The organism is Lentzea kentuckyensis, from assembly GCF_002150765.1.
Taxonomy (GTDB): domain Bacteria; phylum Actinomycetota; class Actinomycetes; order Mycobacteriales; family Pseudonocardiaceae; genus Lentzea; species Lentzea kentuckyensis.
The window spans coordinates 1-56188 of the sequence record NZ_MUYM01000022.1; the positions used below are offsets into that span (position 1 = coordinate 1).

Annotated in this window: 52 protein-coding genes and 2 pseudogenes (1 of these 54 cut by a window edge); 20 read left to right on the forward strand and 34 right to left on the reverse strand. The window is 69.8% G+C overall.

Annotated elements, in window-relative coordinates; genetic code table 11:
- Nucleotides 1–288: 288 nt before the first annotated feature.
- The 3 genes from B0F77_RS13355 to B0F77_RS13365 form a co-directional block, all read right to left on the reverse strand.
- Complete coding sequence (locus tag B0F77_RS13355) at nt 289–3285, reverse strand: AfsR/SARP family transcriptional regulator (protein WP_086663197.1); 2997 nt, start codon at nt 3283–3285, stop codon at nt 289–291.
- Between the two features lie 76 nt (nt 3286–3361).
- Nucleotides 3362–4774 carry a hypothetical protein gene (locus B0F77_RS13360; RefSeq protein WP_086663198.1) on the reverse strand — a complete coding sequence of 471 codons (1413 nt, stop codon included), beginning with the start codon at nt 4772–4774 and terminating at the stop codon, nt 3362–3364.
- 3 nt (nt 4775–4777) lie between these two features.
- Nucleotides 4778–5944 carry a PLL family lectin gene (locus tag B0F77_RS13365; RefSeq protein ID WP_158102680.1) on the reverse strand — a complete coding sequence of 389 codons (1167 nt, stop codon included), beginning with the start codon at nt 5942–5944 and terminating at the stop codon, nt 4778–4780.
- A gap of 159 nt (nt 5945–6103) precedes the next feature.
- On the opposite strand from B0F77_RS13365, the gene B0F77_RS13370 reads away from it, so the two are divergent.
- Nucleotides 6104–9112 (forward strand): AfsR/SARP family transcriptional regulator, encoded by a 3009-nt coding sequence (locus tag B0F77_RS13370; protein WP_245848067.1) that lies wholly within the window; start codon nt 6104–6106, stop codon nt 9110–9112.
- Nucleotides 9113–9134: 22 nt separating this feature from the next.
- On the opposite strand, the gene B0F77_RS13375 is transcribed toward B0F77_RS13370, so the two are convergent.
- Entirely contained in the window at nt 9135–9587 is a 453-nt protein-coding gene (locus B0F77_RS13375) for a hypothetical protein (protein ID WP_086663200.1), read from the reverse strand.
- Nucleotides 9588–9739: 152 nt separating this feature from the next.
- On the opposite strand from B0F77_RS13375, the gene B0F77_RS13380 reads away from it, so the two are divergent.
- Both B0F77_RS13380 and B0F77_RS13385 read left to right on the forward strand, forming a co-directional pair.
- On the forward strand, nt 9740–10600 hold the full coding sequence (locus B0F77_RS13380) for a DUF4394 domain-containing protein (RefSeq protein ID WP_086663292.1): 861 nt from the start codon (nt 9740–9742) through the stop codon (nt 10598–10600).
- Nucleotides 10601–10687: 87 nt separating this feature from the next.
- The gene (locus tag B0F77_RS13385; protein WP_086663201.1) at nt 10688–11548 is read left to right on the forward strand and encodes a DUF4394 domain-containing protein; all 861 of its coding nucleotides are present in this window, start codon (nt 10688–10690) and stop codon (nt 11546–11548) included.
- A 138-nt stretch (nt 11549–11686) separates the two neighbouring features.
- On the opposite strand, the gene B0F77_RS13390 is transcribed toward B0F77_RS13385, so the two are convergent.
- From B0F77_RS13390 to B0F77_RS13405, 4 genes and pseudogenes are all read right to left on the reverse strand, one after another.
- A complete protein-coding gene (locus B0F77_RS13390; protein WP_086663202.1) occupies nt 11687–12556 on the reverse strand; it encodes an ATP-binding cassette domain-containing protein in 870 nt (289 codons plus the stop codon).
- The gene (locus B0F77_RS13395) at nt 12553–12951 is read right to left on the reverse strand and encodes a GntR family transcriptional regulator (protein WP_169730932.1); all 399 of its coding nucleotides are present in this window, start codon (nt 12949–12951) and stop codon (nt 12553–12555) included. Before B0F77_RS13395 ends, B0F77_RS13390 begins: the two co-directional genes overlap by 4 nt.
- A gap of 45 nt (nt 12952–12996) precedes the next feature.
- Nucleotides 12997–13995 carry an ABC transporter permease gene (locus B0F77_RS13400; RefSeq protein ID WP_086663204.1) on the reverse strand — a complete coding sequence of 333 codons (999 nt, stop codon included), beginning with the start codon at nt 13993–13995 and terminating at the stop codon, nt 12997–12999.
- Nucleotides 13996–14219: 224 nt separating this feature from the next.
- Nucleotides 14220–14738: pseudogene (locus B0F77_RS13405) on the reverse strand (ATP-binding cassette domain-containing protein); the annotation flags it as partial.
- A 132-nt stretch (nt 14739–14870) separates the two neighbouring features.
- Here B0F77_RS13405 and B0F77_RS13410 point away from each other — a divergent pair.
- Nucleotides 14871–16907, forward strand: a complete 2037-nt coding sequence (locus tag B0F77_RS13410; RefSeq protein ID WP_211293770.1) for a galactose oxidase family protein — start codon at nt 14871–14873, stop codon at nt 16905–16907.
- Nucleotides 16908–16959: 52 nt separating this feature from the next.
- Here the strand turns inward: B0F77_RS13410 and B0F77_RS13415 are convergent, their stop codons facing one another.
- Nucleotides 16960–17454, reverse strand: coding sequence for a DUF2076 domain-containing protein (locus B0F77_RS13415; RefSeq protein WP_158102681.1), 495 nt, complete (start codon nt 17452–17454; stop codon nt 16960–16962).
- Nucleotides 17455–17627: 173 nt separating this feature from the next.
- Between B0F77_RS13415 and B0F77_RS13420 the strand changes: the two genes are divergently transcribed.
- Together B0F77_RS13420 and B0F77_RS13425 are read left to right on the forward strand one after the other, a co-directional pair.
- Nucleotides 17628–18281 carry a response regulator gene (locus tag B0F77_RS13420; RefSeq protein ID WP_086663207.1) on the forward strand — a complete coding sequence of 218 codons (654 nt, stop codon included), beginning with the start codon at nt 17628–17630 and terminating at the stop codon, nt 18279–18281.
- Nucleotides 18278–19339, forward strand: a complete 1062-nt coding sequence (locus tag B0F77_RS13425) for a sensor histidine kinase (RefSeq protein WP_086663208.1) — start codon at nt 18278–18280, stop codon at nt 19337–19339. Before B0F77_RS13420 ends, B0F77_RS13425 begins: the two co-directional genes overlap by 4 nt.
- 4 nt (nt 19340–19343) lie before the next feature.
- Here B0F77_RS13425 and B0F77_RS13430 read toward each other — a convergent pair whose 3' ends face one another.
- The 5 genes from B0F77_RS13430 to B0F77_RS13450 all read right to left on the reverse strand — a co-directional run bounded on the left by B0F77_RS13430 (nt 19344) and on the right by B0F77_RS13450 (nt 26028).
- A complete protein-coding gene (locus B0F77_RS13430) occupies nt 19344–21788 on the reverse strand; it encodes a rhomboid family intramembrane serine protease (protein ID WP_086663209.1) in 2445 nt (814 codons plus the stop codon).
- On the reverse strand, nt 21785–23083 hold the full coding sequence (locus B0F77_RS13435) for an alpha/beta hydrolase (RefSeq protein ID WP_086663210.1): 1299 nt from the start codon (nt 23081–23083) through the stop codon (nt 21785–21787). The genes B0F77_RS13430 and B0F77_RS13435 overlap by 4 nt, the downstream gene beginning before the upstream one ends.
- 127 nt (nt 23084–23210) lie before the next feature.
- Complete coding sequence (locus B0F77_RS13440; RefSeq protein ID WP_086663211.1) at nt 23211–24119, reverse strand: sporulation protein; 909 nt, start codon at nt 24117–24119, stop codon at nt 23211–23213.
- A gap of 344 nt (nt 24120–24463) precedes the next feature.
- A complete protein-coding gene (locus B0F77_RS13445) occupies nt 24464–25228 on the reverse strand; it encodes an MHYT domain-containing protein (RefSeq protein ID WP_086663212.1) in 765 nt (254 codons plus the stop codon).
- Nucleotides 25229–25476: 248 nt separating this feature from the next.
- On the reverse strand, nt 25477–26028 hold the full coding sequence (locus B0F77_RS13450; RefSeq protein WP_086663213.1) for a DivIVA domain-containing protein: 552 nt from the start codon (nt 26026–26028) through the stop codon (nt 25477–25479).
- 96 nt (nt 26029–26124) lie between these two features.
- On the opposite strand from B0F77_RS13450, the gene B0F77_RS13455 reads away from it, so the two are divergent.
- The 4 genes from B0F77_RS13455 to B0F77_RS13470 all read left to right on the forward strand — a co-directional run bounded on the left by B0F77_RS13455 (nt 26125) and on the right by B0F77_RS13470 (nt 30672).
- On the forward strand, nt 26125–26496 hold the full coding sequence (locus B0F77_RS13455) for a YchJ family protein (RefSeq protein WP_086663214.1): 372 nt from the start codon (nt 26125–26127) through the stop codon (nt 26494–26496).
- 1 nt (nt 26497) lies between these two features.
- Nucleotides 26498–27166, forward strand: coding sequence for a hypothetical protein (locus B0F77_RS13460; RefSeq protein ID WP_086663215.1), 669 nt, complete (start codon nt 26498–26500; stop codon nt 27164–27166).
- A 119-nt stretch (nt 27167–27285) separates the two neighbouring features.
- Nucleotides 27286–29709 (forward strand): hypothetical protein, encoded by a 2424-nt coding sequence (locus B0F77_RS48990; RefSeq protein ID WP_211293771.1) that lies wholly within the window; start codon nt 27286–27288, stop codon nt 29707–29709.
- 75 nt (nt 29710–29784) lie between these two features.
- Complete coding sequence (locus B0F77_RS13470) at nt 29785–30672, forward strand: carboxylesterase family protein (protein ID WP_086663216.1); 888 nt, start codon at nt 29785–29787, stop codon at nt 30670–30672.
- On the opposite strand, the gene B0F77_RS13475 is transcribed toward B0F77_RS13470, so the two are convergent.
- Complete coding sequence (locus B0F77_RS13475) at nt 30656–31660, reverse strand: GDSL-type esterase/lipase family protein (RefSeq protein ID WP_086663217.1); 1005 nt, start codon at nt 31658–31660, stop codon at nt 30656–30658. The genes B0F77_RS13470 and B0F77_RS13475 overlap by 17 nt on opposite strands.
- 90 nt (nt 31661–31750) lie before the next feature.
- On the opposite strand from B0F77_RS13475, the gene B0F77_RS13480 reads away from it, so the two are divergent.
- Together B0F77_RS13480 and B0F77_RS13485 are read left to right on the forward strand one after the other, a co-directional pair.
- Nucleotides 31751–32704: a GlxA family transcriptional regulator gene (locus B0F77_RS13480; protein WP_245848071.1), complete on the forward strand. Its 954-nt coding sequence runs from the start codon at nt 31751–31753 to the stop codon at nt 32702–32704.
- Nucleotides 32704–33324 (forward strand): DJ-1/PfpI family protein, encoded by a 621-nt coding sequence (locus B0F77_RS13485; RefSeq protein WP_086663219.1) that lies wholly within the window; start codon nt 32704–32706, stop codon nt 33322–33324. Before B0F77_RS13480 ends, B0F77_RS13485 begins: the two co-directional genes overlap by 1 nt.
- Here the strand turns inward: B0F77_RS13485 and B0F77_RS13490 are convergent.
- From B0F77_RS13490 to B0F77_RS48995, 7 genes and pseudogenes are all read right to left on the reverse strand, one after another.
- Nucleotides 33310–33546 carry an AMED_5909 family protein gene (locus tag B0F77_RS13490; protein ID WP_086663220.1) on the reverse strand — a complete coding sequence of 79 codons (237 nt, stop codon included), beginning with the start codon at nt 33544–33546 and terminating at the stop codon, nt 33310–33312. The genes B0F77_RS13485 and B0F77_RS13490 overlap by 15 nt on opposite strands.
- Before the next feature lie 62 nt (nt 33547–33608).
- Nucleotides 33609–34199, reverse strand: coding sequence for a DUF5753 domain-containing protein (locus B0F77_RS13495; RefSeq protein ID WP_425435656.1), 591 nt, complete (start codon nt 34197–34199; stop codon nt 33609–33611).
- Nucleotides 34200–34283: 84 nt separating this feature from the next.
- Nucleotides 34284–34511, reverse strand: a pseudogene (locus B0F77_RS50845) (helix-turn-helix domain-containing protein); the annotation flags it as partial.
- On the reverse strand, nt 34468–35022 hold the full coding sequence (locus B0F77_RS13500) for a DUF6879 family protein (protein WP_342746796.1): 555 nt from the start codon (nt 35020–35022) through the stop codon (nt 34468–34470). The gene B0F77_RS13500 and the pseudogene B0F77_RS50845, both read right to left, overlap by 44 nt.
- Entirely contained in the window at nt 35019–35249 is a 231-nt protein-coding gene (locus B0F77_RS13505) for a hypothetical protein (RefSeq protein ID WP_086663222.1), read from the reverse strand. Before B0F77_RS13505 ends, B0F77_RS13500 begins: the two co-directional genes overlap by 4 nt.
- A gap of 67 nt (nt 35250–35316) precedes the next feature.
- The gene (locus B0F77_RS13510; protein ID WP_086663223.1) at nt 35317–35961 is read right to left on the reverse strand and encodes a response regulator; all 645 of its coding nucleotides are present in this window, start codon (nt 35959–35961) and stop codon (nt 35317–35319) included.
- Nucleotides 35958–37022 (reverse strand): sensor histidine kinase, encoded by a 1065-nt coding sequence (locus B0F77_RS48995; RefSeq protein ID WP_211293772.1) that lies wholly within the window; start codon nt 37020–37022, stop codon nt 35958–35960. The genes B0F77_RS13510 and B0F77_RS48995 overlap by 4 nt, the downstream gene beginning before the upstream one ends.
- Nucleotides 37023–37121: 99 nt before the next feature.
- Here B0F77_RS48995 and B0F77_RS47845 point away from each other — a divergent pair, with 99 nt between their 5' ends.
- On the forward strand, nt 37122–37982 hold the full coding sequence (locus tag B0F77_RS47845; RefSeq protein ID WP_211293773.1) for an ABC transporter ATP-binding protein: 861 nt from the start codon (nt 37122–37124) through the stop codon (nt 37980–37982).
- Nucleotides 37982–38797, forward strand: a complete 816-nt coding sequence (locus tag B0F77_RS13520) for a hypothetical protein (protein WP_086663225.1) — start codon at nt 37982–37984, stop codon at nt 38795–38797. The genes B0F77_RS47845 and B0F77_RS13520 overlap by 1 nt, the downstream gene beginning before the upstream one ends.
- Nucleotides 38798–39123: 326 nt before the next feature.
- Here B0F77_RS13520 and B0F77_RS13525 read toward each other — a convergent pair whose 3' ends face one another.
- The 4 genes from B0F77_RS13525 to B0F77_RS13540 all read right to left on the reverse strand — a co-directional run bounded on the left by B0F77_RS13525 (nt 39124) and on the right by B0F77_RS13540 (nt 42419).
- Nucleotides 39124–40170 carry a molybdopterin-dependent oxidoreductase gene (locus B0F77_RS13525; RefSeq protein WP_245848079.1) on the reverse strand — a complete coding sequence of 349 codons (1047 nt, stop codon included), beginning with the start codon at nt 40168–40170 and terminating at the stop codon, nt 39124–39126.
- Nucleotides 40167–40766, reverse strand: a complete 600-nt coding sequence (locus B0F77_RS13530; protein ID WP_086663226.1) for a class I SAM-dependent methyltransferase — start codon at nt 40764–40766, stop codon at nt 40167–40169. The genes B0F77_RS13525 and B0F77_RS13530 overlap by 4 nt, the downstream gene beginning before the upstream one ends.
- 382 nt (nt 40767–41148) lie before the next feature.
- Nucleotides 41149–41784, reverse strand: coding sequence for a TIGR04282 family arsenosugar biosynthesis glycosyltransferase (locus tag B0F77_RS13535; RefSeq protein WP_086663227.1), 636 nt, complete (start codon nt 41782–41784; stop codon nt 41149–41151).
- Nucleotides 41781–42419, reverse strand: a complete 639-nt coding sequence (locus tag B0F77_RS13540; RefSeq protein ID WP_086663228.1) for a glycosyltransferase family 2 protein — start codon at nt 42417–42419, stop codon at nt 41781–41783. Before B0F77_RS13540 ends, B0F77_RS13535 begins: the two co-directional genes overlap by 4 nt.
- Nucleotides 42420–42540: 121 nt before the next feature.
- On the opposite strand from B0F77_RS13540, the gene B0F77_RS13545 reads away from it, so the two are divergent.
- Nucleotides 42541–43707 (forward strand): hypothetical protein, encoded by a 1167-nt coding sequence (locus B0F77_RS13545; protein ID WP_086663229.1) that lies wholly within the window; start codon nt 42541–42543, stop codon nt 43705–43707.
- On the opposite strand, the gene B0F77_RS13550 is transcribed toward B0F77_RS13545, so the two are convergent.
- The 4 genes from B0F77_RS13550 to B0F77_RS13565 all read right to left on the reverse strand — a co-directional run bounded on the left by B0F77_RS13550 (nt 43694) and on the right by B0F77_RS13565 (nt 48020).
- The gene (locus B0F77_RS13550; protein WP_086663230.1) at nt 43694–44734 is read right to left on the reverse strand and encodes an NAD-dependent epimerase/dehydratase family protein; all 1041 of its coding nucleotides are present in this window, start codon (nt 44732–44734) and stop codon (nt 43694–43696) included. The genes B0F77_RS13545 and B0F77_RS13550 overlap by 14 nt on opposite strands.
- A gap of 52 nt (nt 44735–44786) precedes the next feature.
- Nucleotides 44787–46103, reverse strand: a complete 1317-nt coding sequence (locus tag B0F77_RS13555) for a HAMP domain-containing sensor histidine kinase (protein ID WP_086663231.1) — start codon at nt 46101–46103, stop codon at nt 44787–44789.
- Nucleotides 46100–46771, reverse strand: a complete 672-nt coding sequence (locus B0F77_RS13560; RefSeq protein ID WP_086663232.1) for a response regulator transcription factor — start codon at nt 46769–46771, stop codon at nt 46100–46102. Before B0F77_RS13560 ends, B0F77_RS13555 begins: the two co-directional genes overlap by 4 nt.
- Nucleotides 46772–46853: 82 nt before the next feature.
- Nucleotides 46854–48020: a beta-1,3-glucanase family protein gene (locus tag B0F77_RS13565; protein WP_086663233.1), complete on the reverse strand. Its 1167-nt coding sequence runs from the start codon at nt 48018–48020 to the stop codon at nt 46854–46856.
- 84 nt (nt 48021–48104) lie between these two features.
- On the opposite strand from B0F77_RS13565, the gene B0F77_RS13570 reads away from it, so the two are divergent.
- The 4 genes from B0F77_RS13570 to B0F77_RS13585 all read left to right on the forward strand — a co-directional run bounded on the left by B0F77_RS13570 (nt 48105) and on the right by B0F77_RS13585 (nt 51441).
- On the forward strand, nt 48105–49076 hold the full coding sequence (locus B0F77_RS13570; protein WP_086663296.1) for an alcohol dehydrogenase catalytic domain-containing protein: 972 nt from the start codon (nt 48105–48107) through the stop codon (nt 49074–49076).
- A 289-nt stretch (nt 49077–49365) separates the two neighbouring features.
- Nucleotides 49366–50298 (forward strand): LysR family transcriptional regulator, encoded by a 933-nt coding sequence (locus tag B0F77_RS13575; protein WP_281252506.1) that lies wholly within the window; start codon nt 49366–49368, stop codon nt 50296–50298.
- A 107-nt stretch (nt 50299–50405) separates the two neighbouring features.
- Nucleotides 50406–51107, forward strand: coding sequence for an SDR family NAD(P)-dependent oxidoreductase (locus tag B0F77_RS13580; protein ID WP_086663234.1), 702 nt, complete (start codon nt 50406–50408; stop codon nt 51105–51107).
- A gap of 1 nt (nt 51108) precedes the next feature.
- Nucleotides 51109–51441: a YybH family protein gene (locus B0F77_RS13585; RefSeq protein ID WP_086663235.1), complete on the forward strand. Its 333-nt coding sequence runs from the start codon at nt 51109–51111 to the stop codon at nt 51439–51441.
- A 1-nt stretch (nt 51442) separates the two neighbouring features.
- Here B0F77_RS13585 and B0F77_RS13590 read toward each other — a convergent pair whose 3' ends face one another.
- Genes B0F77_RS13590 through B0F77_RS13605 form a run of 4 tightly spaced genes read right to left on the reverse strand, consistent with a single transcriptional unit; the run spans nt 51443 to nt 55409 of the window.
- Entirely contained in the window at nt 51443–53782 is a 2340-nt protein-coding gene (locus B0F77_RS13590) for a glycoside hydrolase family 65 protein (protein ID WP_086663236.1), read from the reverse strand.
- Nucleotides 53779–54456, reverse strand: a complete 678-nt coding sequence (locus tag B0F77_RS13595; protein WP_086663237.1) for an HAD family hydrolase — start codon at nt 54454–54456, stop codon at nt 53779–53781. The genes B0F77_RS13590 and B0F77_RS13595 overlap by 4 nt, the downstream gene beginning before the upstream one ends.
- A gap of 7 nt (nt 54457–54463) precedes the next feature.
- Nucleotides 54464–54682 carry a hypothetical protein gene (locus B0F77_RS13600; protein ID WP_086663238.1) on the reverse strand — a complete coding sequence of 73 codons (219 nt, stop codon included), beginning with the start codon at nt 54680–54682 and terminating at the stop codon, nt 54464–54466.
- 25 nt (nt 54683–54707) lie between these two features.
- Nucleotides 54708–55409, reverse strand: coding sequence for a VIT1/CCC1 transporter family protein (locus B0F77_RS13605; RefSeq protein WP_086663239.1), 702 nt, complete (start codon nt 55407–55409; stop codon nt 54708–54710).
- Nucleotides 55410–55432: 23 nt separating this feature from the next.
- Between B0F77_RS13605 and B0F77_RS13610 the strand changes: the two genes are divergently transcribed.
- Nucleotides 55433–56188: the 5' portion of a zinc-binding alcohol dehydrogenase family protein gene (locus tag B0F77_RS13610; RefSeq protein WP_086663240.1), read on the forward strand. The gene runs 204 nt beyond the window's last position; 756 of the gene's 960 nt are visible here — the first part of the coding sequence; it begins with the start codon at nt 55433–55435; its stop codon lies off the right edge, out of view.

Genomic DNA, 56188 nt, shown 5'->3' on the forward strand with positions numbered 1-56188 from the left:
TCGATTACATCGGCTCGTAACTACAACCAACTTGCAGGTGCGGCGCGCTCGACCCGGAGCTGGAGCCGGGATTGTCCAGCATGTCCGACAGATGGGCACCGCCCGCGCCACGTGAAGATGCACATCTGCTTGCCGCCGAGTCGACCATGACCGCGATACGACGCTCAACCTGGTCGCCGTGCGCCGGACCGGCGTGCCTGGCGTGATTGCCCTGTTGGTTGGAGGTAAGTGCCTGTTGATGTTGAGTTGGTGGTACTTGCAGACGCCATCAACGCAAGGTGGGGGTGCTTAGCCCGGCGTTGCCCCGGTGGCGGCGAACAACGCGTCGGCCTGGGCGCCGTGCCCGGCCGCGGCGTCGGTGCCGTGCAGCCGCGTCATCAGGTCCGCGGACAACCGCAGCGAGCGGGCTTCTCCTAGCCGGTGACCGGTTTCCCGGTGCACCCGCAGCGCCTGACGCACGAGGTCGAGTGCCCGCTCGTGGTCGCCGAGCTCGAAGTGCACCTGCGCCAGCGCGTGCAGCACCCGGCCGCGGCGCAGGGCGAGCCCGGCGGCGGTCACGAGTTCCAGCGCCTGTTCCCCTAGCACGAGCGCCTGTGCCAGGTCGCCCACCGTGCGCCGGGCGTTGGCGAGACCGACCAGGGCGGACACCTCGGCGCGGCGGAAGCCGATGTCCCGCGCGGCCTGCAAAGCGTTGGTGTGGTGGGTGATCGCGAGCTCGGTGCGGCCGCCGCGCAACGCCGCCGTGCCCAGCGTGTTGTGCGCCTCGGCGACCAGGCGGGGCTGTCCGGTCGAGAGCGCCAGCTCCAGCGCGTCCTGGGCGTGAGCGGCAGCTGCCGTGTGGTCACCGGTGTCGAGCAGCAGCCGCGCCAGGCCGTCCAGCACCTCCACCTCGGCCTGACGGGACGCCGTGTGCCGCAACAGTTTCCGCGCCGCGTCGAACTGGGCTGCCGCCTCGGCCAGCCGCCCCAGCTCCCAGTACGCGGAGCCGAGGTTCACCCGCACGGTGACCGCCGCCGCGCGTTCCCCGGATCCGAGCGCGCTCTCGTAGTGCCGGATGGCCTCGTCCAGCCTGCCCTGGTCCTGCAGGGCGATGGCGAGGTTGTTGGTGGTGGCCACCTCGACCGGCCGGACGCCGTGCTCCCGCGCGACGCGCAGCGCCTCCTCGTAGTGCTCGATCGCGGGCGGGTACTCGCTCAGGCCCGCGTAGAGGGTGCCGAGGCTGTGACACATCGCGGCACGCGCCGGCGCGTCACCGGCCGCGGTGGCGGCGCGCAGCCCGAACGTCGCCGCGACCCGCCACTCGGTGCCGTCGGTCTGGATCCAGAAGTACCCGCGCAGCGCGTCGGCCAGCTGCCACGCGAACGGCAACGGTCCGTGCTCCGCGGCGTGCCTGACCGCGGCGACCAGGTTCGCCCGCTCGGCGTCGAGCCACGCCAGCGCCTCGTGCGCGTTGGCGAACCGCGTGGGGCCGCGGGGTCCCGGCAACCGGGTCATCTCCGGGTACAGCAGGTCGGCGGCGGAGTGCACGGCGCCGAGGTACCAGGTCAGCAACCGGTGCACCGGCGCGCCGCCGGGCTCGGCCCGTTCGGCGGCGTAGAGGCGGAGCAGGTCGTGCAGCTGGTAGCGGTCCGGCGCGTGCCGCTGGACCAGATGACCGGCGGCGAGCGTGCGCAACGCCTGCGCCGCCTCGGACACCTCGACGTCCGCCATCACGGCGATCATGCCGGGCGTGACGTCCGGCCCCGGCGCCAGGCCGCACAGCCCGAACACCTGTCGTGCCCGCGGTGCGAGCGCCGCGTAGGACAGGTCGAACGCGCCACCGACCGCGATGTCGTCGCTGATCGCCAGCTCGGCCAGCCGCCGTGCGCGCAACTGCCGGACCTGGGCGCCGATCGAGCCGTGCCGGTCGCCCGCGATGTTCGCGGCCGCGATCCGCAACGCCAGCGGCAGCGACGCGCACAGCTCCACGAGCTCCTCCGCCGCCCGCGGTTCGGCGTCCACCGCCTCGGCGCCGAGCACCTCGGCCAGCAACGCCCGCGACTCACCCGCGGTGAAGACGTCGAGGCCGACCCGGCGCGCACCGTGCGTGACCGCCAGGCCGCGCAGCTCGTCGCGGCTCGTCACGAGCACCGCGCAGCCCGGCGTCGCGGGCAGCAGCGCCCGCACGTGATCGGCGTCGGCGGCGTTGTCGAGCACCACCAGCACCCGCTTGCCCGCGAGCATCGAACGGAACACCGCGAGCTGCCCCTCGTGGTCGAGCGGCACCTGCTCGGCCGGCACGCCGAGCGTGCGCAGGAACAGGCTGAGTGCCTGTTCCGCACTGACCGGCGGCCGGGTCGCGTAGCCGCGCAGGTCGACGAACAGCCGCCCGTCCGGGAACGCGCCACCCAGCCGGTGCGCGAGGTGCACGGCGAGCGCCGTCTTGCCGACGCCGGGCGGCCCGACCAGGGTGATGATCGGCATGCCCGGCGCGGTCAGCCGGGCGGTGAGCTGGTCGAGCACCGCGGCCCGGCCGGAGAAGTCGCCGAGGCCGGGCGGCAACAGATGCCACGCCGCGGCCGGTGCGGACGGCCCGCCGGAACCGAGGGTGCCGAGGTAGCTCTGGTGCAGCTCGGGACCGGGGTCGATGCCGAGCTCGTCCGCGAGCAGCCGCCGGACCTGGTGGTAGGCCTCGATCGCCTCACCCGTCCGCCCGGCCTGGTGCAGCCCGCGCACCAGCAGCGCCCACAGGCGTTCCCGCAACGGATGCGCCGCCGTGAGCGTGCGCAGCTCACCGGTCACGGCGGTGGCGCGGTCACTGTCCAGATCGAGCTCGATCCGGCGCTCCACGGCGGCCAAGTGCCGCTCCGACAACGCCGTGGTGTCCAGCTCGACGTCCACATCGGACAGCGGAACGCCGCGCCACAGCCGCAGCGCCTGGCTGAGCAGCTCGTGCTCCTTCACCGCGTCGGGCGCGGTGCGCACCTGGTCCAGCAGGGCGCCGAACACGGCCAGGTCCAGCGCGTCCGGCTCGACCTCCAGCCGGTAACCGTCGTGAGTGGTGCGGATGAGATCGGCGGCGAGCGCCTTGCGCAGCCGCATGACGTAGATGTTGACGGTGCGCCGCGGGTTGGAGGGACCACCGGCGGGCCACAGCACCCGAGCCAGCTCGTCGGTGGAGACGTTCTCGTTGTGGCGGAACAACAACGCGGCGAGCAGCGCCCTCAGCTTGGCCGCGCCGACGGACACCGGAACGCCGTCCTCGACCACCTCGAGGCACCCCAGCACCCTGAACTCGTAGCCCACCCAGTCCCCCCACCGATTGGTAGGGGGATTGTGCCGGATGGCGAGCCAGGGCGCCGGGGTTTTTACGCCGTTCGGTCTACTGCAGCCCGAGCAGCCCGTTGATCGCCGTCACGAGCCTGCCCTCGACGCCGTTCTGGTCGGTGTGGCTGTCACCGGCCTTCAACGGCGCGATCAGCGAGTACGAATGGGCGAACTTCCCCGGTGCCGGAACCTCGGGGTCGCCCTCCCATCCGGTCTCGTCGGCGCCACCCTTGCTGAGCAGGTCGAAGGCCGGAACGTAGCCGTCGATGTGGTTGGCATAGGCCATGACCCACAACGGCGTGGTGCGGCCGTTCGCCGCCCACTTGTTCTTGGTGCCGACGTGCCAGCCGCTGAGCACCTCGTGCGACATCGTGAGGATGGTGAGGCCGCCCAGGTCGATCTTCTGGATGGTCATCGGCAGCGAGCCGGGCCGGTTGCCGGCGTCGAGCTCCGCGAGCATCCGCCGGGCGTGGCGTCGTCCGGTCCCCGCCTCGTCCCCGTCCGGCTCATCCTTGCGCGCCTCGTACTTCGTCCTGAGTTCCTGGACCTCCGTGGCGTTGCCGAAGTCCACCGCGTAGGGGAGGGGGACGTTCTGGATCGAGGTCGTGATGGGACCGTAGAGCGGGTTGTACGCGGCGTTGCGGACGGTCGCGACGATCGCGGAGACCAGCCGTTCCGCGGCGAACCTGGTCATCTCCGGTCCCTGCGGCGGTCCGCCCTGGTCCGGTCCCATCGGGTTGATGTCGCCGGCCGCGCCCTGGAAGAACATCACCAGGACCTTCGTCGCCCCCAGCCGCTTCTCCACCTCGTCCATCGCGTAGCCGCAGTAGTCCGCGTCCAGCGACGTGTGCCCGTGCGGTGAGCAGACCGGGTGACACGCGTGCCCGGCCAGCACCGCGAACAGGTCGTAGTTGTCCGCGCGCCGTGCGACCAGCACGGGAACATCGCGTGGCGCCCACGCCAGGCCGCGGCGGTTGTACCCGATCTCCGCGAACCCCTCCGCGTAGCCGAGGGTCACGTCGACCAGCGCCTTCGCGTGCGCCTCCTGGGCGATCCGGACGACGAACGGGATGAAGTGGTCCCTGGTGTAGGCCTGCGTCACCGATGGTGCCCTGTCGCTGCCGAGCAGCACGTACGGGTCCGGCTTGGCGCCGACCATCGGGCCCGCGTGGGTGTGGCTCTGGGAGAGCACGAAGTTGCGCGCCGAGTCGACCACGCCCAGGTCGATCAGCCTGCCCAGGATGTCGTCGTAGACGGGCTTGGGGATGCTGATCACGTCGACCTGCATGAACACCACCCGCCCACCCTGCGGAGAGGTGATGATCGCGCAACGGACCTTGAGGTCGTTGGCGATGTTCCCGTCGGAACGCCGGTCCACGTTCCACCCGTAGCCACCCATCGGGGTGCCGGTGGGGACCGGCAGGTAGTTCCAGTGGACCGCCATCTTGAACTTCTGCGGGAACGGCATCGGTCAGCCCACCTCCAGGACGTCGTTCTCCCACACATCACGGACGATCCAGGAGGAACCAGGGGTCGCCTGCATGCGGTGCACCATCCGGCCGGCCTTGGTCCGCGCGAACGCCGACAACCTGCCGTCGCGGCCGAGCACTCCCGACGGCTCGCCGGTGGTGACGTCCTCCAACGTGACCCAGCCCGACCAGTTCGAGCCCCACGCCGACTGGGAGCGGTGGATCAGCTGGTTCTCGTCCACCTCACCCGCGCGCTTGGCGAACAACGCCATGCCGCCGCTCGGTCCCACGACGACGGACGGCCGGCCGACGATCTTGTTGTCCGTCCACTCCTGCCACGAGCCGAGCCAGCTGCCGCCCGCGCTCGTCTGCCAGGTGTGCGCGAGCCCGTTCACCGACCCGGCGAACACCGTGATCGCACCGTTCGGGTTGACCACCGCCGTCACGTCCTCGTTGACGGCGTTGTTGCCGGGAATCGCGGCCCAGCTGTCGACCGGGTTGAACTGGTCGCCCGCGAAGCGCTGCCAGCGGTGCACGACGCCGCCGTTCTTGCCGCGCGCGAACACCACCATGCCGCCCGTGGGGCCGATGACGGCCCAGGGCCGACCCACCCCGTCGGCGGGAAACGCCAGCCACGGTTTCCAGGGACCACCGGGACCCTGCTGGTAGCTGTGGTAGATGACCCCGTTGGTGGCCCTGGCGAACACCGACATGGCGTTGTCGACGTTCAGCACCGGGAACACCTCCTCGACGAAGCCGATCTGGCTCGGGCTGCCGAGGTTCGACCAGTTCCACTCGACCGCGCCCTGGGTGGGCTGCCAGGCGGTCAGCATCTGACCGGTCAGGTCGGTGGTGAACAACGACATCGCGCCGTTGGCGTTCAGCAACGGGACCGGCCGTGCCTTGATGTCCGGGCTGTTGCGCACCATCACCCAGCCGTCCCAGGCGCCGCCCGCGTTCCACCAGCGGTGGTAGGCCTTGCGGTCCGGGCCGATGCCGAACGCGATCAACGCCCGCCCGGTGTCCAACGCCGCGGGATAGCCGTGCGACAACGTCCCCAGCATGGGTACCGTCGTCGTCTGGGCGAACGCCGGTGGCACCAGCAGTCCGCCCAGCGCCACCGCTCCACCCGCCACCGCGACGCCTTTGAGCAAGGTCCGCCTGCTCACACCGTGACTACTCATCGGGCCCCCCACTGAACTCGACCATGGGGGCACCCTGCCGCAGCCCGGCTTCACCTCGGTGTCATCCCGGTTCGACCGATCAGACCGGCTGTATGCGCGGAACAGTCCTTGTGGGGCCTTTGCCGGTTAATTAGTTTCGAACCAGTGGCGAACAAGTCTGTGCGGATCCAGGTGCTGGGTTCGACGCGGGCGTGGCGCGACGGCGCGGAGCTGGAGCTCGGCCCACCCGGCCGGCGGGCGGTGCTGGGGTTGCTCGTGCTCGCCGAGGGGGAGTCGGTGGCCACGCCCGACCTGGTGGACGCGCTGTGGGGGGTCCGGGCGCCGCGGAGCGCGGTGAACGTGTTGCAGACCCACGTCAAGCACCTGCGGCAGATCTTCGAACCCGGCCGCACGTCGCGTTCCGGCAGTGCTGTCCTGCCCTATTCGAACGGCGGCTACGCGCTCAACGTGGGGGCTGTGGACGTCGATCTGATGTCGTTTCACCGGCTGGTCGCCGAGGCCAACGACGCCCAGCGGGAGGAGAGCCTGGACCGGGTCGCGGCGCGGCTCGGCGAGGCGCTGGGGTGGTGGCGCGGCCGGCCGCTCGCCGACCTGTCCGCGCTGGCCGGACATCCTCGGGTGGTGTCGCTGGTCGCGCGACACCGGGAGGTGCTGGCCCGGTACGGCGACGCGATGATCGCGATCGGGGCCGCCGCGGACGTGCTGCCCGGCATCGCCGAGGCCGCCGCGGACCAGCCGCTGGACGAGGCCGCCCAGGCCCGGCTGATCCGCGCCTATCACGCCGTCGGCCGCCGGGCGAAGGCTTTCCAGGCCTACCACGAGGTTCGCGACCGGCTCGTGGAGGAGCTCGGCATCGACCCCGGCCCCGAGCTCCGGGCGGCGCACGCGGCTCTCCTGCACGACGACAGCGGCGTGCCGGTGGCGAGCGCACGGTCCCGGCCGGCCCCGCGCGTGCCGCGGCAGCTGCCGGCGCCACCCGCGGGCTTCACCGGCCGGACCACCCAGATGTCCACATTGGACGGACTGGTGCCGCCGGGCACGAGCGGCGCGGTGGCGATCGTCGCGATCTCCGGCACGGCGGGGGTCGGCAAGACGGCGCTGGCCGTGCACTGGGCACATCGCGTGCGGGACCGGTTTCCGGACGGGCAGCTCTACGCGAACCTGCACGGGCACTCGAAGGGCGGGCCGACACCGCCGATCGAGGTGCTCGCCCAGTTCCTCTCCGCGTTGGAGGTGCCGGCCGAACGCGTCCCCGTCGAGGTGGAGACGGCGGCGGCGATGTACCGGACGCTGACGACGGACCGCAGAGTGCTGGTGCTGCTGGACAACGCGGCCAACCCGGACCAGGTGCGGCCGTTGCTGCCCGCCGGCCCGGCCTGCGTCGTGGTGACCGGCCGCGACCGGATGACCGGCCTTGTCGCCCTGCACGGTGCCCGGCAGGTCACGCTCGACGTGCTGAGTCCCGAGGACGCCATGGAACTGCTGGCGAGCGTGCTGGGGCCCGAGCGGATCCGGGCCGAACCGGTGGCGGCCGCGGAACTCGCCAAGCTGTGCGCCTACCTCCCGCTCGCGTTGCGGATCGCGGCCGCCAACCTCGCCGACCACCCGCACCGGGGGATCAACGACCACGTAGCCGACCTGAGGGACAGCAACCTGTTGACGGCCCTCGCCGTGCAGGGCGATGAGCACACCGCGGTGCGCACCGCGTTCGACCTCTCCTACGCCGCACTGCCCGCCGAGACGCAGCGGTTGTTCCGGTTGCTGAGTCTCGTGCCAGGCGTCGACGTCGGCGTCGAGGCGGTCGGAGCGCTGATCGGCACGGAACCGGAGCAGGCGGCGCGACTGCTGGATCGGCTCGCCGGCGCCCACCTCGTCGAACCGCACGCGCCCGGCCGGTACGGCTTTCACGACCTGCTGCGCCGGTACGCGGCCGAACGCGCGGAGACCGATCAGGACCTGCGGGCCGCGCTGGGCCGGTTGTACGACTGGTATCTGGGTGCGGTCGACGGTGCCGCCCGGCTGCTCTACCCGCACATGCTGCGGCTGCCGGTGCCGGCGGTGGAGGCCAGGACGCCGGCCGGGGTGAGCACGCCGGCGGAGGCGTCGGCCTGGCTGGAGTCCGAGCTGGGCAACCTCGTCGCGGCGGTCAGGACCGGGCCACGACCCGCGGCCTGGCTGCTCGCCGACGCTCTGCGCGGCTACTTCTGGATGTGCACGCGTCAGGTCGAGTGGCTGGCCGTCGCGGAGGCGGCGCTGGCCGCGGCCGAGGAGGAGGGCGAGCCGCGCGAACGGGCCGCCGCCCGGCTCAGCCTCGCCGACCTGTACTTCCGTCAGGGCAGGTACCGGGAGGCCGTCCGGCACTACACGCACGCGCAACTGCTGGCGCGGCAGGCGGGCTGGTTCGAGGCCCAGGCCGCCGTGCTCGGCAACCTCGGTGGCGTCTACTCGCAGTCCGGCCGGCTGAACGCCGCCGCGGTCCGCTTCAGCCGTTGCCTCGCGCTGAGCCGCGGCATGGGACAGCCCGCGGGTGAAGCCGTCGCGCTCGGCAACCTCGGCCTCGTGCACTGGGAGATGGGCCGGCTGGCGCAGGCGGCCGAGCACTACACGCTGGCGCTGCACCGGTACCGGGAGATCGGGTCGCACTACGGCGAGGCGCTCAACCTCGGCAACCTCGGTGAGACGCAGCGCGCCCGCGGGCTGCACGCCGAAGCGGTCGAACTGCTCACCCGCGCGCTCTCCCTGCACCACGAGGCCGGCAACCGCAACGGCGAGGCCCAGGAACGCAGCCGGCTCGCCGTGACGTTCCTCGACCTGGGCCGCCGCGCGGAGGCACTCGACCACGCGCGCACCGGCCTCGCGCTGGCGCAGGAGACCGGTGACCCGCGGACCGAGGTGGAGGCGCTGGCCGCGTTCGCCGCCGTGGACCTCGCACTCGGGCACCGGACGGACGCGGTGCGCCGGTACCGCCAGGCGCTCGAGGTGGTCCGCGGTACCGGCGACCGGTACCCGGAGATCGACGTCCTCATCGGCCTGGCGACGGCCACCGCGGATCCCGGGCCGGCCAGGCAGGCGCTCGCCCTGGCCGAGCGAGCGGGGTACCTCGGACTGCGCGACCGGGCCCGGTCCGTGCTCGCGGAGCTGGATCCGGGTTAGTCCACCGGGTCAGTCCATCGGGTCAGTCCACGACGAGGTCCCCGATGCCCTTGCGCATGACGCGGCTGGTGCCGTTCGGCCACACGTGGATGAAACCCCACGGATTGACGGTCCCGTCGGTGCCGTCGCCGTTCTTGCAGGAGAACTCGGACATGTTGAACGTCCGCCACGCCCCGGTGCCGTCCTCCAGCCGGGTGTTCGACTCCTCCGCGCTGGTGACCCAGCCGCACGTGGTGCCGTCCTGGTCATGCGTGACGTGCGGTGTGATGGCGGTGATCTCGCCGCCCTCCACACACCACGTCACGTAGTACTCGTAAGCCCACCGGCCTGGATTGGCCAGGTGCACGGACACGGACGTGTGCACCGGCGTTGAACACTTGGTCTCCTGCACGGCGCCCGCGGTGCCGGTGGTGAGCCCGGCGGCGAACAACATCGCGCATCCCACGACCGCCGTCTTCCTGTGGTCGAACCCCATCACTGCCCCCTCGAACTTGCGTTCTCCCAATGTGGTGCCTGTCGCAGGGCGTGCGCAAGGTGCGTGCGCAGTAAGTCCAATCGACGTCCAACCGCCGTCCAGTCCAGCGGAATAGCTTGTGCCACAAGGTTTTCCTAAGGGGAGTGGGAATGATGAAGGCACAGCTCAAGAGGGGTGTCGCCGCGGCGGCCGTGATGGTGTCGGTGCTGGCCGCCGTCGTCGGTGGCGGCGGGAGCAGCGCCGCGCAACCGGCGGGGCTGCGGGCGTTCGGGATCTCCGCCGACGGCACGTTGATGGCGACGTTCACGACCGACAAGCCGCAGGTGCTGGACTGGGTGCGGCAGATCCAGGGCTTCTCCGGCGACACGGCGGCGATCGGCCTGGACTTCCGGGTCCAGGACGGACTGATGTACCTGGTGGGCAACTACGGTGGCGTCTACAAGGTCAAGCTTCCGACCAACCCGCCCTACGACCCGGTCGTCACGAAGGTCTCGCAGCTGACCATCGCGTTGTACGGCACGAACTTCGGCGTGGACTTCAACCCGGCGGCCGACCGTCTCCGCATCGTCAGCGACAACGGCCAGAACCTCCGTCACGACCTCAACACGAACACGACCGTCGCCGACACGACGCTGACGACGCCGCCGGCGGGCACGACCAAGGGCGTGACCGCGGCCGCGTACACGAACAACGACCTGAACCCGGACACCGCGACCACGTTGTTCGACATCGGCACGATGACCGACCAGGTGCTCATCCAGTCACCGGCCAACAACGGCACCCTGGCACCGACCGGCAGTCTCACCGTGGACGCCGCCGCCAACGCCGGCTTCGACATCTTCAGCAATCTCAGTGGTGGCAAGGCGGTCTCGGTCGCGGGCTTCGCCACTCTCGTCGCACCTGACGGCAGCGCTTCGCTCTACAGCGTCAACCTGCTCAACGGCACGGCGACCGGCATCGGCAAGTTCCCGCTGTCGATCACGGACCTGGCGATCTCGCTGAACGGATACTGATCCACGCTCTCACCACGGCCGTCCAGTCGACGTCCAGTCCCGATCAATAGCTTGTGCCACAGGCTTTTCCTACAGGGAGTGGGGCTGATGAGGGCACAGGCGAAGAGGGGCGTCGCCGCGGCGGCCGTGGTGGTGTCGGTGCTGGCCGCGGTGGTCAGCGGTGGCGGGAGCAGCGCCGCGCAACCGGCGGGGCTGCGGGCGTTCGGCATCTCGGGCGACGGCACGTTGATGGCGACGTTCACGACCGACAAGCCGCAGGTGCTGGACTGGGTGCGGCAGATCCAGGGCTTCTCCGGTGACACCGCGGCGATCGGCCTGGACTACCGGGTCCAGGACGGACTGATGTACCTGGTGGGCAACAACGGTGGCATCTACACGGTCAAGCTCCCGCCGACGCCGGCCTCGGACCCGGTCGTCACGAAGGTCTCGCAGCTCAGCGTCCCCTTGTACGGCACGAAGTTCGGCGTGGACTTCAACCCGGCGGTCGACCGCCTCCGCGTCGTCAGCGACACCGGCCAGAACCTGCGGCACAACCTCGGTGACCACACCACGACCGAGGACGCCATCCTGTCCACGCCGCCCGCGCTGGGCCCGACCAGGGGCGTGACGGCCGCCGCGTACACCAACAACGACCTGAACCCGGACACCGCCACCACGCTGTTCGACATCGGCACGATCACCGACGAGGTGCTGATCCAGTCGCCGGCGAACAACGGCCTGCTGACCGCCACCGGCAAGCTCACCGTCGACGCCACCGACGCGGGCTTCGACATCTACAGCACCCTGAGCGGTGGCAAGGCGACGTCCTCGGCCGGCTTCGCCGCCCTCGTCGCGGCGAACGGCGCGGCGACGTTGTACAGCGTCAACCTGCTCACCGGCACGGCGACGAGCATCGGCAAGTTCCCGCTCACGATCGCGGACCTGACCATCTCGTTGACGGGCAGCTGACCCGACCACAACGGACAGTGGGTACCGCGCCGGCGGGTGGCGTGGCTCGGCGCGGTACCCGTGCTCAGCACACCAGCCCGCGCGGGCGCGCAGCACCCGCCAGGTGACCGGAATCGACCGGTCACGTGGCGGGTCCGCTCATTCCGGGCGTGATCTTTCGCGCCGCCGTTCGCGTGACGCCCGCAGGTAACCTCTGACCAGGGATTCCAGGTCGGGTTCGGTGCCCGCCCAGCCCGGCGGCGCGGGCTCGGGCTCCCGCAGCAGCAGGGTGGCCTGGCGCTCGGTGCGGGTCGCGCTGATCAGCGTTCCCGCCACGGCGGACTCGTCCGCGGCCGGGCCGACCAGGATCCGGTGCCGCGCCAGCACGTCGTCGATGTCGCCGTCGACCTGCACCCGGCCCTCGTCGACGAGCAGGAGGTGGTCGCACACCTCGCGCAGGTCGGCGAGCAGGTGCGAGGACATCACCACCGTGGTGCCGCGGTCGGCGACCTCGGTCATGATGATCCGCAGCGTCTCGTCGCGGGCCAGCGGGTCCAGGTCGGACAGCGGTTCGTCGAGCAGCAGCAGCCGGGGGAGCCGGCCCAGCGCCACCGCGATGGCGACCTGCGTCAGGGTCCCCGCGGACAGGGTGCCGACCTTCGCGTCGTGGTCCACGCCTGCCAGCAGCCCGAGCACCTCGTGGACCCGGTCGGTGGACCACCGGTCGTTCATGGCCGCGCAGGCGCGCACCAGTTCGCGCACCGTGAGGTCGCGGTAGAGCGAACGGTTCTGTGCCAGGAACGAGACGTCCGGGTGGATGCGGCCGCCGACGGGGGTGCCGAAGGTCCTCAGCTCACCGGTCGTCGGGCGCACGAGGCCCGCGGCCATCCGCAGCAGCGTGCTCTTGCCCGCGCCGTTCGGGCCGACCAGGGCGACGACCTTGCCCTCGGGAATGCTGAACTCGCAGTCGCGGACCGCCCAGCGGTTGCGGTAGCGCTTGCCGAGGGCGGTGGCGGTCAGGGGGATCATGATCGTTCCTCGGCGGGGTAGTGCTCGTCGCGGACCGCCACGTACAGGGCGTCGACGTCCTCGACGACGAGGCCGCTCTCCCTGGCGTGGCCCATCCAGCCGGCCAGGTCCTGGCGCAGCGGTGCGTCGTCGCCGGCGGTCGCCTCGGAGGACAGCGAGGTGGTCACGAAGGTGCCCAGGCCGCGCCGGCCTTCCGCCAGCCCCTCGCGTTCCAGTTCGCGGTACGCCTTGAGCACGGTGTTGGGGTTGACGGCGGTCGCCTCCACCACCTCGCGCGCGGAGGGCAGCCGGTCACCGGTGGTCAGCAGACCCAGTCGCATGGCTTGTTTGACCTGCTGGACGATCTGGACGTAGGTGGAGACCCCGGACCGCCGGTCGATCCGGAACTCGATCACATCGGTCAGCATAGGTGCTCTCGCAGTTCAGGGCCTCCACCACGCTCAACTCTGCCGCCGCAGCACCCAGGCGGTACCTGCCAGCAGCAGGACGGCGAGCCCGCCGTAGATCGCCGCGTCGACCAGGTGCACCTGCCAGGCCTGGCTCGCCGGGATGTAGTCCGCGTACAGCTTGGCGATACCGGACTTCGGCAGGCACGCCAGGTACTTCTCCTGCACGTCCTCCCCTCCGATCGGCCCGCTCGAGGTTTTGCAGGCCTGGTTCAGTTCGGTGGCGCGGTCGGCGGGGATCGGTCGTCCGGCGGCGTCGGCGAAGCCCGATGCGATCACCAGACCGCCGTCCTTGCGCACGCTCATGTCCGTGCCGAGCGCCGCCTCCACGTGCTGGGTGGGAATCAGGCGCTCCACCAGGCTGGAGAGGGCGAAGCGCACGACGACGAACACGCCGAGCCCCGCGGTCATCGCCACCAGCGTGCGGCGGGACACGACGCCGACGAAGGTGCCGAGAGCGAAGGCGAACAGCGCGTAGCCGGCCGGGGAGACGTGCTGGATGCCGAAGGTCAGGTCCGCGAACGGACCGTTCATCAGCGGACCCAGCGTGCCGGCCGCGGACAGCCACGACGAGACCATGATCTGGAGCACGGTCAGCACGACCAGCGCGGGCACCAGCGCGATGACCAGCTTGCTCAGCATCCACCGGGTACGACTCACCGACTGGGTGAAGGCCAGCACGTGGGTGCCCTGTTCCAGTTCCCGGGCGAAGAGGGGAGCCCCGATGAAGACGCCGATCAGGGCGGGGCCGAAGATGATCAATGCCCGCCCCAGGTCCAGCGGGTTCGCCCACTCCTCCGCGAAGCTCTTCACGGCCGGCGCCGGCGCCGGGCACTGCTCGAGCGGCAGCGTCACGCAGCCGGTGAGCTGCGCCGAGGCGAGGGCGTCGATCATGTTCGACCGCAGCAGGGTGATGACGCCGGCGCCGACGACCAGAATGCCGAGCAGGGTGAGCAGTTGCGCGCGTTGCCGGCGCCAGGAGACCCAGATCATGCCGCTTCCTCCTGTGCTGCTTGACGCATGCGGTTCAGGGCCAGTTCACCGAGCGGCGTGCCGTCGGCGCTGAGCTGGTCGACGTCCCCGGCCAGCAGGATCTGTCCTTTGTGGAGCAGCACGAGGTGGTCGCACACGCCTTCCAGCTCCGCCAGCACGTGCGAGGACAGCAGCACGGTGATGCCCTGGGTCCTCGCCTCGGTGATCAGCGCGCGCAGCACGGTCTCGCGGGCCAGCGGGTCCAGATCGGCCAGCGGTTCGTCGAGCAGCAGCAGCCGCGGGCGCTTGCCCAGCGCCAGTGCCAGCGCGACGCGGGTGCGCTGCCCGCCGGACAGGGTGCCGATCTTCGCGTCCATCGGCACGGCGGCCTGCTCGGTCAGGTGTTCGGCGTATCGTTGGTCCCAGGTGGGGTTGGTCCGCGCCCCGAACGTCAACGTCTCCCGCACGGTGAACTGCTGGTACAGCGGTTTCTGCTGAGCCAGGTAGGCCACCGCCGGGTGCAGTCCCCTGCCCGTCGGAGAGTCACCGAAGACGGTGATCCCGCCGGTCGTCGGCCGCAGCAACCCGGTGATCAGTCCCATCAGCGTGCTCTTGCCCGCGCCGTTCGGGCCGACCAGGGCGACGATCCGGTTGCCGGGGATCACCAGCGACGTCTCCCGCAGTGCCCAGCCCCTTCGGTAGCGCTTGCCCAGGCCGGTGGCGACGACAGGAAGCGCCAGGCTTGGCCGACTTCGTGAGTTCATGGCGGCGAAGTTACACCTTTCACTAGGGAAATAGTGAACCCGTGACACTCGCCTCTCGGAAGCAACCTGGCCGCATGATCAACTCCGAACGGCTGATTGAACTGGCGCAAGATCAACGTACGGTCTGCAGGGGTGAAGCGAAGACCACTGGTACGGCCCGTTTTCCTGGCGTTGATCGTGATCGCCGCCGCGGTCGTCCCCCAGGTCGCCAAGCCGGAGCACGGCGAGGGCGGCGCGCACGACCACCACCAGCGCCTCGAAATCGCCGCCGCCGCAATGGTTCCCGGCGCGCCGAAGCTGCCGAGGGACGGATGGGTCGCCACCGCCAGCAGCGAGGAGTCCACTGCGGACAATCCCGCCGCGCGGGTACTGGACGGAGATCGCGCGACGATCTGGCACAGCCGGTGGAGGACGGCGACCTCGTTGCCGCAGTGGGTGACGATCGACATGCGGACCGTGCAACGCGTGTCGGGACTCGTCTACACGCCGCGGTCCGACCGCAAGAACGGACGGATCGGCCGGTACGAGATCCGCCTGAGTTCGGACGGCGGCACCTGGGGTGCGCCGATCGTGACCGGCACGATGGCCGACGACGAGACGGTCAAGACGATCGGCTTCGCGGTGAGCAGCGCGAGGTACGTGCGGCTGGTGGCGCTGTCCGAGGCGGGCGACCGCGGACCGTGGGCGAGTGCGGCGGAGATCGACCTGCTGGGCGATCCCGGACTGCCACCGCCGGCGCAGGGTGATCCGAGTGTGGCCGGAAGCTGGGGACCGACGGTGGGGTTTCCCCTCGTGCCGGCGGCGTCCGCCGTGCTGCCCGGCAACAAGCTGCTGACGTGGTCGGCCTACACCACGGACAACTTCGGCGGCGCCAACGGTTACACCCAGACCGCGATCATGGATCTCACCACCGGGCAGGTCAGCCGGCGCCAGGTCGACAACACCGGGCACGACATGTTCTGCCCCGGCACGTCGATGCTCGCCGACGGCCGCATTCTGGTCACCGGCGGCAGCGACGCCACGAAGACGAGCATCTACGACCCGCGCACCGACGCGTGGTCCAGCGCGCCGGACATGACAGTCGGGCGCGGGTACCAGGGCCAGACGACCTTGTCGACCGGCGAGGTGTTCACGGTCGGCGGTTCGTGGTCCGGTGGACGAAAAGCGAAGGCCGGTGAGCTGTACTCGCCGAAGACGAACCAGTGGCGCTCGTTGCCGGGCGTGTCCGCGGCGCCGTTCCTCACCGCGGATCCGGCGGGTGTCTATCGCGCGGACAACCACGCGTGGCTGTTCGCGGCCAGTGGCGGCCGGGTCTTCCACGCGGGACCGAGCGCGGCGATGCACTGGGTCGACACCGCGGGCCAGGGCAAGGTCACCGACGCGGGTGCCCGTGGAGACAGCCGGGATGCCATGAACGGCAACGCGGTCATGTACGACATCGGCAAGATCCTCACCCTCGGTGGAGCACCCGCGTACGAGAAGGCCGATGCCACCAACGCCGCGTACACAGTGGACATCACGGGCCGCATGCCGGTCGTGCGCAGGACAGCCGACATGGCGGCGGCGCGGGCGTACGTGAACAGCGTCGTGCTGCCGGACGGCACGGTGATGGTGGTCGGCGGCCAGAGCTATCCGGTGCCGTTCTCCGACCAGACCTCGGTGCTGGTACCGGAACTGTGGAACCCCGCGACCGGAAAGTTCACCAAGCTGGCCGCGATGGCGACCCCGCGCAACTACCACAGCGTGGCGAACCTGCTGCCGGACGGAACCGTGTTCTCGGGCGGCGGTGGGCTGTGCGGCAAGTGCGCCACCAACCACCCGGACGGGCAGATCTTCGTGCCGCCCTACCTGCTCAACCCGGACGGCTCCCGCAAGCCCCGCCCGGCGATCACCTCCGCGCCTGCCGTGGCGGCCAACGGGGCCACGGTCACGATCGGCACCGACCGTGCGGTGAAGGGGTTCTCGCTGGTGCGCGTCAGCGCGGTGACGCATTCGGTGGACAACGACCAGCGCCGCGTGCCGTTGTCCTCGACGGCGGTGTCACCGACCTCGCACCGGGTCGTGATCCCGGCCGATCCGGGGATCGCGTTGCCGGGCAACTACCTGCTGTTCGCGCTCGACAACGCGGGCACGCCCAGTGTGGCGGCGCAGGTCAGGATCGGTGGCTGAGCCGCGCCACCGACCGACGGGTCCGGACCCTGAAGCGGACTCGGCAGCGGGCTCAGAAGAAGCTGCCGAAGCCGCCCTCCTCCTCACCACCCTGAGCCTGCTGTTCGTCGTCGCGGAACACCTCGTTCAGCCCGGCGAACAGCAGCGCGCCACCGGCCACGCCCGCCGCCGCCACGCCCGCCGTCTTCAGGAAGCTGTTGCCCTGCCGTGGCTGGTCGGCCGGGTAGCCGGGCTGGCCCTGCCGCGACAGGAAGCCGCCACCCGCCGCCGGCGGCACGGTGCCGTGGCTGAAGGCGGGGTTCGGCGCGGGGCTGGCGAACGCGGGGTTGGTGAAGGTGTGACCGGACGGCTGGGCGGTGTGCGCCTGGAGCGTGCGCAGCGACTCCTCCTGCACCAGGACGGTCTGGACGAGCAGGTAGACCGCGTCCGGCTGGGACGCGATGTACTGCGCGATCACCTCGGCGGCCTGCGGGTCCTTCGGGGCCGGGTGGGCCTGCCGCAAGCGGTTGGCCAGGCCGAGGATCAGCTCGCGTTCTTGGTTGTCCACGGGGAGGACTCCTTTCGACGCCACCCATGCTCGGCCTGGTGGCGCGTGCGCGGACACCGGTGACCCGGCCTGAAATACCCGCCACCTGGCTGGTGGTGTCCAGCCGGTCGGGGGGACGGCCCTCGCCACTACCCGGATGGCACGTACTGCCTGGTCTGGCCCAGACTGATGCCATGGTTCGTGTGATCGTCTTCGACGACGAGGAGCTGGTGCGTTCAGGGTTCCGCCTGATCCTGGAGGCGGCGGGGGACATCGAGGTCGTGGCGACCGTGTCCGGCGGGCAGGCGGTCAAGGAGACCGCGCTGCACCGGCCCGACGTGGTGCTGCTGGACATCCGGATGCCCGACGTCGACGGGTTGACGATCCTGCGGCAGCTGCGCGGTTCTCCGAAGCCGCCCGTCGTGGCGATGCTGACGACGTTCGACTCGGACGAGTACATCGCGACGGCGCTGCGGTCGGGCGCGGCCGGGTTCATCCTCAAGGACACCGCACCCGAGCAGCTCGCCCAGCTCGTCCGCACGCTCGCCGCCGGCGGTGTGGTGCTGTCCCCGAAGGTCACCCGCACGGTCGTGGACGGCTATCTCGGTTCCGGCGCGGGTTCACCGGCGGCGGTGCAGGCCGACCGGCTGACCGAGCGCGAACGCGCGGTGCTCGTGCTCATCGCCGAGGGACTGTCCAACACGGAGATCGCCGCCAGGATCCACATCAGCGTCGGCACGGTGAAGGACCACGTCTCCACCATCCTCACCAAGCTGGACGTCGGCAGCCGGGTTCAGGCGGCGCTCGTGGCGCAACGCGCCGGGCTGCTCGACGGCGGTACGGCGTGAACCGGGCACGGCTCATCGACGCGGGCCTGATCGCGGTCGCCGCCGTCGAGTCGGCGCTCAACTGGCCGACCGCACCGCCGGAGATCGCCGCGGCGGTCGTGGCCGTGGTCGCGCTGCTGTTCCGGCGGCGGTGGCCGATCGCCGCCTTCCTGGTGACGCTGCCCGCGCTGGCGTTCACCGGCGGGGTGCTCGCGACCGTGTTCGCCCTCTACGCCCTCGCCCTGCGGTACTCGGACCGCTACCTGCTCACCGGCTGCGGCGTGCTCGCCGCCGCCGGATACCTGGTTCCCGGCGGGGAGTACGAGTTCTCGCGCATCGACTTCGTGCTGGTGTTCATCTACGCGGTGATGACCTCCGCGGCACCGATCTTCTTCGGCCGGCTGGTGCGCGCCCTCGACGACGTCCAGCAGGCGCGTGAGCACGAACGGGAGCTGGACGCGCAGGCGGTGCTGGCCAAGGAACGCAACCAGCTCGCGCGCGAGATGCACGACGTGGTGTCGCACCAGGTCAGTCTGATCGCCGTGCAGGCGGGCGCGCTCAGCGTGTCCACCACCGACCCGAACGCGAAGGTGGCCGCGGAGAACGTCCGCAAGCTGTCCGTCGACACGCTCGACGAGTTGCGGCACATGGTGAACCTGCTGCGCGCGTCGGGAAGTTCCGTCACCGAGCTGACCCCGCAACCCAAACTGTCCGATTTGGACAGGCTGGTCGCGGGCAGCGGCATCGAGACCACGCTGACCGGTGCCGCGCCGGAACACGTCGACTCGGCGTTCCAGCGCACGATCTACCGCACCATCCAGGAAGCGCTCACCAACGTCCGCAAGCACGCCCCCGGCAGCACGGCCGCGGTCGAGATCGCGCACGACGACACCGACCTGACCGTGACCGTGACCAACACCGCGCCGACCCGCCCGACGCTCGCGCTGCCGAGCGCGCGCCACGGCCTGGTCGGTCTGCAGGAGCGAGCGGCACTGCTGGGCGGCACCATCACGGCCACTCCGGCTGTCGGTGGTGGGTTCCGGCTCCAGCTGAGGCTGCCGCTCGCCCGGTCGAACTGACCTCTCACGAGCGATTGATCATCTTGGCCGCGAGCCGGACGCCCTGGCTCAGGCTCACGTGGGGCAGATAGGCCCGGCTGACCGCGTTCGCGATGCGGGGCAGCGCGGCCGCGTCCGGGTAGGCCATGAACATCGGCCGGTAGCTCGGCTGGAACTTGGCCTTGAACGCGAACAGCGAGCGGAACCCGTAGACCGGCTCCAGCACCTGCCCGGTGAGGTCCAGGACGCGCTGCAGCAACCTGGGCCGCTCACCGCGGTCCAGCCGGGCGAGCGGTGCGCCGGACAGGCTGAGGAAACGGGCACCTTCGGCTTTCAGGTCCAGCGCGGCCGAGGCGATCAGGAACTCCATCGAGCCGCGGAATCCGTTGGCGCGGCGGCGCATGAAGTCGAGGGTGTACCCGACGACCTCGCCGTCGGCGTACACCGGCAGCCAGCTCGTGATGCCGTGCACCGTGCGGTCGGCGTCCACGGCCAGCAGGCAGCGCACACCGTCGCCGGTGAGCTCCTCCAGCCCGCCGAGCGTGAAGCCCATCTCCGGCAGTCCTTTGTCCGCCACCCACTCCGATGAGATCGACCGGATCTGGTCGGTGATCGCGAACGGCGCGTCGGCGTACGTGCACCACTCGGCGGTGATGCCCTCCTTGCCGGCCTTGTTCAGGGCCGTGCGCACGTCCTGCCACTTCTTGCCGGTGAAGGCCAGCGTGTCCAGTTCGATCACGGTGTCCTCGGCGACCTGCACCGCGGCCCAGCCGAGATCGACCACCGCGTCCCTGGTCTCCACGCCGATGCTGTAGAGGCACGGTGTCCAGCCGTTCTCCTGGCAGAACTCGGCGAACCCGCGCACCGCGCCGATCTTGTCCGGTCCGATCGGATCGCCCACCGTCAACGCGATCGTCGCCACCACCCGATAGGCGATCGCCGTCTCGCCGTCCGGCGTGAACCAGTACTCGTTGCCACGCCACGTCGTCATGTACGCCAACGACGAACCGCCGTACCGCTGCATCAGCTCACGCGCGTGCGCTGCTTCCTTCTCCGACGTCGACGGCCAAGCGCGCCACGACGCCATCAGCAGACCCACCAGCACGATCAGCCAGAACACCACGCCCGTGTACTCGAACAGCAGTGCGCCGATGAAGCCGCTCGCCTTGAACTGCAGCGGAACGAGCCCGAGGTAGCCCGGCGGCAGGAACCGCGTCGGCAGGTCCGCCAGCAACTGCGCGAAACCCGGCTCGGGCGTGAACTGGTCGCGGAACAGGTACCCGCCGAAGACGTACAGCATCGACAGCAATCCGATGCTGATCGCCGTGAACCGCCAGAACTTCCTGATGGCATGCCGAGGCAGCCGCACGGCGAAGTGCTTGCGCGTCAACAACAACACGACCGCGATCGCGGCCGGCGCCAGGACCGGAACGGTGGAGGCGAACCCGGTTTCCAGCAGACCGTTGTCCGGGATCCGCGCGGCGTCCGCCACGAACCACCCGATGAACGCGGCGTACGCCACGTTGAACACCAGCGCTGACCACCACGCGAACCGCCGGCCGCGCCGCAGCCCCTCCGCCAGCACCAGCAGCAGCAACACCGGCAGCAACGACATCACCAACGCCGGGAACCGCCCGTACGACAGCTGGACCAGCATCGTCCGGCACTGCCCGGCCGCGTCCGAGGCACACGCGATGTCCACGTCGTCCTTCGCCGGTTGCACGACCGCCAAGGCGTCCGCGAACCACGACAACGGGCCGTTGGGGAACGGCGACATCATCGCCACCACCGGCCCGAGCGCCGACGCCGCCACCAGCAGCCCGACGAGGACGCGCGTCTCCGCCCGCGACCGGGGCCTGCCGTCCGAGCGGTCGCGGAGGAACACCAGGCCGATCAGCAGTCCGGCCACGCCACCGGTCAGCCGCAGCAGGTCCTCCAGCCAGCCCGAGTACAGGGTGAGCACCAGTACCGACAGGGCTGTCATCAGCCGGACGCGGCGCCGCCACAGCAGCGGCATCCGGAACGTCAGCGCCAGCGCGAGCCCCACCCCGCCGATCGACGGCCCCGCCGCGACCTCGCCCTGCAGCGACTCGAGCCAGAACCAGCGCAGTTCGCTGCCGAGCAGCACCACGCCCAGGCCCAGGAACGCGCCGAGCACGTGTGACGCCAGGAAGATCACCGCGGTGCGCAGCGCACCGAACTCGCGTTCCGCCAACGGCCCGAAGACGAGCAACAGGACCGTGGTCGCGACGTAACCCAGCAGGTCCATCGACCACAGCGCCGAGCTGAGCACAGTCCACAGTGGACTTTCAGTGCCGAACCCGACGCGCTCCAGCTCGTTCGAGTTCCAGATCGCGCTGGTCAACGCCCCGACGGTCCAGAACGCGATGAGGAACACGCACGTCAGTGGAGCCGTCCGGAGTAGACGGCTGATCAGGTGGTTGATGCGGCGCACCGCGTTCGTGATCATTTGCTCAGTCCTGTTCGCGTGGCGAGCCACGGCAACGAGTCGTAAAAGCCCGGTCGCCACACGTTCCAGTCGTGGCCTCCCGGCAGTTCTTTCCACACCACGTCCATGCCCGCCCTGTGGCAGGCCTCGTACACGTCGGCGTTCGCCTGGCGGTAGAGCGCGTCGCCCTGGCCGGCGACGATCACGCCCGCGGTGTGGGAAAACCGTTGGCGGGCCAGCACGTCCATGGGGTTGACGCGCGCGAACGCCGCTTCGTCGCCGTCGAACGCGGCCTTGACCGTGTCACCACGGGTGCCCAGCGTCGGCTCGCGCTGCCCGGTGAGGTCGATGAAGTTGCCGTACACGTCCGGTGCGCGCACGGCGAGCTGTAGTGCGCAGGTGCCGCCCTGGGAGAAGCCCGCGATGGTCCAGGCTTCCCGGCGTTCGTCGACGGTGAGCCGCTGTTTGATCCACGCGGGCACGTCGCGGGCCAGGTAGGTCTCGGACTGGCCGAGTTTCGAGTCCAGGCACAGCGGGTTCGCCATCCGTGCGCCGAGCTGGTCGGCCACCACGACGATCGGCGCCAGTCCGTCGTGTTTCCCCGCGAACTCGTCGAGGCGGTCGGTGAGCCGGCCCGCGTCGAACCAGTCGCGCGGCGAACCCGGCTGTCCCGGGAGCAGCACCACGACCGGCAGTCGCGGCCGGGGCGTCGCCGCGTACGCGGGCGGCAGGTAGATCCACGCCGGACGCGCGTTGAACGCACCGGGGATGCCCGCCTCCGACACCGTGCCCTTCTCCGGAAGATCCACGGGTTTGCGCCAGACGTCGGCGAGCTTGCCGCCCGCGGGCACCTCGACCACGCTCGCCGGCGGCTTCGCGGCCTCGTCGAGGCTGACCCGGTTGTTCGTGAACAGTTCGAGCACGGCGCGCGAGGTGGGGTAGAAGCCGAAGTACGCGTTCGCCGCGGTGAACGCGCTCGTCAGCACGACCGGCACCAGCAACAGGCTCAGGACACCCCAGTACCACCGTTGGACGCACAGCCGCACGATGGCCAGGCTCGTCGCGACCAGGACCGCGCCCGCCCACACCGCCAGGATCGCGGGCAGCGGCTCGGGCCACGGCTTCCACACGCGGTCGACCAGGAACGTCAGCACGGCCGCCGCAGCCGCGCACGCCAGCACCACGGCCGGCAGGACTCGGGTCCACCACGTCCGGTTCCGGCGGATTGCCAGAATCGTCAGCGCGAGCACGCCGGCGACCGCGGCGGCGACGGGGAGCGGTCCGGTGATCAGGGACAGGTCCAGTGGGCTGAGCATGTGTTCCGTTCGTCGGCGAGCCTGCGAGTCCGCACCGGTGAGCCTAACGTCCTCAATGGACACAGGCGCGCGACAGGCGTCCCGAGGGGAGTGGTGGACGCCTGCCGCGCGGGTTCGTGATGGGCGGTCAGTCCTCGTCGTCGCCGAGGAACTCGTCGGCGACCTGCCCGAGCACCAGGCCGCCGGCCACCCCGGCCGCGCCGGCGGCGAGCATGCCGCCCATGCCCGGCCCGCGCCGCCCGCCCTCGTGGTCGTCGTGGTGGTGCGAACCGGGCCGGCGCTCGGCGATCTGCGCGAGCCAGCCGCTGATCGCCGCGGCCCAGTCGGTGACCTGCGCTTCCTCGTGGGAGAGCCGGAGATGGCCGATGTCACCGGCCGGGGAGAACGTGCTGTGCCGTTCACCGGCCTGCAGGACCACGTGCAGCTCCTCGGGCTTCGCCACGAAGGTCAGTCCGACCTGGTAGACCTCGCCCGCCAACCGGGCGGGCGGGAAGAACGCGAGCTCCTGGTGCCAGTCGAGCTCGTGCGGGACCCCTGGCAGGCGCCCGGTCTCGACGTCCGTGCCGCGGAAGGTGAACCCGAGCCGGCCGAACGCGTCCAGCACCTTGTCCTGTGACGGCAGCGGATGGACCAGTACGGGGTCGAGGTCGCCTTTGTCCGGTGCGCCCGCGATCACCAGTTCGGTCCGCACGTCCACGCTGATCCCGGGCAGTGCCGTGCCGCCGACCGCGGTGATCGGCGTCTCCCACGGCAGGCGCAGCTGGAAGGGGATCGAGACCAGCCGGCCGGCGGCCACCCACACGTCCCGCTGCACGACCAGCCGCTGGAGCTCCAGGGCCTCGCCGGTGCCGCCGTGCTCGGTGCCGGTGCGCGCGACGAGGGACAGCACGACCTGGCCGATCTCGGCGTCCGCGCTGCCGCCCTGGACGTGCACCTGGCCGGTGAGCACCAGTCCGGGCACGGCGTGAGGTGAGTCCAGCACGGTGTCGACGGACGGGCCACCGATGCCGAAGACGCTCAGCATCCGCTTGAACATGGGGCTCCTTCCGCCGGCAGATGTGCGATCAGGACAGAGTCTCGTGGGGCGTGCCCCTGTCTCCCAGCCGCCAGGCGTCCGGAACAACCCGCCACCTGGCTGGAGCTACCCCCGCCGAGTGGCTGGAGTACGTCGGGAGATGTACGAGAACGTCGGCAGAACGCCATGTGCGAGCTGGTTGATCTCGTTCTGCGCGGCCCCCGGCACGCCGGGCGAGGCTGCCGCCGATCGCAGGATCACCAGCAACGCGATGATCGTCCACAGTGGAGAAAGAACCAGGGCGAGCACCGTCGCCGCGAGCAGGCGCCAGTCCCGCGCCCGCTGTTGGAGTCACGCGGGTGCGGTCAGCGGCCCGATTCCGTGCGGCGCACGACCCGGGCGAGCAGTTCGGCTTCCTCGCGGCCTTCCTCGTCCGAGGAGGTGAGGGCGAGCAGGAAGACGATGAGCACGCTGAAGCCGGCGCCGCCGATGATCAGGGACGTGATCAGATCCTCGGAGTTGCTGATGACGACCCTGGCGGTGTGGTCGTGGGCCATGCTCATGGCGGACATGCCGGTGTAGTGCATGCCGGTGACGGCCAGTCCCATCACCAGGGAGGCGCCCAGGACGGCGAGCGGGCCGGTGACCTTCCTCGTGAACCACAGCGCGGCGGTCGCGGCCACCACGGCGATCACCACGGACAGCCCCACGATGCCGGGGTTGTAGCTGACATCGGCACTGATCTCGATCGCGGCCATGCCGGTGTAGTGCATCGCGGCGACGCCGAGACCGGTGACCAGACCGCCCGCCGCGAGTGGCCAGAGCCGCTCGTCGCGTTGCCGCAGGGCCAGCACCAGGCCGATGCCGACGACCACGATGGCGACGATCATGCTCAGCAACGTGACGGGGATGTCGTAGGCGACGGTCGCGCCCATCCACGTGCCGAGCATCGCGGTGAAGTGCATCGCCCAGATGCCGAGGCCGCCGATCGACACCGCGGCCACCGCCAGCCACCATTTTCGTGACGCGCCTGCCGCGTTCCGCGCGCGCTCACTCGACAGCAGGCCGAGCGCGGATCCCAGACAGGCAACGAGATAAGCCGTGATCGGTGTGAAAGTCCCCAGGTCCATAGCTGGATGAAAACATTTCACATCTATCTAATCAAGACCACTGTGGACGGTCGATGGGCGACAAGATCCGGCCAGATGGCGTGGATCAGCGGCGATAGGACGGTCGCATGTGTCGCGAGTCCGGATTCGTTGCTGCGCATAGAAATTCTTTCCGTGCCCAATTCTTCTGCGCTCTGAGGCGCGACGCGAGCCGGACCGGGACTCTTCGGGGGTCCCGGTCCAGCCGCTCGACCTGTCGGGTGGACGTGTCAGTCGACCCTGGCGCTGTCCACCTTCGCTTCCGCGATGATGCGCTCGGCCTCGTCGAGGGCCACGTTGCGCAGTTCCGCGAGGGCTCGCATGGCTTCTGCTCGGCGCGCCGACATGGCGAGCCGGAAGTCCTCGCGAATTTCCTCGCGTTTGACCGCGGCCTCCTCGTCGAGCTTCCTGGCGCGTTGCTCGGCCTCTCCGACGATCATCAACGCCTTGAGCTGTGCGTCCCGGACGACGTCACGGCGCTCCTCCTCGGCCAGGGCGACCATGCGGGCCAGCCGTTCGGGCAGGCCCTTCGGGTCGATCGGGGTCAGGCAGATGCGGTGCAGTCCGTCCTGCAGTGCCGCGTTCTCCTCCTGGGCCGTCATCAACCTGCTGGCCAGGGCGTCGGCGCGGGCTTCTGAGGCATCCCGGTCGGCGATCACGAGGCGCAGCTCGGCTTCCAGCTCGGCGACGTAGTCGTCCACTTCGTCGCGGTCGTAGCCGCGCCAACGCAGTCCGAACCACGTGCGGAGCGGTACGAGCTCTGTCCTGCTCTCGACACTCACTTGCCGTCTCCTCTGCCTCCCGCGAGTCAGTCCTGACAAGGTGTACGTACGGGGTGCGGCATCGGTTCTAACGGGTTCACCAGGCATGATGTGTGCGTGAACAACAAACTGTGCCCCTGTGGTACCGGTCAGTCCTATGTGGACTGTTGTGGTGCGCTGCACTCCGGGGCCCGCACCGCGGCCACCGCCGAACAGCTGATGCGCTCGCGTTACAGCGCTTTCGCGATGGCCGATGAGGACTACCTGTTGCGCACGTGGGCCGCGAAACACCGCCCTTCGAGCGCGGGCATCGACGCGACGGACCGCTGGTTGAAGCTCGAAATACTGGCAACTGAGAACGGCGGAATGTTCCACAACGAGGGTGTCGTGGAGTTCCGCGCGCACTACGTCGGCGGCGTCGTGCACGAGCGGAGCAGGTTCGTCCGGGAGAACGGGCAGTGGGTTTACGCCGAAGCGGAGGCGGAGTGACATGCGGGTCCTGAGCCGGTTCAACGGTCCGCCCGGGATGGGCAACGGCGGCTACTCGGCCGGTCTGCTCGCCGCGCACGTCGATTCGAAGGCCGTCAGTGTCCGGTTGCGCAAGCCCGTGCCGCTGGACCGCGAGATGGAGGTCCGCGACGGGCAGCTGTTCGACGGTGAGACCGTGATCGCGTCCGCCGAGCCCGCCACGCTCGACCTGGACGTGCCGGCCGCTCCGACGCTCGACGAGGCCCGCAGGGCCGCCGCTAAGGTGCCGTGGCGCGACCGGCACCCGTTCCCGACGTGTTTCGGCTGCGGGCCCGGCCGGGAGGACGGCATCGCGGCGCTGCTCGGCCCGCTGGACGGGCGCAGCGAGTGGGCAGGCGTCTGGAGGCCCACTGACCTGCTGCCGAACGACGGGACCGCGGTGCTGCCGGAGATCGTCTGGGCGGCGCTGGACTGCCCGTCGGCGCAGCCCGTCGCCCCGGACGGCGGCCCCGCGTTCGTTCTCGGCACCTTCGTCGCCCAGCTGGAGCACCCGGTGGAACTGGGTGTGGACCACGTGCTCCTTGCGTGGGAACTTGGGCGCGATGGACGCAAGGCGTACTCCGCGTCGGCAATCATCAGCCCTCACGGTGTGTGCGGACGAGCGCGGGCCGTGTGGGTATCGATCGGATGAGATCAAATAACCCGACTGGGTGACAAGAGTGCTCCGCGTCTTGATAGCGTGCACCCCCGTTGCCCGGTTAAGCCGAAAGGGCGAGTGAACGGGATGGCACGGAGGTGATCAGGCGCTTGATGGGCCGACGTGCCGCCGCCCATGGCGACCAGCAAACACAGACCCAGACCGCGGCTCAGGTTTCGGAGCAGTACGCGAGCCCCGTCGTCGACATGGATCTGTACCCCGTCGAGCAGCCCCCGGCAGCGGTGTCGCCGCCGGAGCCACTACCCCAGCGCACGCCGTTCGCGGCGAGCTTCGTTGGGGCGACGCTCGTTGTTTCCGCACCTGAGGGCCCCAGCCAGGCGGCTTCGGGACTCGCGCGAACGCTCCCGGTCGACCGCGGCCGGACCGTGGTCGTGGTCGACTTCCCGAGCGGCGACCAGAGCACTTTCTGGCCGCACGTCGTGTCCGCGCTCAGCGGCCGCGGGCCCATCCGGCTCGCGGTGTCGCACGCGGGCACGATGCGCCCCACCGCGCCCGCGCAGTGGCTCGCTGAACAGCTCCAGGCCGAGGTCGTGGCCCCGGACGGGGTCCTGACCACCGTGCCGGGCGCCGCGTTCGTCGTGGGCACCCAGGGCTACGGCAGCTGGCTGCGGTTCCAGCCGAACGCGTCACCGATGCCGTTCGGCCGCCGCTTCCCGGTGCCGCAGTGGGAGGCGATGGACCCGAACTCGCCGTGGCCGACGGGCGAGATCGGCATCTCCGAACCCATTCCGTCCGGGCTGTGGCTGCGCGCGCAGCAGCCGCCGTTCGACCCGTCCGCCCAGGACTCGCGGCCGATCGTGGCGCTGCCGTGCCGCGACAACGTGCTGACCGTCGTCGTCGGCGGGCCCGGCCAGTCGTCGATCCCGACCGAAGAGGTCGTCCGCCTGCTGACCGCGCTGCCCCAGGCGGCCCGGTCACGCGTGCGGCTCGTCCCGTACGGCATCGACACCGGTCTCGGCCAGCTGGTCGCGGACCAGGTCGGCGAGCCGATCGCGATGTTCACCGGACTCCCGGTCGGCAACCTGCGCACCGGCGGCCCCGCGGTGATCGCGGTCGACCCGCGCGGGCAGCAGACGTGGCGGCCGTTCGTGACCGAGGTCACGTGCACGCCGAACGAGACCGTTCCGGTCGTCTCCGGCTACCGCACCCCGGTGCAGGGCCTCTCCGAGGTCGAGCCGGGCGTCTTCTCGCTCGGCGAGGGCGTTGTGCTCGAGGTCGTGCCCTCCGGTCTGTGGGTGCGTGAGCAGGAGGAGCCGTACAACGCGGCTGAGGTGCGTTCTCAGCCCGTTGACCCGGAGTGGGCACGTCTGACCGTTGGCACGCCTGGGCGCACCACGCCCGGTGCGGTCGCGGTGCACGGTGCCGCTCTCGTGGAACGTCTCGAACCCGAGGTGCGCAAGCTGCTGCGTCTCGTGTTCTGCGACGCCACGGTGTCGCCGCCCCCGCCGCCTCCGCCCCCGACCACGCCGGTTCCCTCCGTGACCGACTCGCTCACCGGCGGCTCCGCGCAGATCGCGTCGGCGCTGAGCGCGGCCGCGCACGCGATGTCGACGCGCGACCCGCAGGACCACGGCACGGGTTTCTTCACCCCCGTCATCCCGGCCGAGCCCGAACCGGAGCGGCCCGCCTACGCGGGCATCGAGCCGAGTGTGGCGTCGCACGCGCTGGACGACCCGGACGAGGCCGCCTTCCCGTCGGACGACCCGGACTCCGCTCCGGTGCGGTTCCGGATCGACGGTCCGCTGCCGCTGCAGCCGCTGGCCTCGTGGGAGGCTCCGCCGGACGGCAGCGGCGAACGCGAGACGGTGCCGCCGGACCACATCAGTTCGGACGCCGAACGTGACACGGTCCGGCGCGCTCTGGGCGAGCGCTACGGCGTGCACGCGGCGACGGTCGTCCGCCTGCTCTCCCAGCGCCCGGACGCCGAGGAGGACCCGACCGCGTTCGAGGCCATGGTCACCGACCTGACGGCGTTGCTCGCGTGCGTGTCGCAGGACGAGGAAATGGTCGTCGACACGCTGCGCATGGGCCGTCTCGGCCGGCTGCGCCCGTACGTCGCGTGCATCGTCTCGGGCCTGAACCGCCTGCCGGTGCACTACGGCGTGGCAACCGTGTGGGGCGCGAGCGGCCCGACCGGTCCGCGGCGCTTCCGCAGCGGCGACGTCCTGGTCGAGCACGGCCTGCTGGACGCCGTCGCGAACCCCGCCCAGCGCGTCGAGGGCGCCACCGAGTTCCTGCTGTGGTCGGTCTCCGGCCGCCGGGTCGAGGTGGCGGACCGCGTCGCCGTGGCCACCGAGGAACGCGTGATCTTCGCGCCCGGCACGCCGTTCCGGGTGCTGGCGGTGGCCGAGGCCGAGGGCGATCACCCGCAGCAGGTGCTGCTGCAGGAGATGGCCGGAGCGGCGGCGGACCAGGAGATCGCCGGGATGCGGCCGAGCGTGCTGTCGCAGCTGGAGCGGGCGGCGGCGAACCTGCGGGTGCTGCCGGTGTCGCACCAGGTGTCGGTGCAGGCCTGACGCGCGGGAATTGTCAGACCTGGCTGAGATGATGGGAGTGGGGCCTCGGCGCCCCCCGGCGGGGGTCGAGTCGGGATCGATTCCGAGGAGGGGCGGGCGGTGAGCGCGTACCTGGGCATCCGGTACGCGGAGCCACCGTTCGGCCCGCTGCGCTTCCATCCGCCGGTGGACTGCGACGGCGAGCCGGCCGGCGAGTTCGGCGACGCGCACACGTTGAACGTCTGGTCCACAACGGACGGTCCGGCGCCGGTGCTCCTGTGGGTGCACGGCGGCGCGAACACCGTTGGCTCGTCGGCACAACCGGAGTACGCCGGCGACGTGCTGGCGAGCCTCGGCGTGGTGTTCGTGAGTTGCAACTACCGGCTCGCGGTCGACGGATACGGTGCCCTGGAAGGCTTCCCGCACAACCGGGGCCTGCGCGACGTCGTGTCCGCGCTCAGGTGGATTCAACGCAACATCGCCCGCTACGGCGGAGATCCGGGCAACGTCACGGTCGCCGGCCAGTCGTCCGGCGCGCAGACCGTCGCGAGCCTGATGGTGATGCCGGAGGCGAAAGGCCTGTTCCACAAAGCGATCGCGCACAGCCTGGCCGGGCGGTTCTTCACCCCGGACGAAGCCGTCGAAGTGCAACGGGCAGCGGAGCTCGAAGTGCTGTACCAGCCGATCGTGGACGGCGACACGCTGCCGCGATCACCGCTGGAAGGCCCGTACGACGTGGATCTGCTGGTGTGCCACACGGCTGACGAAGATCCCGAACTCTTCCAGCAGCCGACCGCACGACTGGCGGACGAGCACGGGCGCGCGTTCCGGTCGATCTACGCCAAAACCCCGGCGCATCACGGCGCGGACGTCCCGGACATGTTCCGCGGCGAGATCGCCCGAGCGTGGGCCAGGTTCGCCGCAACCGGCGATCCCGGCTGGCCGCGACCCGAGCTGAAGCGCTGGGTCAGCTCTCCGTCGTGAGGCCGAGCGTGCCGTCCAGCCGTGGCACGCACGCCCCGTCGCGCTTGTCGGCCGCCAGGAACTCGGTGAGGCACCGGCCGATCTGCTCGTGACCGCGCGCGTTGGGGTGGAACGACTCCTGCAACGCGTGCGAGGAGCGCTTGTTGTCCTTCAGGCCGTCCCAGTCGACGGTCAGCCTGGTGAACCACTCGTCGTCGAGGTCGTCCCCGCCCCGGCACGCCTCGCGGCCCTCGCCGGCCCGTGACAGGTCGAGGAACCGGGCGTTGACCTTCTCCGCGGCGGTGCGCAGGCCGTTCGACAGTTCCGGCACGGCCTCCTCGACGACCCATTCCAGGTCGCTGGTGCGCAGCGGGCAGCCGGACAGGTTCTGCAGCGAGCGCGGCATCTTCGGTGACACCGGCGCCGCGTACGACTGCACGACGAGCTGGTAGGACGAGTCGAGGTAGCTGGAGTCGCGCATGGTCTGACGGATGGCCTGCAGCGTGTTCTCCACCTTGGGGACCATCCGCCGCACGCGTTTGGACCACTCCGCCGCGACCGACGACGTGCAGTCGCTGCGCTTGCCCCACGCCTCGAAGCACTTGTTGAGGACCTCGGCGAAGTGCGGGTCGTCGTTCGCGCCGATGGCCACGACGATGGCGACGACCTTGTTCTGCCCGGCGATCTGGCGCAGCTTGGGCAGCTGCTCGTTGCGCAGCTTGTCGGAGTTCGCGCCCGAGCAGGCCAGGTTGATCTTCTGGTCGGCCTCGAACACGGTCTTCATGATCGACGCCTCGCGCGACCGGTGACACCAGTTGCCGCCGTCCTCGCCATTGGTGCCGGGCTCGTAGTCGCCGGCGCCCTCACCGGACATCGTGCTGTCGCCCAGCGCCACGACGGCGGTTCTGGCCTCGCGGTCCGGTTCGGAGGGCGGTGGGAACGGGTGGTCGCTCACGATCAACAGGATCGTGAGCAGGCTGATCGCCGCGAGGGGCAGGACTCTCCGCATCGCGGACCAGTTTACGGGGCTGGCCGAATGCGAGGGAGATATGGCGTTGCCGCCACCACTTGTCGTGAGGAAAGTGGAGGTGTGGGGAATTTGAGGGAAGTAGTGGTAGTCGGTTACGACCGCACCGCGTTGCTGGATCTGGCGGGACCGATCGAGGTGTTCCAGGCAGCGAACCACCGCGAACCGAGATACCAGGTCACGGTCGCGTCGCTCGGGGGAGAACCGTTCACCGCGACCGCGGGGGTGCGGATCGAGGCGAGCGAGGACCTCTGCACGCTGGACCGCCCGATCGACACGTTGCTCGTGGTCGGCGGCTGGGGGTACGACGAGGCCGCGGCCGATCCGATGCTCACGACGAACCTGCGGCGGCTCGCGCTGAAGTCGCGGCGGGTCGCGGGCGTGTGCACCGGGGCCGTGGTGCTGGCCGGCGCGGGGCTGCTCAAGGGCAAGAAGGCGACCACGCACTGGGCCTTCACCGGTGAGCTGGAGAACCGGGGCGTCGAGGTGGAGCCGGACGCGATCTTCGTCTGCGACGGGCAGGTGTCCACGTCCGCCGGGGTGACGGCGGGCATCGACCTCGCGCTGGCCATGGTCGAACAGGACCACGGCTCCGCGGTGGCCCGCCGGATCGCGCAGTACCTGGTCGTGTTCCTGCAGCGGTCGGGCGGTCAGTCGCAGTTCAGCGTGCACACCCGCGCGCGCCCGGTGTCGGACGGCTCGCTGCGCGCGTTGCTCGACGACATCCACGCCGACCCGACCCGTGAGTGGACGGTGCCGGTCATGGCGCGCAAGGCGATGATGAGCGTGCGGCACTTCGCCCGCGTCTTCTCCCGCAGCGTGGGTGTCTCGCCCGCCGTCTACGTCGAACGAGCCCGGGTGGAGGCCGCCGCCGACCGGCTGGCCAGCACCGGTGACTCGTTGGACCTCGTCGCCCGCCAGTCGGGGTTCGGCTCGGCCGAAACCCTGCGTCGGGCCTTCCTGCGCGTGCTCGGCGTGTCGCCGGGCAGCTACCGCGCCCGTTTCCGGACAACTGGGGTTGCCTGATGGAAGCCACGTTCGTGCTCTACCCGAACATGACCGCTTTGGACTTCGTCGGCCCGTACGAGGTGCTCGGCAGCGTGCCGATCGTCTCGCCGCGGTTCGTCGCCGCTTCCTTGGAACCGGTGAAGACCGACAACGGCCTTTCGGTGGTGCCGACCGACACGTTCGCGTCGCTGAAGTCGACGGACATCGTCGTGGTGCCGGGCTCCGGGCACTGGCGCGAGCTGCTGAAGGACTCCGGCGGCGTCGTCGAGTGGCTGCGGGAGGTGCACCCGACGACGAAGTGGACGACCTCGGTCTGCACCGGGTCGACGCTGCTCGCGGAGGCGGGCCTGGTCTCGAAGGCGACGACGCACTGGGCCGCGCGTTCCGATCTGGAGGAGCGCGGCGTCGAGGTCTCCACGGACCGGGTCGTGTTCGACGGCAAGGTCGTGAGCGGCGCCGGCGTGTCGGCGGGCATCGACATGGCGTTGCGGCTGGTCGAGGCCGAGTTCGGGGAGATGGTGGCGCAGGCCGTGCAGGTCGGCATCGAGTACGACCCGCAGCCGCCGCGCGCCTACGACTCGATCCCGCCGGAGATCGCGCAGGGCCTCAAGGCCGCGTTCGACTCACGTCAGAGCTGACTGTTCGATGTCGTCGGCCTTCTCGCGTTCGCGGGTGGCCCAGAACATCGTCTCGTGGAAGTGGCCGCGATCGACCTCGGCGACCCGCGCGTAGACGGCGGCGCTGCGGCGGTGGTACTCCGCCCAGGTCCGCCTGCTCGCGTTCGGACGTGGCATCAGGCGGCTCAGCGCCTCGTGTGCCTGCATGAGGGTCTGCGCTTCGTCGGCGGTCTTCCACGTCATGAGCCTGTTGTACGAGGACCGGCTGGTTTGAGGCCAGCCGGTTTCTCGCAATTTCTCGCGGACTACCCGGTCGGAGGATCTTCCTCGACTTCTGCGGAAAGGTCGTCGATGACGCGCATGATGATCTGGCGCGCCGCGCGGCCGTAGCTGGCGATTCCGGCCAGCGACTCGAAGACCTTGCCGTAGTGGTCGATCTCCTGGGGTTGAGCGAGGTTGAGCTCGGCGGAGAACGTCTCGACCCGGACGTGATCGGAGTCCAGCAGCCAGAACCCGTGTTGAGGCGCCGCCGCGGCATACGGTGTTTCGAACGCGATGACGCCGAACTTCACGTTGGGCAGCGTTGCCAGTGCAATCAAGCGGTCCAGTTGCGCGAGCATCACCTCCGGCTCGCTCATGCGGTATCGCAGCACGGCTTCGGTGAGGATGATGTGGAAGCGGCGATCCTGCTCGTACAGAAGTTGCTGACGTCGCATGCGGATCTGGACTGCCGCGTCAACGTCATCGCGCGGCCCGAACAGTGGCTCGCTGCGGCGGAGTTGCACCTTCGCGTATTCGGGTGTCTGCATGATGCCAGGAACCGCAGACGGCTGGAACACTCGGTAGAAGTGGTACTTGGCGTCCTGCTGGAGAATCGTGCGCTGATGTGACTGCATGCCTGCGCGGAGAAGGCGTTGCCAGTCCGCATGCTGCGTCTCAAGTGTGTGCAGCGAGGCGAGGAGTGCCTCGGTTTCGCCCTGGCTCTTCGTTGCGCGCGTCCAATTGCGGACGTCGTCGTCGGTGGGAGTTTGATGGCCGTTCTCGAGTTTGGAGACCTTCGATGGTGGCCACGCCAACGACTCCGCCAGTTGCTTGCCGCTCAGGTTCGCCTGGCGGCGCAACTCACGGAGTCGCTTTCCCAGCGCTACGCGCGCTTCGTGGACGCTAGTCGCCGACGCCCCTGATGGCGTGTCCCGCGACGAAATCACCTCTCTTCACCGCGTGATGCCACGCAACGTCACGCCAGTAGTTGGCTTGGACGATCTGCTCGTGGTCGTCCTCGATGATCTCGACGGTCACCAGATGATCGTCGGAGTCGTCGAAATGCAGCCGTGCCAGTTTTCGAGAATCGAACAGCCAGTAGTCGTGGTTGGGCAGTCCCAGCTCATGGGCCTCCGTGCGCACGAGATACCGGATGTCTTCGCCTGCGTCGATGTTGTGCCGCGAGGTGAACAGACCGTAGCGGCTGTAGTCGGTCGGAGGCATGCTCACCACGCGGACGCGTTCGAACCTCCGCCCGGCAGCGGTCGCCGCCCGGACATTCGGCAGCCACCACCCTTCCCTGATGTCTTCCGCGTCGAGATCGCCGGCCAGGAACTCGGCCACTCGTTCGCCCTTGGCGTTGTAGCGATCACGCGTTTCGAGCCGGTAGGCCGTGTGCTCGAAGGACTTGAAGAGCTCGTCGAAATGAGGGCTCGGATAGTCGTAGATGGTGGTCAGCGTGCCTCTCCCTGATCATTGCGCTGGTAGAAGCGCAGCACGTCCTCCGGGATCTCGATGATCGCCTCGCCTGCCGGTAGTGGACCGACTGTCGCGAGCGCCTCCGGATCCGTCACGACCCAGCCTTGAGCGATGTAAGTCCGGCGATCGGTGCGATCGGTGGCGAACAGCGTGGGCGAACCGTCGTGCTCGGACTCCGGATCTTTGCCCAGGAAGGTGACCTGCATGGTGTCTCCGTTTCTAGAACTTGCTAGAAACGATGGCAGGTTTGGCAACGAACGGTCAATGACCCGGTCAGGTGAGCCCGGACTGGACGGCGAACACGACGAGCTGGGCCCGGTCCCGCGCCCCGAGCTTCACCATCGCCCGCGACACGTGCGTGCGCACGGTCGCGGGCGAGATCACCAACCGAGCCGCGATCTCGTCGTTGGACGCGCCGGACGCGACGTGCCGCATGATCTCCCGCTCCCGTTCGGTCAGCTTGTCCAGGTGCGGCACGGGCCTGGCCGACGCACCGGACGCGAACCGGTCGATCACGCGGCGCGTCACGGACGGCGAGAGCAGCGAACCGCCGTCGGCCACCACGTGCACGGCGCGCAGCAGGTCGGTCGGGTCGGAGTCCTTCACGAGGAACCCGGAGGCGCCCGTTCGCAGCGCCTCGAACACGTACTCGTCGAGATCGAAGGTCGTGAGCATGACGATCTTCACGTCGGCGCACGCGGGGTCGGCGGAGACGCGGCGCAACACCTCCAGGCCGTCCATCAGCGGCATGCGGATGTCCAGGAAGACCACGTCCGGTTTCACCGACTGGATCAGCGACAGCGCCTCGCGGCCGTCGGCGGCCTCGCCGGCGAACTGGACGCCGTCCTCGGTCTCGATCAACGTCCGCAGTCCCATCCGGACCAGCGGCTGGTCGTCGGCCACCACCACGCGAATCATGCGGGCAACGGTATCCGGGCGATCACCGCGAAGCCGGGCGATCCGTCGACCTCGAGCGTGCCGCCCAGCGCCTCGGCCCGTGAGCGCATGCCGGTGATGCCGTGGCCCTCGGTGAACGTGCTCGGCGTGCCGGTGTCGGTCACGTGCACGACGAGCTCGTCACGCACCACGTAGACGCGAACGGACGCGGTGACGCCGGGGGAGGAGTGGCGCAGGACGTTGGTCAGCGACTCCTGCACGATCCGGTACACCGCCAGCTGGTAGTTGTCCGGCAGTTCCACTTCGTCCACGTCGACCGTCACGTCGAGTCCTGCCTCGCGCATCCGCGCCGCCAGTGCCGGGATGTCGGCGAGCGTGATCGTTGGTGTCAAAGGAGCCGAGCCCCGCAGAGTGTCCAGTTCGGACCGCAGGCCGTCGAGGGCCTCCTTGGACGTGTCGCGGATCGCCTCCAGTGAGGCGCGGGCCTTCGCCGGGTCCTTGTCGAGCACGTACAGCGCGACGCCGGCCTGCATGGCGATCACGCTCAACCCATGTCCGACGACGTCGTGGACCTCCTGGGCGAGCCGGAGTCGTTCGGAGATCACCGCGCGCTCGCGAACGTCCACAACGGACCGTCGCCGCAACCGCATCAGCACGCCTGCCGCGCCGGGCAGCAGGATCCACCCCGCCGACCAGGTGATCCACGACGTCACCGTGTCGTTCCACCACGGCAGGATCGCCAGTGCGTACAGCAGGGCGCATGCGGCCGCCAGTTCGATGCGCGCGTACACGGCCACCGCGTACATCGCCGCGACGCCGCTCATCAGGATCGGGCCGAACGGGTAACCGAAAGCCAGGTAGACCACGATCGGGACGGTCGTGATCCCCACCGTCCACAGCGGACGGACCGAGCGGAACAGCAGGCCCGTGGCCGCCACCGTGATGAGCACGTAGGCGAGGACGTCGAGGGGTGCCCCGCCCTGCAGGCGTGCGGCGAACCGCGTCCCGGCGAGTCCGAAGAACAGCAGCGCCGCGGTCAGCGCCACGTCCTGCCATTTGATCCTGCCCAGACCGAACTCCATGTCGCAGACGATACGACCGGGGACGTACGCAGATGTGCGTATCTTCATGACGCTCCGGAGCGGACGACCCGATCGGTTCCGCGGCACACGATTGGTCCCATGATCGTGACGACGGAGAAGCTGACGAAGCGCTACGGCGACCGCGCCGTGGTGGACGAGGTCAGTCTGTCCGTGCGGCGGGGCGAGGTCTACGGGTTCCTCGGTCCGAACGGCGCGGGCAAGACGACCACGATCCGCATGCTGCTGGGGCTCGTGCAGCCCACCAGCGGCTCGGCCCGGGTCCTCGGTGAGGCACCGGGCACCCCCAGGGCGTTGCTCAAGATCGGGTCGCTGATCGAGGGGCCGGGTTTCTACCCGTACCTCTCCGGCCGCGACAACCTGCGTGTGCACGCTCACCGCAGGGGAGTCGACCGGACGCACGTCGAGGCCGCGCTGGAACAGGTCGACCTGGTGGGTGCGGCGGGGGAGAAGTTCCGCCGGTACTCGCTCGGCATGAAGCAACGGCTCGGAGTGGCCGCGGCCCTGCTCGGCCAGCCGGAGCTGCTGATCCTGGACGAGCCGACCAACGGCCTCGACCCGGCGGGCATGGCCGACATGCGTGACCTGGTGCGGGCGCTGGCGGCGCAGGGGCAGACCGTGCTGCTGTCGAGCCACCTGCTCGGTGAGGTCGAGGAGATCTGCGACCGGGTCGGCGTGATCTCTCAGGGCAAGCTGGTCGCCGAGAGCACCGTCGAGCAGCTGCGGGGCGACACCGTGCTGCTGATCAAGGCGGATCCGATCGAGAAGGCGCACGTGCTCATCGAGGGCAGCGAACTGCGCGGCGACGTGCTGCACGTGCACCGGGACGACCCCGGCGCGCTGATCCGCACGCTGGTTCACGCCGACGTGGACGTGCAGGAAGTGCGGCCGCTGCGCCGGACGTTGGAAGAGGTCTTCTTCGAGATGACGGGAGTGGCGTGATGGGCAGCGTCAAGGCGGAGCTGCTGCGGCTCTGGAAGTGGCCGGCGACGTGGGTGCTGATCGGCGTCTGGCTGGTGATGTCACTGACGTTCGGCTACCTGTTCAACTACCTCGCGCTGAACGGCGGCACCAACACGCGTGACCTCTCGCAGCAGCAGCTGATCAGTGCGATGCAGCCGGAGAACGTGGGCGCGGCGGTCGTGCGCGGGCTGCCGATGTTCGGCGGCGCGATCGTCCTGGTGCTGGCCGCGCTGGCGGTCGGCAGCGGTTATGGCTGGGGCACCTGGAAGACGACGCTGACCGCCGGGCCGCGGCGGATCTCGGCGATGGCCGGCACGGTGGGGGCGCTGGCCGTCATCGTGGGCGTCCTGGTGGCGCTGACGTTCGTGGTCGACCTGGGAGCGGCCGTCACGGTGGCGTCCCTGGAGGGCTGGGACTGGAGTCTGCCGGGTACCGCGGCGTTGAAACCGCTGGGCGCGTCACTGCTGATCGCCGCCATGTGGACGGGGTTCGGGGTGTTCCTCGGCGTGGTCACCAAGGGGCCGGCGCTCTCCGTCGGGCTCGGGCTGATGTGGGCCATCGTCACGGAGAACCTGTTGCGGGGTGTGGGATCCCTGCTCGGACCGGTCGAGTCGCTGACCGAGATCCTGCCCGGCGGTTCGGCCGGCAACCTCGCCGGTGCCGTCGGCGGATCGGGTGCTCCCGGCGTGCTGAACGACCTCGGCGGCACCACCGCGGCGCTGTTCCTCGTCGGGTACGTGGTGTTCTTCCTGGGCGCGGCGACGCTGCTGAAGGTGCGCCGCGACCTCGTATAGGGCGACGCTCGCCCAGATCAGGCCCAGCACGACCGCGACTCCGGTGGGGTAGTCGCGGTCGTGCAGTCCTGGGTTGACCGGGCCGCCGTATTGCCGCCACAGCAACGGAACCGCGAGGATGGCGACGATTCCCGTGGTGACCAGCCCGATGCCGATGGACGCGCGTTTGACGATCAGGCCGGACGCTCCGACAAGTGGTGCGACGAGGAAGTCGTGCAGGACCACGCCGCCGCCGAGCCAGGCCAGCAGTTCGACGGTGATCTGGGGGAGCAGCAACCACGCACCCCACGCGGCCAGTCCTGCGCCTGCGATGCCGAGCAGGATTCTCACTGGACCTCCAACGACGTGACCCACTTCGTCTGCAGGACACCTGGGCGGTTCGGGGCGATGAGCCGGCAGGGATAGCCGTGGTCGAGGCTGAGCTCCTCGCCGTCGAGTTCGAGTGCCAGCAACGTGAGCTGGTCTTGAGCGAACGCCTCGGGCAGCGTGGTCGCGCGGTAGAGCCCGTCCTTCTCCAGCGACTCGACCCTGATGTCGCCCTTCTGCGGCACCAGGTCGGCGATTCTGACGCCGGTCCAGGTCGCGTTCTGGCTCCAGCCCTCGACGCACGCGATCGGCAGTTCGACGGTGGTCTGCGGCATGGCCTGGAGCTCCGCCAGCGAGTAGCTCTTCGGTCCGACTTTCAGGCGCCAGTCACGCGGCACCACGATGTTCGCGGCTTTCGCCGTGCGGTTCACCGGGAGTGCGCCTGGTGATCGCCAGGCCAGCGCCGAGATGTTGCGCAGCCACGGAACCGTGACGCCTGCCGTGGCGACGACCGCCACACCTGTGGTCAGCGCGGTGGTGCGCAGGAAAGCTCTGCGGGACAGGATGGTTCGTTCTTCGGACGCCGGTTCGAGGGTGCGCCGGATGACCGGGATCTTCACCGCGATGTGGATCAGGAGCGACCCTGCCACGATCCACGCGACGGCGTAGTGGGCGGTGGGGAAGTAGAACGACCACGGGTAGTTCTGCGCCGCGTTGAACAGCCCGGTCACCAGTTCGAAGAACGACGCCGCGATCAGCACGAAGATCGAGCCGCGTTCCAGCGCGTGCGGCACGTTCCGGACGAGCGGCCGTTCGAACAGCTTCGGGTAGACGCTCCACAACTTGGCCAGCAGCAACGGGATCGACGCGACCCCGGAGATCACGTGCACCCCCTGGGTGACCCGGTAGAGGTCGACCGGCCGGGTCGGCCACGGCCAGTCGTGCTGCACGCCGTGGCTGAGCAGCCCGGTGACGAAGCACAGCCCGAACGTGATGCCGAGCCACGTGCCGACCCGGCTGGTCACTCCGGTGTGGTGGGCGGGTGCCTTGAACGCCGGTTGCCTCACAACCGCTCCCAGCAGGCGAACCAGCGACCGGCGCGTTCTTGTTGCCAGAGCAGGAAGAACCCGGCGGTTTCGAGGGACTCGGCGTCGCTCCAGGCCCACGGGAACCACTGGCCCTTGGTGCCTTCGGTCCGCACCCGTGCCTGACCGATCGTCAGTCCGGAACCCGGCTGCTCGACCTCGACGACGACGGTTCCGCTGGGACGGAGGATCTGGTGGGCACGGCGCAGGAGTGCGGCCGGGTCACCGCCGATGCCGATGTTGCCGTCGGCGAGCAGCATGTGGTGCCAGCGTCCTTCGCCTGGGAGCAGGTCGAACACGTCGCGGCGGATGGCGACGCCGCCGCGCGCGGTGGTGCGGCGAACGGCTTCCGGGGAGACGTCGACGCCGAGGGCCTGGACGTTGCGGGCCAGCAGGGCGGCGACCAGGCGTCCGGGTCCGCAGCCGACGTCCAGGGTGGGGCCGGTGCAGGCGTCGAGGAGGACGGAGTCCCCGCCGGCGGCGTCGGCCTGCCAGCGGGCGACGGACAGCTCGCGCGGCGTGGCGCCGGGAAGGTCGAGCCAGCTGGGGGTGCCTTTGAGGGCTTGGTCGAACATCATCAGGCCACCGCCTGGCTGCCGGGGTGCTGGCCGGCGTTTGCAAGTACCACCAACTGTTGATCGAATCGCCGCCAACTACACCCAACTTGTTCGATGCCCGCCGAACCGGTGGCGCGCCGGCGAGGCCGAAGCGGCCTGTTGGTGGAGAAGTGCCTGTTGATGTTGAGTTGGTGGTACTTGCAGGACTTTGTCAACGAATCCCGACGGCGCCCGATCTGTCCACTCTGGACGTTGATGAAGGGAGCTTTCCCAAACCTCAGGTTGATGAAAGCTCCCTTCATCAACCTCAGTACGGCGGGCACACTCGGACATACTGGACAATCGCGGCTCCAGCTCAGGGTCGAGCGTGACTCGCCGACAGAGTCCTTGCCGATGCCATCTGTCATCGGGCCACCGCCGCGACGTCGGCGAGCGTGGTGGCGAACCGGCTGTGCGGCACCAAGGTGGCCACCGCGCGGGCGTCCACCATGGTGTCCACATCGGACAGCATCGGCAGCGTCCGCACCTTCAAGCCCTGCAGCGCGTCGAGCGTCCGCGCCCCAGTGTCCGCGCGTGACATCGGCACGTCCCGCAGCACCTCAGCCCGCAGCGGATCGCGCAGTCCGAGAGCCCACCAGCCACCGTCGAGCGCGAACCCCAGCGCGGCCTCCTCGAACTCCGCGCAGGACTCCAGCAGCGAGGGCGTCACCTGCGGGGTGTCCATGCCGATCTGCAGCACCGGCATCCCGAACCGCGCGATGTCGGCGTGCGCGTGCACCAGGCGTTCGGCGAACGTCCGGCCCCGCTGCGGGATCACCACGCACTCCGCCAGGGCGTCCCGCACGTCCTCACGGCCCACCACCCCGGCCAGCGCCACCACGGGCACCGCACCGGGCGTCGACAACGCGGCTTCCAGGGTGTCGAGCAGCGACGCCGCTGCCACGTCCGCGGCTTCCTCGGCCGTCAGAGGCGGGCACAGCCGGGTCTTCACCTGGCCAGGCACGGGGGACTTGGCCATGATCAGCAGGCAGAACCTCATCGCAGCACTCCCGCCATGTCCCGCGCCGCCCGCAGCGTGCCGCGCACCGAGCCCGAGACCTTGGAGCGCGTCCCGGCCGCACGGGGGCCGTAGGTCACGTCCACCTCGCGCACGCGCCAGCCCGCCGACGCCGCGCGCACCAGCAGTTCGAGCGGGTAGCCGAACGCGCGGTCCCGCACGTCCAGGGCCAGCAGGGCTTCGCGGCGGCACACCCGCAGCGGCGCGATGTCGTGCACGTTCAGGCCGCGGCGGCGCAACAGGCTGGAGATCACGGCGTTGCCGGCTCGCGCGTGCCATGGCCAGACACCGGACGAGACCGGCACCCGGCGGCCCACCACCAGGTCGGCGTCAGCGAGCAGGTCGGCCATGGCGGGCAGTTCGGCGAGAGCCAGCGAGCCGTCGGCATCGGAGAAAGCGACCAGGTCCGAAGTAGCGGCCAGAAGGCCGGTGTGCACGGCGGCGCCGTAGCCGCGGCGGGGCTCGTGCACGACCAATGCTCCGTGCGCCTCGGCGATCGCGGGGGAGCCGTCGGTCGAGCCGTTGTCCACGACTATCGCGCGGCATCCGGCAGGCAGGGTGGCGAGCACGGCCGGCAGTGCGGCGGCCTCGTCCAGGCAGGGCAACACGACATCCATGCGTCCACCCTGGACCATTGGAAAGTCTTGTGGTGCTTAAGGAATTGTTACGCACGAAAGAGTTCTTACGGTTGTCTTGCGTGGTCAGCGGACATCCGCGCGACCCCCTAAGTTGGGCGCGGTGCGTCTAGTCATCGCCGGTCTGCTCGTCGCTGCCGCCATCATCGTCGGGCTCGTCGTCAACGCCCACGACCCCAACGTCATCTTCGCCGCGGCGGCGCCACTTTTCGGCGACTGGCAGCCGCACATCGGTCCGGGCACACCCGCGGCCGTCCTGATCGCGTTCCTCGTCATCGCCAAGGGACCGGAGCTCGCGCAGCACCGGTTCGCGTTGCCGATCGCCTACGCGGCCTCGGTCACCTTCACCTTCAGCCTGGCGATGATCGACGGCTGGGGCCGGTTCGTCACCAGGCTGACGACCGAGGACGAGTACCTGCACGAGGTTCCCCAGGTCACCGACATCCCGGCCATGCTCCGCGGGTTCGCCGCGCGCATCCCCGACTTCCAGCCTGATTCGTGGACCACGCACGTCTCCGGGCACCCACCGGGCGCGCTGCTCACGTTCGTCGCGCTGGACCGCGTCGGGCTCGGCGGGGGAGCGGCCGCGTCGATCTTCTGCGTCCTGGTCGGGTCGCTCGCGGTCATCGCCGTCCCACTGACCATCAAGAACAACGCGGTGCTGCCGTTCCTGGTGCTGTTCCCCGGCGCCGTGTGGGTCGGGGCGTCGGCGGACGGCATGTTCATGGGCGTCGCCGCGGTCGGGATCTACCTGCTCACCAGGTGGCCGTTGCTGGGCGGCGTCGTGCTGGGCTGGTGCCTGTTCCTGTCGTACGGCCTGGTCCTGCTCGCCCCGCTCGCCCTCATCGCCGTCGGCAGGAAGGCCGTCTGGGCGATCGCGGGCGCGCTGGCCGTGGTGGGTGCGTTCGCGCTGGCAGGCTTCTGGTGGCTCGACGGCTACGAGCTCGTCAAAATCCGCTACTACCAGGGCATCGGCGACACCCGTCCGTACTGGTACTGGGTGTGGGCGAATCTCGCGGCGCTCGCGCTGGTGATCGGCCCGGCCGCGATCAAGGGTCTGCGCAGGGACAAGTGGGTGATCGGAGCGGCCGTCGCGATCCTGGCGGCCGATCTGTCCGGGCTGAGCAAGGCCGAGACCGAACGGATCTGGCTGCCGTTCGCGATCTGGCTCATGGCGGGCACGGCCAAGCTGGACCACCAGAAGAGGTGGCTCACCGCGCAGGCCGTCACGGCACTGGCGGTGAACCACCTCGTGCTCACGAACTGGTGACCGGTTCCCGCTGTTCGGCGAACGCGAACTCCCGCACGCCCTCGGTGAACCCGACCTGAGCCTCGAAACCCAGCACGTCCAACGCCTTCGCGGGCGACGCGACCACGTGCCGCACATCGCCGGGACGTGCCCCGCCCACGATCGCGGGTGTCGGGCCGTCGCACGCCTCGGCCAGCGCGAATGCCAGCTCGCCGATCGTGTGCGGCGTGCCGGAGCACACGTTCACCGCCTCGAAGCCGGGCCGCGGTGACGACAACGCCAGCACGTTGGCTCGCGCCACGTCGGTGACGTGCACGAAGTCGCGCCGCTGCCGCCCGTCCTCCATCACCCGAGGAGCGACACCGTTCTGCAGCGCCGACCGGAAGATCGACGCGACACCGGCGTACGGGGTGTCGCGCGGCATCCGCGGGCCGTAGACGTTGTGGTACCGCAACGCCCACACACTGCCGCCGGTCTGCCGCGCCCACGCCACCGCGAGGTGCTCCTGCGCCAGCTTCGTCGCGGCGTAGGTGCTGCGCGGCTCCAGCGGAGCGTCCTCGGGTACCAGCTCGGACACGACGAAGTCGCCGCAGAAGCAGCGAGGTTCGTACACGCCACGTGCCACATCATCCGCGGACCGTTCGGCGCGCACGATTCCGTGCGACAGGCAGCGGTAGCGCCCCTCGCCGTACACGACCATCGAGGACGCCAGCACCAGCCGGGACACGCCGGCCCGGTACATCTCGGCCAGCAACACCGCCGTGCCGAGGTCGTTGTGGCGCGCGTAGGAGGGCGCGTCGAACGGATCCACGCCGTGGCCGACCATCGCGGCCTGGTGACATACCGCGTCCACAGTGGACAACAGAGGCTGCAGGACTTCGGGAGAGTTGACGTCTCCGACCACGAGTTCGTGGTCCAGCAGGGGAGCGGCACCATGTGCTTCGGGCAGCAGCGCGTCGAGCAGGACGCACTCGTGGCCCTGTGCGGCCAGCTCGTCCGCGACGTGCGATCCGATGAACCCTGCCCCGCCGGTGATCAGTACTCGCATGCACCGACCGTAGGACCGCACAGCACCGTCAGCGCCCTCAGGAGCTCAGCCGTCAGAACTCCGTAAGCTCCACCACGAACCGCGAGCCGCTCGGCGAGCGATCCTCCACCCACACCCGCCCGCCCAGCCGCAGCACGTGCTCGCGGACCAGCGCCAGCCCCAGCCCGCTGCCGGTGTCGTCACCCCGGCTGCCCGCCATCACCCCGCGCGCGAACCGTTCGAAGATCAGCTCCCGCAGCGGCTCGGGCACGCCCGGCCCGGCGTCCTCCACCTCCAGCCGCACCCGCGAGCCGGACACCCGCACCGACACCAGCACCGCCCCGCCCGCATGGCGCTCGGCGTTGTCCAGCAGGTTGGTCAGCACCCGGTCGAGCCGCCGCCGGTCACCCAGCACCACGGCGGGCTCCAATGCCAGCGGAACCGCGGCACGGGTCGCGATCACGTTGCGCACCAACGCGTCCAGAGCGATCTCCTCCGGTGGCGGGTCGTCGGTCTGGTCGGCCCGCGAGATCTCCAGCAGGTCCACCACCATCCGGGCGAACCTGTCGACCTCCGAGGTCAGCAGTTCCAGCGCGGTCCCGGCGGTCCCCGGCAGCTGCTCGCGCCGGCGGCGCAGCACCGCGCCCGCGTTCACCATCGTCGTCAACGGCGACCGCAGCTCGTGCGACACGTCCGAGGCGAACCGGGCGTCCCGCAACGCCCGTTGCTCCAGCGCGTGCGCGGTCGAGTTGAACTTCGCGGCCAGCGCGGCCAGATCGGGATCGTCCTGATCGGGCAGCCGGGCCCGGAGGTCACCGCCGGCGATGCGCACCGCGGCGGAACTCAACTCCGCCAACGGCCGCAGCGCCCGCTTGGACGCCCACGAACCCAGCGCCGCACCGAGCAGCGCCGATCCGATCGTGCCGGCGATCAGCACCGCGCCGAGGAACCCGAACGTGCGATCGAGCTGCTGCAACGGGAACAGCTCGACGTAGACCGAGTTGCCCGCCACCGGGCGCGCCACGGCGATGACGGGCAGCCCGGCCACGGTGATCCGCGACCGGCCAGGCGGGTGCTGCACGAGGTCGGCGGGCAGCTGGGACGGCTCGACCTTGCGGCCCGCTGTCACCTGGCCGTCCGGGCTGAGCACCAGGATCGACGAGTCCGGCCCGGTGGTGAGCCCGGTCAGCAGCTCGTCCAGCCCCGGTGAGGACAGGGACTTCTCGACCAGCCGCACGTTGACCTCGGCCTGCCGGGTCGCGCTCGCCTCCCGTTGCCGCAGCATGTAGCCGGAGGCGAGGTTCCAGGTCGCGAACGCCAGCACGCTCGTCACGACCAGCAGGCCGAAACCGAACGAGAGGGTGACCCGGCAGCGCAGTGTGAGTCTCACGAGCGGATCCGATACCCGCTGCCGCGCACGGTGAGGAGCAGCGCAGGATCGTCCGGGTTGGCCTCGATCTTGCGGCGCAGTCTCCTTATGTGCACGTCGAGCAGGCGAGTGTCACCAAAGTAGTCATATCCCCAAACCTTTTGCAGCAACTGTTCCCTGGTGACGATTCGGCCGGCCGCACCAGCGAGTTCCAGCAGCAGCCGGAATTCCGTTCTGGTCAGGTGAACGCGTTCACCCGCACGGTGCACGAGCCCTTCCTGCGGACGGATTTCCAGATCGCCGATCCGAACGGCTTCGCGACCGGGGCCGCGCCTGCGCAACAACGCGCGGATGCGCGCCGCGAGAACGCTCGCCATCAACGGTTTCGTGACGTAGTCGTCGGCTCCTGCCTCCAGCCCGGCGATCATGTCGCGGGCGTCGGTGCGCGCTGTCACCACGATGATCGGCAGGTCACCGCGTGACCGGATGGTCCGCACGACCTCCAGACCGTCCATGCCGGGCAGGGTGAGGTCGACCAGCACCACGTCGAACGGCTCTGTCTCCAAACGCCGTAATGCCTCTTCACCCGAATCCGCCTCGTCAACGGTGAAACCTTCGTCGGACAAGGCGAGGCTCAACGCCTGCCGGATTCGCTCGTCGTCTTCCGCGAGCAGGACCCGTACGCACACAACGACTCCACTGTGTGAGAGCCGCGGCGACGGCGTCTCACACAGTGGAGTGAAAGTCGATCAAAAGCAAGAACGTTTCGGATCAGAATGCGGTTAGCGTGACTTTTGCCGAACGCGGGTTGGGTTCGTGGACAAGTGACTCGAACGCGCCGACGTCGTCGAACGCGAAGCCGTAGGCCTTCCCGTCCGCCATGTTGGCGTGCACGATCTTCGAGAAGTGGTTGGTGGTCGCGCGGGTGTAGAACTGGCTCGCGTCGTACGTCGGCTGGGTGTGCAGGAAGCCGAGCGTCGACCGGTTGAGCGCCGCGCACAGCGACCGCGAGATCGCGCCGACGTCGTTGTTCGGCGCCGCGAGCCGGCCGTCGCAGTTGAGGACGTCACGGGTGGACGGCTGCTGGAACGACGCGACCTGCTGGCCGGACGTGTTGGTGAAGTTGAGGACCCCGCCGCTGGCGCGGCCGGTGAACTTGCGGTTCGGCTCGTTCTGGTACGGCACCACGGTCAGCGGCGTGTTCTGGTACGTCGACCAGGTGCTGCTGACGTAGTTCGCGAAGTACGAGCTGGAGAACACACCCGCGTCCAGGCCCTTGCTCGGGTTCAGCACGCGCAGCCGGGTGCCGTCGCCTCGCGTGTAGACCAACCGCGACCAGTCGCCGCCCAGTTGCTGGTGCTGGTCGAAGACGCGGTTGCGGCCACCCGCGACCAGCTGGCCGGTCTTCTTGGTGGCACCGGCCTGCGAGGTCGCCTCGACCGCGTGGGGCACCGAGAACATGTCCACCTGGGAGCTGTTCAACCACAACCCGCCGCCGTTGTAGGTGAACTCGCTCCAGTCGAACAGGATGTCGCGGTTCGGGTCGCCGGCGGCCCACGGCGCCGGCTGCACCAGGCCGTTCGGCACCAGGGAGAACTTCAGCTTGTCGCGGAAGGACATGTAGAGCCGGCCGCCGGCCAGGTTGATCGGGATCTGCAGGGTCCGGCTACCGCCGTTGCCGGGGCCGGGGATCGACACGTCCGGTGCCGGGGTCGGCGGGATGCCTCCTCCGGACCAGGGGGTGAACTGACCACTCGCGTTCACGTACCCGAGCCGGCCGCCCATCTCGCCGAACACGTACAGGTGGACGGCGTCGCCGCGACCCGAGTTGTTCGTGACGGTGAGCGGGAGCAGGTTCGGTGGAGCGGCTTGTACAGGTGCGGACATCGTTGTCAGCCCAAGCAGGGCCGATGTCGCGAGCAGCAGGAGCTTGCGCATCGACTATCTCCTCACTGAGACAGGGTGTCGTGAGAGCGCTCTCATACTCAGCGTGATCGTGTTGACATGTCAAGAATGGTCTTCATGCGCGCACTGACGGTGGATCTTGCACAGGCCGGGTCCCTGACGTTGTCCGAACTGCCCGATCCGGTGCCCGGTCCGGACGAACTGCTGGTGGAGGGCTTGGCGATCGGGATCTGCGGCACGGACCGGGAAATCGTGCGCGGCGAGTTCGGTGTCGGCCGGAAACTGGTGATCGGGCACGAGTCGCTGGGGCGGGTGATCAGCGGTCCAGGGTTCGAGCCGGGGTCGCTGGTGGCCGGTGTGGTGCGCAGACCCGATCCGGTGCCGTGCGCGGCGTGTGCGCGCGGCGAGTTCGACATGTGCCTGAACGGTAGGTACACCGAGCGCGGGATCACCGATCTCGACGGCTACGGCTCGACGTTGTGGACGGTTCCCGCCGCGTACGCCGTCGGTGTCAGTTCGGCGACAGGTGTGCTCGTCGAACCGGCCTCGGTGGTGGTCAAGGCGTGGGAGCGGCTGGACCGGCTGGCGCTGTTCGGGTTCGAGAGCGTGCTGGTGACCGGGGCGGGGCCGATCGGGCTGCTGGCGGCGTTGATCGGGGTGCAGCGCGGGCTCGACGTGCACGTGTTCGACCTCGCCGCGGACGGACCGAAGCCCGCGCTGGTGGAGTCGCTGGGCGCCACCTACCACCGGACGCTGCCGGACCACCGGGTCGTGATCGAGGCGACCGGGGCGCCGTCGGTGGTCGCGCGGGTGCTCGGGCGGGACCTGGTGTGCCTGACCGGCGTGCCGTCCACCGAGGTCGTCCCGGTGGATCTCGGTCAGGTGAACCGGGATCTGGTGCTGCGCAACGGGATCGTGTTCGGGACCGTCAACGCGAACGTGCGGCACTACCGGGAGGCGTCGGCCGTGCTGGATCGCGCGGACGACGCCTGGCTGCAGTCGATGATCACTCGACGAGTTCCGCTGGAGTCCTATGCGGAGGCGTTCGAGACGCGGCCCGGTGACGTGAAGGTAGTGCTTGAGCTGTGATCGCGGCCAGGCTGGCCGCCGATCCCGCGCCGAGCCCGGCCTGAGCCGTCATCAGCGGCAGGATCGGGGTGTGGACGAACCGGCCGATGCCCATGGCCGCCGCCAGCGCCGCTGCGGCTTGGCGCGCGCTCGGCGTTCGCGTGCAGGTCGTCCACTTCGGACTGGCCCATGCCCTCGGGGAACTTGGTGGTGATCTCGACGACGAACTCTCTCGTGCCCTCATCGTGCGACCGGGCCCCGCCGGCGCCACGACCGGCTTTCTCCTGCGTGCGAGCCGCAGCCTCCTAAGATGCGGGACGTGGAACTGCGTCAACTCCGGTACTTCCTCGCGGTCGCCGAAGAGCTGCACTTCGGTCGGGCCGCGAGCCGTCTGCTGATCGCGGGGCCGTCGTTGTCGCAGCAGATCAAGGCGCTCGAACGCGACCTCGGCGTGCCGCTGTTCGCGCGAGACCGCCGCACGGTCGCACTGACTGCCGCGGGAGCCGCGCTGGTGCCTGAGGTGCGGGCGTTGCTCGAACGGGCTGATGAGCTGCAACGGCATGCACGGCAGCTGTCCGGATCACGGCCGGTGCGGATCGGGTACGTCAACTGGCTGCCGTCGGACCTTTCCGCGCGCACGGCCGGTGTCGCGCAGCTCTACGTCGACACGTGGGTCGTGCCGTCGCACCAGCAGGCCGCACGGGTCGCCGACGGCAGCCTCGACCTGGCCGTGTGCTGGGTACGCGTCGACGACCTCGCACAGCTGGGGCTGACCGCACGGCTGATCGGCGTGGACCGGCTCTACGCCGTGGCGGTCGGCACGGACACGAGTCCGGTGCGGGCCAAGGACATCGCGGTGCTGGTGGACGACGACGTCACGTCGTGGCAGTCGTGGAACGTCTACGCCGAGGAGTTCGCCCGCGACACGGGAGCCGTCGTGCGGCGCATCCACAACGGCGCCATCACCGGGCCGGCGTTCTTCGACCACGTCCGGGTGTGCACGACGCCGGTGCTCAACTCGCCGAAGGGACAGACCACGCCGCTGCCGCCGGACCTGGTGCGGCGCCCGGTGATCGACCCCGAGGTGCTCTGGACGTGGTCGCTGGTCCGCCGCACCGACGAGGTCCGGGCGGACGTCATCGCCGCGGCCGAGGCCATCGCGGCCGGCGTGGGCGATCTCGGGCTGGGGCGCGAGGGCGTCTGGCAGCCCTCGGACGACCCCCATCGTGCGTTGCGAGGCTGAGCCTCGCACGAAGGAGGAAACGGGTCGCAATTCCGTGAAATGAACTCGCGGGCGCGCGCCGTTGTGGCTGTCAGTTCCACTACTTCTTCTTCGAAAGCGAGTTGGAAATGAGCAGCAAGGTCGCCATCGTCACGGGTGCGTCCCAGGGAATCGGCGCGGCACTCGTCCCGGCCTATCGAAAGCTCGGCTATTCGGTGGTAGCGGTGTCGCGATCCATCGATTCCTCGAACGATCCCGAGGTGCTCGCGATTCGCGCCGACCTCGGCGAGCCCGGTGCGGGCGCGCGGGTCGTCCGGGAGACGCTCGCCCGGTTCGGCCGGGTCGACAGCCTCGTCAACAACGCGGGCATCTTCGTCGCCAAGCCGTTCACCGAGTACACCGACGAGGACTTCGCCACCGTCACCGGCACGAACCTGATCGGCTTCTTCGACATCACCCGCAGCGCCGTCGCGGCCATGGAAACCACCGGCGGGCACGTGGTCAACGTGTCCACTGCCCTGGTCGACCACGCGTTGTCCGCGGTCCCGGCAGCGCTCGCGGCCCTGACCAAGGGCGGTCTGAACGCCGTCACGAAGTCGCTGGCCGTCGAGTACGCGGCGCGGAACATCAGGTTCAACACGGTCGCGCTCGGCATCATCCGCACGCCGATGCACGCCCCCGACACCCACGAGGTGCTGGCCGGACTGCACCCGGTCGGCCGCATCGGTGAGATCGACGAGGTCGTGGACGCGATCACCTTCCTGGAACAGGCCGGCTTCGTCACGGGCGAGATCCTGCACGTCGACGGCGGCCAGAGCGCGGGGCACTGACATGGGCGTCGAGAACGTTCTGGACCGGTGGAAGGACGCCGTCGACGCGCACGATCCGCAGCGCGCGGCGTCGAACTTCACCGAGGACGCGATTTTTCAGGGCCTCAAACCGTACGGGGTCGGGCGAGCGGCGATCGCCGCCTACTACGATTCCCAGCCCATCGGGTTGCGGGCCGAGTACGAGATTCTCGAAACCCGCGAGCTCGCCGATGATTTGACGCTCGGTTACGCGAACGTCGATTTCACGCGTCCCGACGGAACGGTGATCAACGTCAACCTCAGCGTGCTCGTGCGGGGAGACCTGATCGCGCACTACCAGGTCTCCCGGCTCTGAGTCAGTGCCTGCGCGGCTCCCGGCCGGACGGCGACCTCGGCCGTTCGAGCTCGGGAGCCTTCGGGATGGGCATGGTCACGGGCTGGTCCGCCGTGATCGTGATCGGCTCGCCGTGATGCTTCGTCCTGAGCTCGGTGCCGTCCACGATCCGGTAGGTGGCCTCGGTCTCGCACACGTCGATCGAGATCCTCGTGCCCTGGAAGGCCATCCGGAACGAGAACCGGGTCAGCGCCTTCGGCAGCCGGGGCGCGAACGTCAGCTCGCCGCCGTGGTCGCGCATGCCGCCGAACCCGGCGACGAGCGCCATCCACGCTCCCGCCAGCGACGCCATGTGCAGGCCGTTGTCGACGTTGCTGTGCAGGTCGTGCAGGTCGGTGTAGACGGCCTCGATCAGGTAGTCGAACGCGAGGTCCAGGTGCCCCACCTCGGCCGCCAGCACGGCCTGCGTGCCCGCGGACAACGACGAGTCACGCACTGTTCGTGCCTCGTAGTAGGTGAAGTTGCGGGCCTTCTCCTCCGGCGTGAACACGTCACCGCGCACATGCATCGCGAGCACGAGGTCCGCCTGCTTGATGACCTGGCGGCGATACAGGTCGAAGTACGGGAAGTGCAGCAGCAGCGGGTATTTCTCCTCCGGGGTGTTCTCGAAGTCCCACTCCGCGTGCTTGGTGAAGTTGTCCGCCTGCGGATGCACCCGCAGCATCTCGTCGTACGGGATCGCCATCTCGTCCGCGGCCCTGCGCCAGGCCGCGATCTCTTCTGCTGACGCGTTCGCCTTGTCCGGGTGGCGTTCCGCGGCATCGGCGGCGGCGCGCAGGTTCTGCTGGGCGATCAGGTTCGTGTAGACGTTGTTGTCCACGATCGCCGAGTACTCGTCCGGGCCGGTGACGCCGTCGATGCGGAACCCGTCGTGCCGGTCGTGGTGACCGAGCGAGGCCCACAACCGTGCGGTCTCCACAAGGATTTCCGTTGCCTCGTCGCGGTCGAAACACTCGTCGCTCGTGGCGTTGAGGTACTGCTGGGTGGCGTAGGCGACGTCGCCGGACACGTGGAACGCCGCCGTGCCCGCCGGCCAGTACGCGCTGCATTCGGCACCGTTGATCGAACGCCACGGGAACGCGGCACCCTTGAGCCCCAGCACCTTCGCGCGGTCCCGGGCTTTGTCCAAAGTGGAGTGACGCCACCGCAACGCGTCGCGGGCCGCGTCCGGCAGCGTGTAGGTGAGCACCGGGAGCACGAACATCTCGGTGTCCCAGAAGGCGTGCCCGTCGTAGCCGGGACCGGTGAGTCCCTTGCCGGGAATGGCCCTGGTCTCGCCGCGGGCCCCGGCCTGCAGGATGTGGAACAGGGCGAACCTGATCGCCTGCTGCAGTTCGTCGTCGCCCTCGATCTCGATGTCGGCGACCTGCCAGAAGTCGTCCAGGAACGCCTTCTGCTCCTGCATCAGGCCGTCCCACCCGGTCTGGCAGGCGCCGGCGAGCGCGGCCTCGACCTGGGCCCGCAGCGCTGGGGTGGAACGCTTTCCGGACCAGCCGTAGCCGAGGTACTTGGTGAGTTTCAGGCAGCTGCCCGCCTTGACGTCGACGGCGGCGGTGAACCGCGCCAGGTCGGCCTCGGCGCGGATCTCCGTGCGCAGGTCGTTGTACCGGTCGTGCTCGGGTCCCACGACCTCGATCTCGTGGTCCATCGCGGCGGCCATCCGCAGACCGGACGCCTTGGTGTGGTGGCACAGCACGGCCCGCGACTTCTCCGCCATCATGAACTCGTTGACCAGCGGGGCGTCCAGCGCGGCCGCGACGCGGGGATCGTTGGTGCGGTGGATGGTCGGCTCGTTCGCCAGCAGGTCGGACTGGACGACGAGCTGCAGGTCGTCCATCGGCTCGACCTCGTAGCGGATGGCGGCGACCGCGCGCTGGGTGAACGACACCAGCCGCTCGCTGCGGACGATCACGCGCCGGCCGGTCGGCGACTCCCAGACCGTGCGGCGGCGCAGCGTGCCGGTGCGGAAGTCGAGCGTGCGTTCGTGCTCGATCGCGTTGCCGTAGCGCATGTCCAGCGGCTCGTCCTCGACCAGCAACCGGATGATCTTGCCGTCGGTGACGTTGACGACGGTCTGGCCGGCCTCGGGATAGCCGTAGCCCGCTTCCCCGTACGGCAGCTGGTGCTCTTCGTAGAAACCGTTGAGATACGTGCCCGGCAGGCCGCGCGGTTCGCCCTCGTCGAGCGTGCCGCGCAACCCGATGTGACCGTTGGCCAGGGCGAACGTCGACTCGGTCCGGTGCAGCTGGTCCACCGCGAGGCCCTGCCAGCGCAGCTGCCACGGTTCGATCGTGTAGCTCATGACAGGAGCTCGTCGAGCTCGTTGACGACCACGTCGGCGCCGTTGGTCTTGAGCGCGTCCGCCTGGCGGCCGCGATCGACGCCGACGACGAAGCCGAACCCGCCGTCGTGCCCCGCCTTGACGCCCGCGAGCGCGTCTTCGTAGACCGCGGCGTGCTCGGGTGGCGTCTTGAGCCTTCTGGCGCCTTCCAGGAACGAGTCCGGCGCCGGTTTGCCGTGCAGGTTCGACGCGGTGATGACGTTGCCGTCCACCAGCGCGTCGACGTAGTCCAGCAGGTCGCCCGCGCGCAGCACGCGCATGGCGTTGGCCGACGACGTGACCACGCCGATCGGCACGCCGGCCGCGCGGGCGGCCTGGAGGTAGCGGACCGAGGCGGGGTAGGGCGTGATGCCCTCCTCGTCGATGATCTGGTTGACCAGGTCGTTCTTCTGGTCGCCGATGCGGCGGATCTCGTCCTCCGGCGGCGTGAGGCCGCGCGAGGTGAGGAAGCTGCGTACGCCGTCGTAGCGCGGTTTGCCGTCCACGTAAGCGAGATAGTCCTGCTCGCTGAACGGCTGACCCATGCCCTCGAACGTCTGCTTCCACGCTTTTCGGTGCAGGACCGCGGTGCTGGTGAGCACACCGTCGAGGTCGAACAGCAACGCCGTGATCTTCTCCGGGATGCCGAGGCTCATGCTTCGATCATGCACCCGTCTCGCCGACATCGCCGCGTTCCTCCTTGAGGCGTTCGTCAAGTGGCCGCGGGTGGGCCTGTTCGTACTCGGTCATCCCGTACCGGTCGGACTCCGCCCAGCCTTCCTCCGGCTCGGTCTCCAGCGGGTCGTGCTTGAGGTTGTCCTCGTCGAGGGCCTCGAAGCTGTCGGTGTCCTGGGGGACGTACGCGCCACGTTCTTCACTCATGTCCGTGGCAATACCCAGTTCGGCGCTATCCGATGCTTTGGCCGACGAGCGAGCCGATGGCGTAGGTGACGCCCATGGCGATCAGTCCGCCCACGACGTTGCGGACGATCGCACGCCGTTTGCCCGCGCCGCTGAGCCTCGCGCTGATGAAGCCGGTCAGGGCGAGGGTGAGGACGGCGGCGACGACGGTGACGGGCACGCGCAGGCTGACCGGGGTCAGCGCGATCGCGGCGAGGGGGAGCAGCGCGCCGATCGTGAACGAGATGAAGCTCGCGATCGCGGCGCCCCACGGGTTGGTGAGCTCGTCCGGGTCGATGTGCAGCTCGGCCTCGGCGTGGGCGGCCAGCGCGTCGTGCTTGGTGAGCTGCTTGGCGACTTCCCCGGCGGTCTCCGCGTCGAGGCCTTTGCCCTCGTAGATCTCCGCGAGTTCCTCGAGCTCCGCCTCGGGCGTGTCCTTCAGCTCCTGGCGTTCCTTGGCGAGCAGTGCGCGTTCGGCGTCGCGCTGGCTGCTGACCGAGACGTACTCGCCGCTGGCCATGGACATCGCGCCGGCGAACAGGCCGGCGAGGCCCGCGACGAGGATCTGGGCCTTGTCGGTGGTGGCGCCGGCGACGCCCACGACGAGGCTGGCGGTCGAGACGATGCCGTCGTTCGCTCCCAGAACGCCCGCGCGCAGCCAGTTCATCCGATCGCCGGTGACCTCGTCGTGGGGCTCGTGATGGTCCATTTCCGCAGGCTAACCTGGGGATCATGCTTTCGTGGCAGACCACGCCGCTGAGGTTGGCCGACGTGCCGGTGCCGTCACCCGCTCCGGGGGAACTGCTGGTGCGGGTGCTCGCCTGCGGGGTGTGCCGTACTGACCTGCACGTCGTGGACGGCGATCTGCCCGTGCACCGGTTATCGGTCGTGCCGGGGCATCAAGTCGTGGGTGAGGTCGTGGTTGCCGCACCTGGGTTCGTCGTCGGGGAACGGGTCGGGATCGCCTGGTTGCGGCACACGTGCGGGACTTGCCGGTTCTGTTTGCGCGGAGCCGAGAACCTTTGTCCGTCGTCGCTTTACACCGGGTGGGACGCGGACGGCGGTTATGCGTCTTATGCCGTTGTTCCCGCTGCTTACGCTTTACGGCTGCCTTCCGGGTATTCGTCCGAGTCGTTGGCGCCGCTGTTGTGCGCGGGAATCATCGGATATCGAGCTCTACGGGTTGCTTCGGTGCCCGACGGTGGGCGGCTCGGGATTTACGGGTTCGGCGGGTCCGCACACCTGGCCGCGCAGGTCGCCGTTGCCCGTGGTCACGAGGTGCACGTCGTGACTCGTTCCTCGGCGGCGCGTGCGTTGGCGTTGTCGTTGGGGGCGGCCTCGGCTTCCGCCGACGTGCCTCCGGTGCCGTTGGACTCGGCCGTGCTGTTCGCGCCGGTCGGAACGTTGGTGCCGCCCGCGTTGGAGGCCCTGGACCGGGGCGGCACGCTGGCGATCGCCGGGATCCACCTGTCCGACGTGCCCGTCCTG

Excerpts from the sequence above, each read along its gene's own strand:
- B0F77_RS13360 (WP_086663198.1), bottom strand. The coding sequence starts at position 4,774 with ATGCCGTTCCCGCAGAAGTTCAAGATGGCGGTCCACTGGAACTACCTG.
- B0F77_RS13375 (WP_086663200.1), bottom strand. The coding sequence starts at position 9,587 with ATGGGGTTCGACCACAGGAAGACGGCGGTCGTGGGATGCGCGATGTTG.
- B0F77_RS13380 (WP_086663292.1), top strand. The coding sequence starts at position 9,740 with ATGAAGGCACAGCTCAAGAGGGGTGTCGCCGCGGCGGCCGTGATGGTG.
- B0F77_RS13385 (WP_086663201.1), top strand. The coding sequence starts at position 10,688 with ATGAGGGCACAGGCGAAGAGGGGCGTCGCCGCGGCGGCCGTGGTGGTG.
- B0F77_RS13390 (WP_086663202.1), bottom strand. The coding sequence starts at position 12,556 with ATGATCCCCCTGACCGCCACCGCCCTCGGCAAGCGCTACCGCAACCGC.
- B0F77_RS13400 (WP_086663204.1), bottom strand. The coding sequence starts at position 13,995 with ATGATCTGGGTCTCCTGGCGCCGGCAACGCGCGCAACTGCTCACCCTG.
- B0F77_RS13420 (WP_086663207.1), top strand. The coding sequence starts at position 17,628 with ATGGTTCGTGTGATCGTCTTCGACGACGAGGAGCTGGTGCGTTCAGGG.
- B0F77_RS13430 (WP_086663209.1), bottom strand. The coding sequence starts at position 21,788 with ATGATCACGAACGCGGTGCGCCGCATCAACCACCTGATCAGCCGTCTA.
- B0F77_RS13435 (WP_086663210.1), bottom strand. The coding sequence starts at position 23,083 with ATGCTCAGCCCACTGGACCTGTCCCTGATCACCGGACCGCTCCCCGTC.
- B0F77_RS13440 (WP_086663211.1), bottom strand. The coding sequence starts at position 24,119 with ATGTTCAAGCGGATGCTGAGCGTCTTCGGCATCGGTGGCCCGTCCGTC.
- B0F77_RS13445 (WP_086663212.1), bottom strand. The coding sequence starts at position 25,228 with ATGGACCTGGGGACTTTCACACCGATCACGGCTTATCTCGTTGCCTGT.
- B0F77_RS13460 (WP_086663215.1), top strand. The coding sequence starts at position 26,498 with ATGCGGGTCCTGAGCCGGTTCAACGGTCCGCCCGGGATGGGCAACGGC.
- B0F77_RS48990 (WP_211293771.1), top strand. The coding sequence starts at position 27,286 with ATGGGCCGACGTGCCGCCGCCCATGGCGACCAGCAAACACAGACCCAG.
- B0F77_RS13475 (WP_086663217.1), bottom strand. The coding sequence starts at position 31,660 with ATGCGGAGAGTCCTGCCCCTCGCGGCGATCAGCCTGCTCACGATCCTG.
- B0F77_RS13485 (WP_086663219.1), top strand. The coding sequence starts at position 32,704 with ATGGAAGCCACGTTCGTGCTCTACCCGAACATGACCGCTTTGGACTTC.
- B0F77_RS13490 (WP_086663220.1), bottom strand. The coding sequence starts at position 33,546 with ATGACGTGGAAGACCGCCGACGAAGCGCAGACCCTCATGCAGGCACAC.
- B0F77_RS13495 (WP_425435656.1), bottom strand. The coding sequence starts at position 34,199 with ATGCAGTCACATCAGCGCACGATTCTCCAGCAGGACGCCAAGTACCAC.
- B0F77_RS13505 (WP_086663222.1), bottom strand. The coding sequence starts at position 35,249 with ATGCAGGTCACCTTCCTGGGCAAAGATCCGGAGTCCGAGCACGACGGT.
- B0F77_RS13510 (WP_086663223.1), bottom strand. The coding sequence starts at position 35,961 with ATGATTCGCGTGGTGGTGGCCGACGACCAGCCGCTGGTCCGGATGGGA.
- B0F77_RS48995 (WP_211293772.1), bottom strand. The coding sequence starts at position 37,022 with ATGGAGTTCGGTCTGGGCAGGATCAAATGGCAGGACGTGGCGCTGACC.
- B0F77_RS47845 (WP_211293773.1), top strand. The coding sequence starts at position 37,122 with ATGATCGTGACGACGGAGAAGCTGACGAAGCGCTACGGCGACCGCGCC.
- B0F77_RS13520 (WP_086663225.1), top strand. The coding sequence starts at position 37,982 with ATGGGCAGCGTCAAGGCGGAGCTGCTGCGGCTCTGGAAGTGGCCGGCG.
- B0F77_RS13530 (WP_086663226.1), bottom strand. The coding sequence starts at position 40,766 with ATGATGTTCGACCAAGCCCTCAAAGGCACCCCCAGCTGGCTCGACCTT.
- B0F77_RS13535 (WP_086663227.1), bottom strand. The coding sequence starts at position 41,784 with ATGAGGTTCTGCCTGCTGATCATGGCCAAGTCCCCCGTGCCTGGCCAG.
- B0F77_RS13540 (WP_086663228.1), bottom strand. The coding sequence starts at position 42,419 with ATGGATGTCGTGTTGCCCTGCCTGGACGAGGCCGCCGCACTGCCGGCC.
- B0F77_RS13550 (WP_086663230.1), bottom strand. The coding sequence starts at position 44,734 with ATGCGAGTACTGATCACCGGCGGGGCAGGGTTCATCGGATCGCACGTC.
- B0F77_RS13565 (WP_086663233.1), bottom strand. The coding sequence starts at position 48,020 with ATGCGCAAGCTCCTGCTGCTCGCGACATCGGCCCTGCTTGGGCTGACA.
- B0F77_RS13570 (WP_086663296.1), top strand. The coding sequence starts at position 48,105 with ATGCGCGCACTGACGGTGGATCTTGCACAGGCCGGGTCCCTGACGTTG.
- B0F77_RS13575 (WP_281252506.1), top strand. The coding sequence starts at position 49,366 with ATGCGGGACGTGGAACTGCGTCAACTCCGGTACTTCCTCGCGGTCGCC.
- B0F77_RS13580 (WP_086663234.1), top strand. The coding sequence starts at position 50,406 with ATGAGCAGCAAGGTCGCCATCGTCACGGGTGCGTCCCAGGGAATCGGC.
- B0F77_RS13585 (WP_086663235.1), top strand. The coding sequence starts at position 51,109 with ATGGGCGTCGAGAACGTTCTGGACCGGTGGAAGGACGCCGTCGACGCG.
- B0F77_RS13590 (WP_086663236.1), bottom strand. The coding sequence starts at position 53,782 with ATGAGCTACACGATCGAACCGTGGCAGCTGCGCTGGCAGGGCCTCGCG.
- B0F77_RS13595 (WP_086663237.1), bottom strand. The coding sequence starts at position 54,456 with ATGAGCCTCGGCATCCCGGAGAAGATCACGGCGTTGCTGTTCGACCTC.
- B0F77_RS13600 (WP_086663238.1), bottom strand. The coding sequence starts at position 54,682 with ATGAGTGAAGAACGTGGCGCGTACGTCCCCCAGGACACCGACAGCTTC.
- B0F77_RS13605 (WP_086663239.1), bottom strand. The coding sequence starts at position 55,409 with ATGGACCATCACGAGCCCCACGACGAGGTCACCGGCGATCGGATGAAC.